This is a genomic window from Halomonas sp. DN3, assembly GCF_024137905.1.
GTDB classification, from domain to species: domain Bacteria; phylum Pseudomonadota; class Gammaproteobacteria; order Pseudomonadales; family Halomonadaceae; genus Halomonas; species Halomonas litopenaei.
The window spans coordinates 4,479,510-4,537,180 of sequence record NZ_CP099965.1 but is presented as its reverse complement, the minus strand read 5'-3'; the positions used below and the strand labels follow the sequence as shown (position 1 = coordinate 4,537,180).

General features: G+C 63.0%; 42 protein-coding genes (2 of these 42 cut by a window edge). 22 read left to right on the top strand and 20 right to left on the bottom strand.

Annotated elements, in window-relative coordinates; genetic code table 11:
* The 9 genes from rfbD to NKF27_RS19605 all read left to right on the top strand — a co-directional run.
* A protein-coding gene (gene rfbD / locus NKF27_RS19645) for a dTDP-4-dehydrorhamnose reductase (protein WP_253554477.1) crosses the window boundary here: on the top strand, window positions 1-833 show its 3' portion. 49 nt of this gene lie to the left of the window's left edge; only the last 833 of its 882 coding nucleotides appear in the window; its start codon lies off the left edge, out of view; its stop codon occupies window positions 831-833.
* A gap of 44 nt (window positions 834-877) precedes the next feature.
* On the top strand, window positions 878-1,765 hold the full coding sequence (gene rfbA, locus NKF27_RS19640; protein ID WP_253554475.1) for a glucose-1-phosphate thymidylyltransferase RfbA: 888 nt from the start codon (window positions 878-880) through the stop codon (window positions 1,763-1,765).
* Between the two features lie 30 nt (window positions 1,766-1,795).
* On the top strand, window positions 1,796-2,338 hold the full coding sequence (gene rfbC, locus NKF27_RS19635) for a dTDP-4-dehydrorhamnose 3,5-epimerase (protein ID WP_253554472.1): 543 nt from the start codon (window positions 1,796-1,798) through the stop codon (window positions 2,336-2,338).
* A 21-nt stretch (window positions 2,339-2,359) separates the two neighbouring features.
* A complete protein-coding gene (locus tag NKF27_RS19630) occupies window positions 2,360-5,251 on the top strand; it encodes a glycosyltransferase (protein WP_253554469.1) in 2,892 nt (963 codons plus the stop codon).
* 55 nt (window positions 5,252-5,306) lie between these two features.
* On the top strand, window positions 5,307-6,233 hold the full coding sequence (locus NKF27_RS19625) for a sulfotransferase (protein ID WP_253554466.1): 927 nt from the start codon (window positions 5,307-5,309) through the stop codon (window positions 6,231-6,233).
* A 2-nt stretch (window positions 6,234-6,235) separates the two neighbouring features.
* Entirely contained in the window at window positions 6,236-7,426 is a 1,191-nt protein-coding gene (locus NKF27_RS19620) for a glycosyltransferase family 2 protein (protein WP_253554463.1), read from the top strand.
* A 127-nt stretch (window positions 7,427-7,553) separates the two neighbouring features.
* Window positions 7,554-8,516: a hypothetical protein gene (locus NKF27_RS19615; RefSeq protein ID WP_253554462.1), complete on the top strand. Its 963-nt coding sequence runs from the start codon at window positions 7,554-7,556 to the stop codon at window positions 8,514-8,516.
* Between the two features lie 10 nt (window positions 8,517-8,526).
* Window positions 8,527-11,004 carry a glycosyltransferase gene (locus NKF27_RS19610; RefSeq protein ID WP_253554461.1) on the top strand — a complete coding sequence of 826 codons (2,478 nt, stop codon included), beginning with the start codon at window positions 8,527-8,529 and terminating at the stop codon, window positions 11,002-11,004.
* A 12-nt stretch (window positions 11,005-11,016) separates the two neighbouring features.
* Entirely contained in the window at window positions 11,017-12,069 is a 1,053-nt protein-coding gene (locus NKF27_RS19605) for a glycosyltransferase (RefSeq protein WP_253554460.1), read from the top strand.
* A 280-nt stretch (window positions 12,070-12,349) separates the two neighbouring features.
* On the opposite strand, the gene NKF27_RS19600 is transcribed toward NKF27_RS19605, so the two are convergent.
* The 5 genes from NKF27_RS19600 to NKF27_RS19580 all read right to left on the bottom strand — a co-directional run bounded on the left by NKF27_RS19600 (window position 12,350) and on the right by NKF27_RS19580 (window position 25,184).
* Complete coding sequence (locus tag NKF27_RS19600) at window positions 12,350-13,693, bottom strand: aminotransferase class I/II-fold pyridoxal phosphate-dependent enzyme (protein ID WP_253554459.1); 1,344 nt, start codon at window positions 13,691-13,693, stop codon at window positions 12,350-12,352.
* Complete coding sequence (locus NKF27_RS19595) at window positions 13,690-21,195, bottom strand: type I polyketide synthase (protein ID WP_253554458.1); 7,506 nt, start codon at window positions 21,193-21,195, stop codon at window positions 13,690-13,692. Before NKF27_RS19595 ends, NKF27_RS19600 begins: the two co-directional genes overlap by 4 nt.
* A complete protein-coding gene (locus tag NKF27_RS19590) occupies window positions 21,192-22,856 on the bottom strand; it encodes an LTA synthase family protein (RefSeq protein WP_253554457.1) in 1,665 nt (554 codons plus the stop codon). Before NKF27_RS19590 ends, NKF27_RS19595 begins: the two co-directional genes overlap by 4 nt.
* A gap of 49 nt (window positions 22,857-22,905) precedes the next feature.
* Complete coding sequence (locus tag NKF27_RS19585) at window positions 22,906-24,168, bottom strand: capsule biosynthesis protein (RefSeq protein ID WP_253554456.1); 1,263 nt, start codon at window positions 24,166-24,168, stop codon at window positions 22,906-22,908.
* Between the two features lie 416 nt (window positions 24,169-24,584).
* A complete protein-coding gene (locus tag NKF27_RS19580) occupies window positions 24,585-25,184 on the bottom strand; it encodes a histidine phosphatase family protein (RefSeq protein WP_253554453.1) in 600 nt (199 codons plus the stop codon).
* Window positions 25,185-25,459: 275 nt separating this feature from the next.
* Between NKF27_RS19580 and phnD the strand changes: the two genes are divergently transcribed.
* From phnD to NKF27_RS19555, 5 genes are all read left to right on the top strand, one after another.
* On the top strand, window positions 25,460-26,446 hold the full coding sequence (gene phnD, locus NKF27_RS19575) for a phosphate/phosphite/phosphonate ABC transporter substrate-binding protein (protein WP_253554450.1): 987 nt from the start codon (window positions 25,460-25,462) through the stop codon (window positions 26,444-26,446).
* Window positions 26,447-26,516: 70 nt separating this feature from the next.
* Entirely contained in the window at window positions 26,517-27,302 is a 786-nt protein-coding gene (phnC, locus tag NKF27_RS19570; protein WP_253554447.1) for a phosphonate ABC transporter ATP-binding protein, read from the top strand.
* Window positions 27,302-28,099, top strand: a complete 798-nt coding sequence (gene phnE / locus NKF27_RS19565) for a phosphonate ABC transporter, permease protein PhnE (RefSeq protein ID WP_253554445.1) — start codon at window positions 27,302-27,304, stop codon at window positions 28,097-28,099. Before phnC ends, phnE (NKF27_RS19565) begins: the two co-directional genes overlap by 1 nt.
* A complete protein-coding gene (phnE, locus tag NKF27_RS19560) occupies window positions 28,093-28,896 on the top strand; it encodes a phosphonate ABC transporter, permease protein PhnE (RefSeq protein WP_045994838.1) in 804 nt (267 codons plus the stop codon). The genes phnE (NKF27_RS19565) and phnE (NKF27_RS19560) overlap by 7 nt, the downstream gene beginning before the upstream one ends.
* A 254-nt stretch (window positions 28,897-29,150) precedes the next feature.
* A complete protein-coding gene (locus NKF27_RS19555; RefSeq protein WP_253554443.1) occupies window positions 29,151-32,036 on the top strand; it encodes an EAL domain-containing protein in 2,886 nt (961 codons plus the stop codon).
* A 40-nt stretch (window positions 32,037-32,076) separates the two neighbouring features.
* On the opposite strand, the gene NKF27_RS19550 is transcribed toward NKF27_RS19555, so the two are convergent.
* The 9 genes from NKF27_RS19550 to NKF27_RS19510 form a co-directional block, all read right to left on the bottom strand.
* Window positions 32,077-32,670: a hypothetical protein gene (locus tag NKF27_RS19550; RefSeq protein ID WP_253554441.1), complete on the bottom strand. Its 594-nt coding sequence runs from the start codon at window positions 32,668-32,670 to the stop codon at window positions 32,077-32,079.
* A gap of 93 nt (window positions 32,671-32,763) precedes the next feature.
* A complete protein-coding gene (locus NKF27_RS19545) occupies window positions 32,764-33,225 on the bottom strand; it encodes an Rrf2 family transcriptional regulator (RefSeq protein WP_253554439.1) in 462 nt (153 codons plus the stop codon).
* Window positions 33,226-33,528: 303 nt separating this feature from the next.
* Window positions 33,529-34,047 (bottom strand): nitrous oxide reductase accessory protein NosL, encoded by a 519-nt coding sequence (locus NKF27_RS19540; RefSeq protein ID WP_253554437.1) that lies wholly within the window; start codon window positions 34,045-34,047, stop codon window positions 33,529-33,531.
* A 127-nt stretch (window positions 34,048-34,174) separates the two neighbouring features.
* Window positions 34,175-34,996: an ABC transporter permease gene (locus NKF27_RS19535; protein WP_253554434.1), complete on the bottom strand. Its 822-nt coding sequence runs from the start codon at window positions 34,994-34,996 to the stop codon at window positions 34,175-34,177.
* The gene (locus tag NKF27_RS19530; RefSeq protein WP_253554431.1) at window positions 34,996-36,033 is read right to left on the bottom strand and encodes an ABC transporter ATP-binding protein; all 1,038 of its coding nucleotides are present in this window, start codon (window positions 36,031-36,033) and stop codon (window positions 34,996-34,998) included. Before NKF27_RS19530 ends, NKF27_RS19535 begins: the two co-directional genes overlap by 1 nt.
* Window positions 36,030-37,403 carry a nitrous oxide reductase family maturation protein NosD gene (locus NKF27_RS19525; protein WP_253554428.1) on the bottom strand — a complete coding sequence of 458 codons (1,374 nt, stop codon included), beginning with the start codon at window positions 37,401-37,403 and terminating at the stop codon, window positions 36,030-36,032. Before NKF27_RS19525 ends, NKF27_RS19530 begins: the two co-directional genes overlap by 4 nt.
* A gap of 54 nt (window positions 37,404-37,457) precedes the next feature.
* Window positions 37,458-39,344, bottom strand: a complete 1,887-nt coding sequence (nosZ, locus tag NKF27_RS19520) for a TAT-dependent nitrous-oxide reductase (RefSeq protein WP_253554425.1) — start codon at window positions 39,342-39,344, stop codon at window positions 37,458-37,460.
* A gap of 1 nt (window position 39,345) precedes the next feature.
* Complete coding sequence (locus NKF27_RS19515) at window positions 39,346-41,541, bottom strand: NosR/NirI family protein (protein ID WP_253554422.1); 2,196 nt, start codon at window positions 41,539-41,541, stop codon at window positions 39,346-39,348.
* A gap of 55 nt (window positions 41,542-41,596) precedes the next feature.
* Entirely contained in the window at window positions 41,597-41,914 is a 318-nt protein-coding gene (locus NKF27_RS19510) for a cytochrome c (RefSeq protein WP_045993538.1), read from the bottom strand.
* A gap of 399 nt (window positions 41,915-42,313) precedes the next feature.
* On the opposite strand from NKF27_RS19510, the gene hemN reads away from it, so the two are divergent.
* The 3 genes from hemN to NKF27_RS19495 all read left to right on the top strand — a co-directional run bounded on the left by hemN (window position 42,314) and on the right by NKF27_RS19495 (window position 46,903).
* Window positions 42,314-43,699: an oxygen-independent coproporphyrinogen III oxidase gene (hemN, locus tag NKF27_RS19505; protein WP_253554419.1), complete on the top strand. Its 1,386-nt coding sequence runs from the start codon at window positions 42,314-42,316 to the stop codon at window positions 43,697-43,699.
* Between the two features lie 234 nt (window positions 43,700-43,933).
* On the top strand, window positions 43,934-46,045 hold the full coding sequence (locus NKF27_RS19500; RefSeq protein ID WP_253554416.1) for an adenosylcobalamin-dependent ribonucleoside-diphosphate reductase: 2,112 nt from the start codon (window positions 43,934-43,936) through the stop codon (window positions 46,043-46,045).
* Between the two features lie 81 nt (window positions 46,046-46,126).
* Window positions 46,127-46,903, top strand: coding sequence for a ribonucleoside-diphosphate reductase (locus tag NKF27_RS19495; RefSeq protein ID WP_253554414.1), 777 nt, complete (start codon window positions 46,127-46,129; stop codon window positions 46,901-46,903).
* 152 nt (window positions 46,904-47,055) lie between these two features.
* Here NKF27_RS19495 and NKF27_RS19490 read toward each other — a convergent pair whose 3' ends face one another.
* Together NKF27_RS19490 and NKF27_RS19485 are read right to left on the bottom strand one after the other, a co-directional pair.
* Window positions 47,056-47,967, bottom strand: coding sequence for a hypothetical protein (locus tag NKF27_RS19490; RefSeq protein ID WP_253554413.1), 912 nt, complete (start codon window positions 47,965-47,967; stop codon window positions 47,056-47,058).
* Window positions 47,964-48,152: a hypothetical protein gene (locus tag NKF27_RS19485; RefSeq protein WP_045993533.1), complete on the bottom strand. Its 189-nt coding sequence runs from the start codon at window positions 48,150-48,152 to the stop codon at window positions 47,964-47,966. The genes NKF27_RS19490 and NKF27_RS19485 overlap by 4 nt, the downstream gene beginning before the upstream one ends.
* A 235-nt stretch (window positions 48,153-48,387) precedes the next feature.
* On the opposite strand from NKF27_RS19485, the gene NKF27_RS19480 reads away from it, so the two are divergent.
* The gene (locus NKF27_RS19480) at window positions 48,388-48,948 is read left to right on the top strand and encodes an SCP2 domain-containing protein (protein WP_253554411.1); all 561 of its coding nucleotides are present in this window, start codon (window positions 48,388-48,390) and stop codon (window positions 48,946-48,948) included.
* Between the two features lie 100 nt (window positions 48,949-49,048).
* On the opposite strand, the gene NKF27_RS19475 is transcribed toward NKF27_RS19480, so the two are convergent.
* The 4 genes from NKF27_RS19475 to NKF27_RS19460 form a co-directional block, all read right to left on the bottom strand.
* Window positions 49,049-49,966: a U32 family peptidase gene (locus tag NKF27_RS19475; RefSeq protein ID WP_253554409.1), complete on the bottom strand. Its 918-nt coding sequence runs from the start codon at window positions 49,964-49,966 to the stop codon at window positions 49,049-49,051.
* An 11-nt stretch (window positions 49,967-49,977) separates the two neighbouring features.
* Window positions 49,978-50,973 (bottom strand): peptidase U32 family protein, encoded by a 996-nt coding sequence (locus NKF27_RS19470; protein WP_253554406.1) that lies wholly within the window; start codon window positions 50,971-50,973, stop codon window positions 49,978-49,980.
* A gap of 371 nt (window positions 50,974-51,344) precedes the next feature.
* Entirely contained in the window at window positions 51,345-52,841 is a 1,497-nt protein-coding gene (locus NKF27_RS19465) for a CoA-acylating methylmalonate-semialdehyde dehydrogenase (protein ID WP_108132109.1), read from the bottom strand.
* Window positions 52,842-53,025: 184 nt separating this feature from the next.
* Window positions 53,026-54,306 carry an aminotransferase class III-fold pyridoxal phosphate-dependent enzyme gene (locus tag NKF27_RS19460; protein ID WP_239452573.1) on the bottom strand — a complete coding sequence of 427 codons (1,281 nt, stop codon included), beginning with the start codon at window positions 54,304-54,306 and terminating at the stop codon, window positions 53,026-53,028.
* Between the two features lie 278 nt (window positions 54,307-54,584).
* Between NKF27_RS19460 and NKF27_RS19455 the strand changes: the two genes are divergently transcribed.
* From NKF27_RS19455 to NKF27_RS19440, 4 genes are all read left to right on the top strand, one after another.
* Window positions 54,585-55,364: a FadR/GntR family transcriptional regulator gene (locus NKF27_RS19455; RefSeq protein ID WP_231498582.1), complete on the top strand. Its 780-nt coding sequence runs from the start codon at window positions 54,585-54,587 to the stop codon at window positions 55,362-55,364.
* 108 nt (window positions 55,365-55,472) lie between these two features.
* Window positions 55,473-56,666, top strand: coding sequence for an ABC transporter substrate-binding protein (locus NKF27_RS19450; protein ID WP_108132111.1), 1,194 nt, complete (start codon window positions 55,473-55,475; stop codon window positions 56,664-56,666).
* Between the two features lie 59 nt (window positions 56,667-56,725).
* Complete coding sequence (locus NKF27_RS19445) at window positions 56,726-57,586, top strand: branched-chain amino acid ABC transporter permease (protein ID WP_108132112.1); 861 nt, start codon at window positions 56,726-56,728, stop codon at window positions 57,584-57,586.
* A gap of 1 nt (window position 57,587) precedes the next feature.
* Window positions 57,588-57,671 carry the 5' end (the start) of a branched-chain amino acid ABC transporter permease gene (locus NKF27_RS19440; RefSeq protein ID WP_231498583.1) on the top strand. The gene runs 951 nt beyond the window's last position, so the window shows 84 of its 1,035 coding nt (coding positions 1-84); the start codon lies at window positions 57,588-57,590; its stop codon lies off the right edge, out of view.

The window sequence follows — 57,671 nt, the reverse complement described above, 5'->3', positions numbered from 1 at the left end:
GCAAGTCGCTTGCCATTCATCTGGATCTTCATGCACCAGACCGCGGGACCCTGGATCTGACCGATCTGGATGCGGTGAAGCGTTGTCTGGACCACTATCGTCCCCAATGGGTGATCAATGCCGCTGCCTACACCGCGGTGGACCAGGCTGAGACCGATACGGCGACTGCATTTCGACTCAATGCGGAACTGCCCAGCTGTCTCGCACGCTATTGTGCCGAACACGGGGCACTGTTGACCCACTATTCCAGCGACTACGTCTACCCAGGCGATGGCATTCGGCCCTGGACGGAAGAGAGTCCAACCGATCCCTTGTCTCGCTATGGCCAATCAAAGCTTGCTGGCGACGAAGCCGTGCTTGCCAGCGGCTGTGCGGCACAAATTTTCCGGACCAGTTGGGTCTATAGCGCCAGGGGCGGCAATTTCATGAAGACCATGCTTCGTCTAGGGCGGGAGCGGTCGTCATTGTCGATTGTCGACGACCAGGTGGGGGCCCCGACACCCGCACGCCTGATTGCTGACGTCACCTTGCATGCGTGGCAAGTCTACCGATCTCGTCCCGAACTGACCGGACTCTACCATCTGGCACCACGGGGATTTGTGTCCTGGTATGACTTTGCACGAGAGATCTTTCGTCTCGCTCGCCTGCACGGACTGCCTCTCATGCTCTGCGACGATCAACTGTCTCGCATGGCGACCAAGGACTACCCCACACCGGCGAAACGTCCACCCAACTCCCGTCTGTCGGTCTCACGTCTTGAGAACGCCTTCGACATCTCGCTCCCTGACTGGAGGGGACAGTTGTCTCTCACCATGAAGGACTACCTAAGGTAGGCCTGCCGCCGCAAGGCGTTTTCCGAAAACTAGAGGTTACCGCCATGAATCGGAAGGGAATCATCCTTGCCGGAGGATCCGGCACGAGACTTCACCCCATTACCCATGGGGTCTCAAAACAGCTACTCCCTGTCTATGACAAGCCAATGATCTACTACCCGCTCTCGGTGCTGATGTTGGCAGGAATAAGAGAAATACTGGTGATATCCACACCGGATGATCTACCAGTCTACCGTCAATTGCTTGGTGACGGCGAGCAGTTTGGAGTTACCTTGTCCTACGCAGTTCAGCCTAAGCCAGAGGGCCTGGCGCAGGCCTTTATTATAGGGGAGAAGTTTATTGGCGATTCTCCTGTCTGCCTTGTTCTTGGCGATAATATCTTTCACGGACAGCACTTTTCAGAGCAGCTTCTGAGAGCGTCGGACCAGGCCAGGGGGGCAACGGTATTCGGTTACTTTGTCAAAGACCCTGAACGGTTTGGCGTTGTCGAGTTTGATGAGAAAGGGCGTGCGGTATCTATCGAGGAAAAACCGAAAAATCCCAGGTCGTCCTATGCGGTGACGGGGTTGTATTTCTATGACAATTCAGTGGTAGAAGTTGCCAAGAGTGTCAAGCCATCGGACCGAGGAGAGTTGGAAATTACCTCGATCAACAATGAATATCTACGCCGCGGTGAGCTGCATGTTGAGCGCCTGGGACGAGGATTCGCCTGGTTGGACACAGGTACCCATGACAGCTTACTCGAGGCAGCGCAGTACGTGCAGACAGTCGAGCATCGTCAGGGCTTGAAAATTGCCTGTCTGGAAGAGATCGCCTGGACGCAAGGCTGGATCAGCGACGATTTTCTGCTTTCCCAGGCAAATAGCCTTTCCAAAACAGGGTACGGGGCATACCTGCTACAGCTACTGGCCGCGAAGGCTGTCGGTCAGTAACAAGGCTACCTAATGGTGGAGGGGACGTACATGAAAGTTGAAAGGCTGGCTATTCCTGATGTCGTGCTGTTTACGCCGAAAGTATTCGGTGACGAAAGAGGTTTCTTTATGGAAACGTTTCGTCAGGAAACATTTGATGAGGTCTGTGGCGAACACAAGTTTGTTCAGGACAACCATAGTAGGTCGAGTCGCTCGATACTCAGGGGGCTGCATTACCAGCTGAAGCACCCCCAGGGAAAACTGGTGAGAGTGGTCAGAGGAGAGGTGTTCGACGTGGCTGTCGATATGCGAACGTCCAGTGCCACCTATGGCAAGTGGGTAGGCGTTTTCCTGAACGAGGACAACCGGCAGATGCTCTGGGTGCCACCCGGTTTTGCACATGGTTTCTACGTTACCAGTGATGACGCTGAGTTCGTATACAAATGTACTGACTATTACGCACCTTCAGACGAAATGTCGGTGCATTGGGCAGATACTATCCTGTCGATCGACTGGCCATTGGACAACATGGAGCCACGAGTTTCGGATAAGGATGCTCGGGGGATGTCGTTTGTCGAGGCTCCTGGCTATTAGTAATTGCCTGAGGAAGTAGACGTGGTAGAACATGAACCAAGAAGCGGCCCTCCCTCTTCGCAATCTCCACAGTTGGCTACGCTGGCGTTGTCGGCACGCCTGAGGCGAATGCAGACTTCCTTCAGTTGGCGAGCGACCAAGCCGCTGCGTGATCTGGGAGGGTTATATCACAAGTACATAAAGAAGTGCTCCCGCCTCGACTTGCTGCCGATCCATGAACTGGAACTGCTGACCCGTAATAACAAGGTGGTCTGGGTGTCTCGCGGCGGGGATCCACAATTTCTGCTCACCCCGATCAACCCCGCCGTGCTTCGCCAAGGTGGATGGTTCAGTCTCGAATACGACTTTTCGGCGAATCAGGCAGTAGATCAGTGTCTCTATATTGACTACGGCGATGGTTTCCAGGCAGATGTCGTGTGGACACGACATGTGGAGAAGAGCGGCCACCAGAGCCTGGTCATCTACTTGCCGATGGGAACACAGGCGTTGCGACTGGATCCGATGACTCGACCTGGAGAGTTCCGGTTGGAAGATCCGGTGCTGAAGAAGATCGAGACCCCACAGATTCCGCACCCTTGGTCGGGGCTGGACGGATATCTGAAATGCTGTGAAGGCTGTGAATTTACGCTTTCCGCTGCCCAGCAGCTCGAGCGCCGTCTGGAAGGAGAGTTCCATTGGCGATCCCATGGTACCGATCCTGCCTTCGTCGTTCGGCATCGCCGCGGTCGTGTCATCGAGCCTGGCTGGTGTCGTATCGAATTTGTTCTTAGCGGCGAGTATCAGCACCAGGTCGCCAAGCTATATATCGATCACGGCGAGGGCTTCAGTGAAACCCATGCCTATCCCATACCCTTCCAGTCTGGGAAGTTGGCGACAAGGGTGATTCAGCTCGAGCGAAGCATTGTCAATATACGCTTTGATCCATGGGAACGAGAAGGAAGTTTCCGTCTGGAGCGGCTATGCATTGATAACGTCGAAGCCGGTGAAGCTTGGGATGCGATCGCCGGACGCCTCGTCGAGACTGCCCCCGAGTACACGAATCTGAAAAAGGCCGAGGTACTGGCGGGAGTGGGCAGGCCTGCTGCGAAAACTGATGAAGGTGACGGGGCGGCCAATGAAGGCGAGGTGGAATTTTCGGAGGACGAATCTTCGCGCGAGACTCGACTTCTCGAAGAGTACGCCGATACCTTTGTTATCAACGAAGCTGAACTTTCGTATCAGAAATGGATAGATGAGGTCGAGGTCAATGGCCTCCCGAGTACAGAAACTATAAAGACCTATCTTGCCAGCCTCGACAGTCCCTCGATAATTTCGATATTGGTTCCAGTCTACAATCCGGATGAACCGCTTTTGAAGGCTTGTATAGAATCCGTTATTTCACAGTCTTATCCACATTGGGAACTTTGCCTTGTGGATGACGCCTCTCCATCACCGCATGTCGCAAAGGTCCTCAGACACTACGCCAGTCAGGATGGACGCATAAAAATACATTTTCGACCCGATAATGGGCATATATCAAAGACCACCAATGACGCCCTGGCGATGGCCACTGGCGACTACCTGGCCTTGTTGGATCATGATGATGAGTTGGCCAGAGATGCCTTGTATTTTGTGGCGAAAGAGCTGGAAAAGCATCCCGATGCGCAGTTGATCTACAGTGATGAAGACAAGATCGATGTCCAGGGAATGCGCTGCGAGCCTCACTTCAAGCCAGATTGGAACGTTGATCTCCTCTATTCACAAAACTATGTCTCTCACCTTGGCGTATACCGACGGTCGTTGATCGAGAAAATTGGTGGTTTCCGGGTGGGAGTCGAGGGATCGCAAGACTATGATCTGGTGCTACGTTGCATACCACATCTTTCCACCGACTCAATCGCCCACATTCCCAGAGTTCTCTATCATTGGCGCGCTATCGAGGGTTCTACTGCTCTGGCTGAAGAGGGAAAGGGGTACACGACATCTGCTGGTGTAAAGGCGCTGCAGGACCATATTGAAGGCATCGCTGGTGGCCGCGCGACTGTAGAGCAGGGAATTGTAGGAAACACCTATCGTGTGCGTTGGCCTATTCCTGAGCCGGCACCGTTGGTGAGCATGTTGATTCCTACCAGAGACAAGAAGGACGTCACAGAGCTGGCGGTGCGCAGCATCCTGGAGAAGTCACGCTATACCAATTACGAAATTATTCTCCTCGATAACGGTAGTGTTGAACCTGAAACACATGAGTTTTTTGAGCAAATTCAAGCCGAAGACTCCAGGGTCAGCGTTCTGCGCTACGATCATCCCTTCAACTACTCGGCGATCAATAATTTTGGTGCCGAGCACGCGAAGGGAAGCATTATTGGTTTGGTTAATAATGATGTTGAAGTAATCAATGAAGACTGGCTTGGCGAGATGGTGTCCCATGCTTGTCGTGAAGACGTTGGCTGTGTGGGCGCCAAATTATACTATGGAAATGACACCATCCAGCACGCAGGCGTCATCGTTGGTCTAGGTGGAGTTGCTGGACACTCTCACAAGCACTTTCCTCGAGAATCAGGTGGATATTTCAACCGATTGAAGGTGGTCCAGTCTGTATCTGCCGTGACGGCAGCTTGCTTACTCGTGAGAAAGTCCGTCTATGACGAGGTAGGTGGGTTAAACGAGCAGGATCTCAAGGTTGCTTTCAACGACGTTGACTTCTGCCTCAAGGTATTCGATGCCGGATATCGTAATATCTGGACTCCCTACGCCGAATTGTACCACCACGAATCTATCAGTCGTGGAGCTGAAGACAACCCAGAAAAAGTGGCCAGGTTCAATGCCGAGATAGATTACATGCAGAAGGCATGGGGAAAAATTATCGAACACGACCCCAGTTACAGCCCTTGCCTCACAAGAAGTCGAGAAGACTTCTCCATCGGAGGGCGTTGATGGCTTTCTTGATGGGTTGTCGTATTCGGAGAAACTACGTATCCCAGGAGGGGACATGCCCAAGAATGATGCCTTGATCAACAAGGGAGTTGTGGTCATAGGGGACCAGGACGACAAGACAGAATCTCCTATCATCGTCATTGGTACCGCACGAGGCGGGACCTCGATGGTGGCCGGAGTACTGGCCAAGCTCGGCGTCTTCATGGGCGACCGCGCCTCACACCCTGTGTACGAAGATGTCCGCCTTTCCGAGGCCTTTGAACAGCAGGACATGGCTCAGGCAGCCTTGATTGTGAAGGAGTACCAGGCCAGATATAACCGCTGGGGTTGGAAGCGTCCTTCCATTATCGATAATCTGGATGAAGTGGATGCTCTATTGCCCAATGCCAGGTATATATTTATCTACAAGGATATCCTTTCGATTGCGCAGCGGAATTCGATTTCCATGTTGGCCGAAATTACCGAGGGCATGGACAGGGCGCTGTCTCAATATCGGAAGACGCTTCGCTTCGTGAGACAGAAGTCTCCGCGTGCCATGCTTGTCTCCTATGAGAAGGCCAGTGCTTATCCCGAGGTCTTTCTTTCCACCCTTGAATCTTTTTGCGGAATATCCCCCTCTCAGGAGGAACACCGGACGGCGCTAGCTTTTATCGATCCTGAACCAGAGGACTATATAGAGGCAACCCGGATCACCAAATCACAGGGAAAACTTCTTTCATGTGATGGGCGTCGTGTCAGCGGTTGGGCGCGTTACGTGCACAAGAAACAGCATGCTGAGGTAGAAATATTTGTTGATGACCGGTCCGTGGGTGTGGTGCTGGCGAACGAACCGAACCCCGGGGGCGGAGCCCCTACGAACGAGCCATGTGGCTTCACCTTCACCCTTCCTGCTGGTGAAAGCTTGAGGGAGAATACCAGCGTTCGAGCCAGAGTAGTGAACGATGTTGTTGACCTCGCGAACTCTCCTGCCAGGGTGGGCTAGAGATGGCAAAGTTCTGTGTTGCAGGTATTGTGCGTAACGAAGTTGACTACCTTGTTGAGTGGATTGCTTGGCATAAACTGGCAGGTTTTGATCATGCTATCCTCGCTGACAACGGATCTGATGATGGGACGCGGCCGTTGCTCGAGGCACTCGAGTCTCTTGGTGTTGTCAGCCTGGTATATCAACCTGTAATGGAACGACACGCACAGCAGTTAGCCTACCGCAGAATTCTTGCCAAAGCTCTTGGTGAACATGATTATGTCATGTTTCTTGATGCCGATGAGTTCTTGGTGCACGAAAGTCAGGTGCATGGTGAGGAATGTCGTGAACTAGAAAAGTTGGTCGAACGAGATGGTGTCGACGGGGTTAGCATAAACTGGCGATGTTTTGGTTCTGCTGGAAAGAAAAAATATGAAAGAAGTCCCGTGCTAAAGAGGTTTAATTATTGTGCTAAACCTCCTGGCTGTGTCGCCGATCATCACGTGAAAAGTTTGATGAGGGTCGAACGAGTAAAGATACCATATTGTCATTCTTCTACATTGACCTACAGGTCGCAGTATGTCGACAGTGCCGGGAAGGTGATCGAGGATTTTGTGGGGTCTAGGGACAAGACAGGAAACTCCGATCCTCGTGGAGGTCGGACTGCCTCGATTCATGAAGGACCACTCCGTGTTCATCACTATGCCGTAAAGTCTCGAGAGGAGTTCGAAAGAAAACGCTTTCGTGGAAGCGCTACCAAGGGCACCAGTTACGATAAGGGTGAAGGGTATTTTCGTCGATATAATGTCAATGAGGACAAGTTTTATTTTCAGCCGGGAAAGCTGGTCAGGCTGGAGCGTGAAATATCCCTGCTAAAGCAGCTTTTAAAGAACAAGACCACGCTCACTGATCGCCTCTTAGGTGCTGTCGATTTTTCGGGTGCCGATGAGCTGACAGGGTGGGTGACTGCTCGGGACGGAAGTTCCGTCTCGCAGATGGTCAATATCTTTGTCAATGGCGTACACGTGGGTCGAACAAGAGCCGGGTTCTATCGCCCCGACCTGGTCCGCGCGGGAAAGGCTAAAGATGGATTTTGTGGTTTTCGCTGGGCCCATCCATTGCCGCTCAGCGCAGGAGATCGGGTGACGGTTTCACTCCACGCCAATGAGTCGCCGTTGGCAGGGAGGAGCGAGTTTGTCGTTGGAGATCCGTGATCTCGCACTAGTTAGAAAGCTGCTTTTCCGCTTGGGTCTGCCTGGACCACGTTGCTTGAAAAGCGCTCTTTTTCCACAGTTCATCAAAGCTATTTTCCGTCCGGTACCGTCACGAGGAGGTAATATCATGGATCCATTGTTTTTTGTTCACGTGCCTAAAACAGCAGGAACAAGTTTTCGCCACGGTGCCGAAAGGGCATTTGGAAATGATAAAATTGTTTATGATTATGGCCCCGAGGCACCTCAGACGAGCGCCCTGACGAGAGAATATATCTATGGTGAGGCCTCAGACGGTGCGCGTCTTTACCGTGAGTGCCGCCAACAGGGATCTTCAATGCTGGCAGGGCATGTCCCTGCTGCAAAGTATGCTCCTTTCAGCGGTGTTGCCTCGATGGTGACCTTTGTCAGAGAGCCTTTGCAGCGTACTGCTTCAGAATACTCCCATTTTCAGCGGATACTTAACTACAAAGGGTCGTTTCGAGAGTTCATGAGCATGCCTCTGATGGTAAATCGACAGGCATCGATTTTCAGGGGTGTTGATATGGAAGCTATTGGCGTTGTCGGGCTGACTGAGAATTACTCGGAGAGCCTGGAGTTGATCAACGCACGTTTTGGTATCGATATTCAACAGCGAGAAGATAACAGAGGTAAACCGAAGGTAGGTGAGCTGCATAAGGTATCACCTGAGGACGAAAAGATTTTTCGTCGTCGTAACGCCAAGGACTTTTCCTTGTACGAGCGCTGCCGGAAGATGTTTGAAACGCGGTTGCAGTTGTATCGGGACAATCTTCCCTTCGCGCATGCTCGGCTTTCTCAGTTTGACACTCGTCAGATTGCTGGATGGGCATGGTGGGAGGGGTCCTCTGAAAGGGCGGTGGAAGTGGAGGTGCTGGTCAACGGGGAGCACCAGCACACCCTGGTAGCAGATCAAATGATGCCCTCGAAGGCTCGCATGAACCCCCCCAGGGCCGGTTATGTAGGTTTCCAGCTGCCGGTAAGTCTCTCGACGGAAGACAAGGTGCAGTGTCGAGTCGTCGAGACCGGGCAAATGTTTCCCCCGGGTCCCCGTCGTCTTGTGACGCCGAGCTGAGCCACGCACCATGGAAGGTGAGGCTGCGTCCTGGTTTGACCGCCCGCTCGAGGGAACTCACCTGATCGTTCAGCCTCAGCGGTATTGGCAACCTCATCATGGCTTGCGGCCGCAAACCGAGGGGGAGGACTGGGAGTGGGAGTCGCTGGATGAGGACCCCCAGTTCCTGTTGCGCCGACATTTACCGCTGCCTGGCTGGCACATGGTGGAGCTCGACCTCGATCACGACCAGAGTAGTGTCTCGGTGCGCCTGTATTTCGACACGGGGAAGGGGTTCAGCGAGGATCAGTCCCTGGCGCTGCCGTTGAAGGGCGGACGCATAACCAAACGCCTGATCTATGTGGAAGGCTGGCTCAAGAGACTGCGCTTTGATCCCATGGAGACACCGGGACGCTTTGCGATTCGTCACTTCCGCATCGTGTGGTTGACGCCCTGGTTTGCCCATGACCGCTTGAGCCAACGCCTTGTCAATATGCACCATCGCTGGCGAGATGTGTCAAAGCGGGAGGTCATTGGCGTCCTCAAGCGTCGCGCGCGTCAAGAGAAATGCACATGGCGGCAGCTGGCTCTCTCTGACTATGAGGAGACTTTTGAACGATTCTGTTCAGGGCGCAGCTATGAGCAGTGGCTGCGTGAGCGCGGCTGGGAGGACAATCTTCCCAGCAGAAGCGAGGGCGCAGGGGAATTACGGCTTTCCACACTGGAACCTGGATGGCGGGCGAGGGACAGAAGGGCGGAGCTGGACGAGATAAGGCGTGGACTTGACGGGTGGCGAGGCAAGGATGAACGCCGCCGGAGCCTTGCGTTGCAGCGTCGTAGTGCTGCCAATGGTGGTGTGGAGTCGGGTGTGGTTACCGTAGAGGAAGCCATGTCGTGTACGTTCAAGCCTCTTGTGTCGATCTTGCTGCCGGTCCATGATCCGGCGCCGGAACACCTGAAAGACTGTCTCGAGTCGGTCCTGAGCCAGGACTATGATCACTGGCAACTCTGTATCGTCGATGACGCCTCCCGAAACCACGAGGTCATAGCGCTGCTGGAGCAATTCGAGGCTCTCGATTCTCGAATAACCCTGCGTCGTCAGGCAAATAATGGCCATATCTGTGAGGCCTCCAACACGGCCTTGAGCATGGCCGCCGGGCCCTACGTGGCGCTACTGGACCATGATGATCTGCTGGCGCCATGCGCGTTGAGCTATGTGTCCGAGGCGCTGAATCGGTCTCCTCGGCCAGTGCTGGTCTACAGTGACGAAGACAAGGTGGATCAGCGCGGTGTGCGCTGCGAACCTCACTTCAAGCCCTGCTTCAATCCTGATCTGCTGCTCTCCCAGAACTACATGGCGCACTTGAGTGTCTTCGACACCGCGCTGGTGAGGCAATTGGGAGGCTTCCGCAAGGGCCTGGAGGGAAGTCAGGACCATGATCTGGCCCTGAGAGTCTGTGCCCACACCGAGCCTGACCGCATCGTCCATATTCCTCGGATTCTCTATCATTGGCGTGCCAGTCCCGACTCCACGGCGATGACCAGCAACGCCAAGCAATATACGTCTCGTGCAGGACTGCGAGCGGTCGCCGACCATCTGGCACGAAACAGCCCCGGGGCAACCGTCGAGCTTGGGCGCTTGCCCAATACCTATCGTGTCCGCTGGCCACTGCCGAATCCGCTACCGCTGGTCAGTCTGATGATCCCTACACGTGATCGTGTCGATCTGTTGGCGCCGTGCGTCGATGCGATCCTGTCTCGTACCCGCTATTCAAGGCTTGAGGTGCTGATACTCGACAACGGGACGCGATGCGAGGAGACGCTGGCTTATCTGGCCGAGATCGGCAAGGGAGATCCCCGGGTCAGGATTCTGGCCTGGAACCATCGCTTCAATTATTCCGGCATCAACAATTTCGGAGCGTATCACGCACGCGGTGATGTGCTTGGGCTGATCAACAACGATATAGAACCCATCAACGAAGAGTGGCTCGAGGAAATGGTGCGGCATGCCGTGCGTCCGGATATCGGTTGCGTCGGCGCCAAGCTCTATTATCCCAACGATACCATCCAGCACGCTGGTGTCGTGCTAGGTATCGGGGGCGTTGCGGGCCATGCACACAAGTACTTCAGCCGCCATGCCAACGGATATTTTTCTCGATTGGTGTTAACACAGAATTACTCTGCGGTGACCGGTGCCTGCTTGTTGATACGCAAGGCACTTTATCGGCAGGTGGGCGGACTGAACGCGCGGGATTTGCCGATCGCTTTCAATGATGTGGACCTGTGCTTGAAGGTTCGGGAGGCGGGATATCGAAATGTATGGACACCCGACGCAGAACTCTATCACCACGAATCCGAGTCGCGTGGTGCCGATGATAATGCCAGCAAGCGAGCCAGGGCCATCGGAGAGGTACTCTACATGCGCCATACCTGGGGTGAGCAGCTTGATCGGGACCCGGCCTATAACCCCAATCTGACGCTGGTTCACGAGGATTTTTCTCTGCGTTGAGAGGCGATCACCATGGCCCAGGGGTCTGGCATTTGTGGTTCTCGCTGGCTGCTGCTGAGTGATGGAGCCCTGCCCACCGAAGACATCTACTTCATGGCGTCGGCTGCGCCCTGGCTTCGCTATGCAGGTGCGACAGTAACTCGCCTTGATACCCGTGGGTGGGCGTCTCCTCTGCTGTGCTGGCCCTGGCTGGATCGTACCTTGGTCGGGGCACAGGTCATCGTTTGTCGAAGCCTGTCCGAAGCCTGGATCGATCTGCTGGAGACGCGCCGAGCTCAGGTCGCCAGCGTGCATTATCTGCTGGATGATGATCTTGATGCTGCCGCCAGAGACCCTGGCTTGCCGACGCGCTACCGTGAGCGTATGGGGTGGGTGTCGCGCAGTATTCTGCCCAGGCTACTGGCCCTTGCCGATGAAGTCGTCGTCTCAAGCGAGGAGTTGGCGACGCGTATCAGGCGCCGTCACTCCAGGATAGTGACGCTGGCACCCGCGCTGCTTGTTTCGCCGGAGGTGGCCACACCCGAGGCAACATTGGATGGGTGGCGTTTGGGGTATCACGGTACGAGAGCCCATCTGCGGGACCTGGAGCAAATCAGTTCGGCGCTGGTCAGCGTTCTCGAGGCCCACCCTGGACTGACGCTGGAAGTGGCGATGGGGCGCTACACGCCGGCATCGTTGCGTCACCATGCCCGCGTGCGCACGCCCGACCCCATGGCCTGGCATGCCTATCTGAGCCACCTGAAAGGATCGCGCCTGCACCTGGGCCTGGCTCCCTTGTGGCCGACAGCGTTCAACGCTGCCAAGTCCCATATCAAGTTTCTGGAGATTGCTTCGATGGGCGGTGTGGGGCTCTTCAGCAGGCGTGCTCCTTACAGCAATATCGTGTGCGACGGGGAGGATGGGCTGCTGGTAGATGATGATCCCGCGGATTGGCAGCGCTGCCTCGTCCGGTTACTGGAGTCTCCACGGGAAACCCACCGGATGGCCCAGCGGGCGTTGGAAAAGGCTCGGGATATCGGCAGTCCGACTCTCCACCGTGCCTTCTGGAGTCAGCGTCAGTGCTGAAACAGACAACAGTTTCCCAGGGAGCAGATGCTGTATAGACAACAGTGATTGGTGCTTTCTTCTCTCCTTCCTCCCCCCTTCCTTTCTAACCTCCTTCCTTCCTAACTTCCTTTCTTGTTCTCTCTTCATCTCTCTTCCTTATCTTGCCCTGCTTCCTGTTCTTTCATTGAAGCGTGGTACCTATCCCTATCCCTATTCCTATCCCCATCCTTGGCCGCCGCTCGATATCTGCCTTGGAGGTTGGACTGCCTGCAAGGGGCTGCCTGCAAGGGGCTCTGGATCAGTCGGTATTGGTCAGTCTTTCAAGGACCGACAGGGTCTGATCGATCTGGTCCGGCTGGTGCTCGCAGCTGACAAAGAATCGCAGCCGAGCGCTACGTTCGGGCACAGCAGGATGCAGGATGGGTTGCACGTTGATACCTGCCGCCAGCAACGCATGGGACAGCTTGGCTGCCCTGGCGGAGCTGCCGAGAATAAGCGGCACGATGGCTTGTCCCTCGCTGCTGCCGGTATTCAGCCCCAGGGCCTGGATACCGTCCAGCAGACGTCGAGCGTTCTGCGTCAGCCTGGCGGTTCGCCAGGGCTCTTCCAGCAGAACTTGCAGAGCGCGGCGTGCTGGTGCGGCCAGTTGCGGTGCCAGCCCGACGCTGTAGAGAAACCCTGGCGCAAGGTAGCGCAGCGTATCCACCAGTGCCTGGCACCCGGCGATATAGCCTCCGCAGGAGGCAAGGGATTTGCTCAGGGTGCCCATCCAGATGTCCACGTTTCCCGGAGCCACTCGGCAATGCTGGTGGAGACCTAACCCGGTTGCACCCAACACGCCAAGCGAGTGGGCTTCATCCACCATCAGCCAGCAGTGGTGCCTGCGCTTCACCTCAACGAAACGTGCCAGGTCCGGAGTATCGCCGTCCATGCTGTAGTGGCCTTCGATCACGACCAGTACGCGCTCGAAGCGATCGCGATGGTCGAACAGTAGACGGTCCAGGGCTTCGGCATCGTTGTGGGGGAAACTCATGCGAGTGGCGCCGGATACGCTGGCGCCCATCACCACACTGTTGTGGATCAGGCTGTCGTGGATGATCAGGTCCCTGGTGCCCACCAGCATGGCGATGGTGGAGACATTGGTAGCGTGGCCGCTGACGAAGGCAAGCGCATCATCACTGTGGTAGCAGTGGGCCAGTGTACGCTCCAGGGCCCCATGGAAAGGACGTTCGCCGGCGACGATGCGACTGGCCGATACCGAGGTGCCGTAGTTCTCGATCGCCTGATGGGTGGCGTCCAGGATACGTCGATCGCCGGCCAGACCGAGATAGTCGTAGCTTGCAAAATTGATGACGTCCTGATCGCCGAGCCGACTGGTAGCCCCCGCTCTACGTTGATGACAGCGAAAGAAAGGGCTGGTGATACCGAGGGAGTTCCCTAATGACCTCATCATGTCGATCTGTCGATAGCCTTCGAGGCTGCGGAAGTCGGTGGTTGCAACGAGTGATTCGGTCAGCGGGTAGTGTCCCGACATTGAACCGGCCCCGTCGGTTGGCGCTGTCTGGGCATCGCGGGCGCTGTCCATCGCCTTGGCCTGGCTGAGCAGGCGGTCCTTCAATGCCTTCCGGTCGTCGGGATTCATGTCACCTCCCGTGCAGGAGTAGGAGGGGAGACGGCGTGGCGGGAGGCCAGAGCCGCGTGTTCGTCGGTTGCATCGAGCTCGGGGCTTTCCAGCAGGTCGCAGATCAACTGGGTGGTGCGATGCAGGGTCGCGGCGTCGGCGAGGGCCAATGCGGACACCTTCACGCCAAGCCGGGTCTCGATGGCCGATACCAACTCGACGGCCATCAACGAATCGAAGCCGAACTCGGAGAGCCGGCGCCCACTGTCGATGCGTTCGGGATCCAGCATCAGGATGCTCGCCAGCTGCCGACGCAGGATGGCTTCGACGGCCTTGCGGCGGGACGATTCATCGAGCGCGGAAAGATCGAGGTCGTCGTTGCTGCTTGCCTGGCGGTCCGCTTCACCGGAGCTCTGGCGCAACTCGATAAAGCGCCGCTGGATGAAGCCATGATCGATGGCACCGATGACGGTGGCATTGCTGACGCCTGTCGCGAGAGCCCGCTCCAGCGCGTCCAGCGCCTGCTCTGCGCTCAGCTGCCCGCCCCCCATACGCTGGGACAGGGCCTGTTTCTTGGTCTGGTGACGAGCCAGAAAGCCGGTGTCCTCGATGATGCCCAGGCTCAGGCAGGTGGCGGGTTTCCCCGCCTGGCGGCGTCGCACGGCCAGTGCTTCCAGGCCCAGGTTGGCCGCCACATAGGCGGACTGCCCGGGGCTTCCGAACAGGGTGGTGGCCGAGGAGTAGAGCACAAAGTGCTGCAGGTCGTGATGGCGCGTCAGGCGGTCCAGCAGGATGGCGCCCAATAGCTTGGAGCCCAGTACCGCGTCCAGCTGCTCGCGAGTCAGCTGTCTGGCGAGGCCGTCCTCGATGACGGCGGCGGCGTGAATGACGCCACGCAGCGGTGGGCGCCGGGAACCACACTCCTCGATCAGTCCAGTCAGGGCCTGCTCATCGGTGACGTCCAGCGCTGGCGCTTCTACCGTGGCGCCCTGTCTTTGCATGGCGGCGATAGCGGCACTGGCCTCCGGGCTGCTGACGCCCGAGCGACTCAGCAGCAGCAGATGGCGAGCGCCGCGCATCACCAGTCGCTCTGCGCTGGCCAGGCCCAGGCCGGACAACCCACCGCTCACCAGGTAACAGCCTTCGGTATCCAGCGTCAGGCAAGGCTGAACGGTGAATCTTTCGGTGGCGTTTCTCACACCACAAGGCGGGTGCAGGGCGGACCTGGAGTCTGAGCCTGGGCGGGGTGTGTCAGGAGGCGGGCAGGCATCGTCCGAAGGGTACGTCACGATGATCTTGCCGATATGCCGCGCCTGCTGCATATGGCGAAAGGCCTCGACCACTCTGGTGGTCGTGAAGGTGGTATAGGGCAGCGCGCTGAAGGCGCCCTCGGCAAAGCGGTCCATGACCTGTCGAAACAGTTGGCGGGCGAGCGCGGGTCGGTTTGACAACAGTTGATCGGAGTCGATGCCGAAGTAGCTCAGGTTGTGACGGAAGGGGCGCAGCCCCATCGGGGTATCCTGGTAGAAGTCTCGCTTGCCAAGCTCGAGAAAGCGCCCGAAAGGCGCCAGCACACGCAGGTTCTGGTGGATGGCGTCGCCGGACAGGGAGTTGAGCACCACATCGACTCCCTGGCCGTCGGTGTCTGCGAGGATCTGTTCGGCGAAGGCCAGGCTGCGTGAGTCGTAGCAGCGCTTGGCACCCAGCAGGGTCAGCAGATCACGCTTGTGCGGGCTGCCGGCGGTGGCCAGCACTTCAGCCCCTCGCCACCGGGCCAACTGTACGGCAGCCAGACCGACACCGCCGGCAGCGCCGTGTATCAGCACCCTTTCCCCGGGCGATAGCCGAGCCAGGTGCTCGAGGCTGTACCAGGCGGTGAGAAACGCCGTGGGCAACCCGGCAGCAGCCACCGGGTCGAGACCTGGCGGCACCCTGGCCAGCGAGTCGGCGTCGACCACCAGGTGGGTCGAGAAACAGGCCGACCCCAGCCCGAGCACCGGGTCACCAACATCGAATCGGGTGACCCCTTCGCCCAGCGCCTCGACGATGCCGGAGAACTCGAGTCCCAGGGTGGTGCCGGAAAAGCCCTGCTCGAGCGCCTCGTCGGTGAGCACGCCGAGAGCATACATGACGTCGCGAAAGTTCAGACCCGTGGCCAGGACCTTTACTCGGACCTGGTCCTTGGCGAGCGTCGACCAGGTCGGGTGGGCTCGCCACTGCAGGCGCGAGAGCTGGCCAGGGTGAGCGATTTCCAGGGTTACCCTGGACGGGGCTCGGTCTGGCGTGTGTGTGTGTGCTGTCGGTATGTCGGTGGCTGGACGCACGCGCAGTGCCCGGCGATGTCCCTGGTAGTCGATGACCACCTCATCCTCGCCATCGTCGTGTTGCAGATCTTGCGCCAGGGTTTCTAATGCGGCTTCTCCCGAGGCCAGGTCGACCAGCCGTACGCGGGTGTTCGGCAGTTCGTTGTCGAGGGAGCGACAGCCCCCCCACAAGCCAGCCTGGTACAGGTCGATGTCCGGAGTGTCCGCGCCGAACAGCGCGGCGACATCGCGAGTCACCACGACCAGCGTCATGTGGCGATCCGCCAATGCCCTTGCCCAGTCACCCAGTCGCTCAAGGGCGTCCAAGCCCGCCTGGTGGGTCTCGAGGTCGCCGCCTGCCTGCCGAGACGGCACGGCGGCTCGCAGGTCGACAACATGCGGGGCGATGACTTTCCGGGCACTCGGCGCTTGCTGAGCGTTCGAGGCGCGTGCTGAGGTGACCTCCGCAAGCGAGGACGGGGCGGCAAGCGTCGTCTCGAGATCATCGTATGTTACGCAGCGGGCAGCACCTGATGGCATGTGTTGCACAAGCCGCTCACCCAGAGCACGACTGGCAGCATCCACCACCAGCAAGGTGGCTGCGTCGCGCCGTGCTGGAGGCTCGTCTGAACCGGTCTCGGTGGTGGAACGAGCGCTTGCCGAGGGCACGGCACGCAGCAATGTCGGAAGGTGGGAGGCGGCTTTCGGGGGGCGTGCCTCGACGCTGAACCCCGCCTGACTCAGGTGGCGGCGGATCGCCTCTGCGGTGGCTGGTCTGGCGTCGGGTCGCAGGGAGCCCAGTGCTCGCCACCACCCTGTAGGGGGCAGGACCAGTATCAGCAGTTGCCCGTGCGGCGCCAGGCGCGCCGTGGCCTTGTCGATTGCCTCGATGCTGGCCTCGAGATCCGTCGGTGTGCTCACCACCCAGGCCAGCTGGGCGCCGGGGGCGGTATGGAAAGGGGGCAGTGATGCCGCACCGTTGGACGCTTCGATGAGCGGTTGGACGCGTTGGCGGGAGCCATCATCAGGGGGCAGGATGTCCACCATGAGGCGATCGGGGTCCAGTGTCTGGCTCAATGCCTCGCTCAGCCGAGGCGCCGCGCATCCTGCCTCGACCAGGTGCAGCCGTTGTGCCGAGGGTAGCGTCGACAGGATCCGGGAAACGCTGGCAAGAACCTCGTCGTGCAGGGCCTGCCACAACGCTTCCGGAATCAGCGTAGCGGCGTCGAGGGTCAGCCCTTCGATGTGCTCGAGCGAGCCCTCCAGCAGTCCGGGAAGATGCAGGCCAAAACGCCCGAGCGAGCCAAGCAGAGGGAACTGCCGAGGGTACTCCGCCAGCAGCAGACGCCAGATATCGACCGCGGCAGGAGACGCTGGCATCGCTGAGGAGGTCGCTGCCGCTGTCGCGCCTGTCGAATACTGAGTCAGGAGGCGACGGTAGAGTTCATTATTGCCAAGGCCATCGCCTTCGATAGCGGGCCGAGCTGAGGCGAGGGCCTCGTCGAGCCAGGCGACGTTGAGGCGATCGAACAGCAGGCTGAGCTCCTCGAGGTCGCGCCCCAATGGGCCTGACATGATGCCGGCAAGGGCATCGGCCAGTTGCGCGCCTTCTTCGCCCAAGGGCGGAGGGACCAGCGGCGCTGGGGTCAGGCGGGTGGTCAGCCGCTCGGTGGAGGAAGAGGTTTGCATGGCCAGTGGCGTTGTCGCGAAGCGGACCTCCTCGAGGGCAGCAACGCAGCGATGCTTGCGGTACAGCCAAAGGTCGGCGGTGAAGGAGTGTGGTGAGCGTCGCGTAATGACGGCGCGGGCATGGGTCGGCCGACCGCCGTCCTTGTCGAACTGCATGCGCGACAGGCGCACGGGCAGATAGCCGTGCGTCAGCGGCGTCTGGCCCTGGTTCATCAGTGGCAGACACAGTTGCAGGGCGCCATCCAGCAGACCGGGTGGCAACCACCAGCAAGGGGTGTCGTCACTGGCGATGAACTCGCCGATGGCTTCATCGTCCTGACACCAGATCCGGCCCAGGCTTCGGTACTCGCCGTGGTAGTCGAGCCCCATCGCCCTGGCGAGCGCCAGGTGGGCATCGCTGTTTATGCAGGCCTTGCTATCCAGCCAGGTCTCGCTATCCAGGGGCTCCTCGCTGGCCGGCACAAGCGGAGGGGCTGAACGCAGCAGACTGCCCTGGCAGGCTGGGGCCAGACGAGCGCTGAGGTGAGGCTGCCAGGCGGCTGCCGGATCGAGGTCGCGTACCGTCAACTGGACGCGCCCCTGATCGGCCAGGGCGAGCCGCGCCAGCTTGCCCACTGGGGAGTCCAGTACCAGCGGCGCCAGGATCTCCAGATCGTTGATTTCGATGATGGTGGCTGACGTCGAGGTGATGGCGGCAGCCAGTACCATCTCGACCTGCGCCGCTGCGGCCAGCACTGGTGTTTCCCCGACCCGGTGATCCGCGAGAGTGGGCTGCGTGGCAACACTCAGACGCTGGATCCACGTCGACTCGTCCGGGGCCTGGCGTGCCCCCAGCAGGGGATGTTCGTCACGCTGCTCCAGCGGGTTGTGACCCAGGCCACTTGGGCGGGTCCAGTGGTGGCGACGTTGCCAGGGGTAGGCGGGGAGTTCGATGGGGGCAAGGGGCCGCTCGAACCAGGGGGAAAAGCCATCCAGGGCTCCACTGAGCCACAGGCGTGCCCGTGCTTCGGAGAGTTCGTCCTGGCCCTGGCCCTGGCGTGTCAGGGTAGCGATATGCAGGACCTGATGCCCCCGCAGGCGACACTGCTCCTCGATGTATCGCTTCAACAATGGATGGGCGCCGATTTCCACCAGCACCGAGTCACCGCGATCGATCAGCGACTCGATGGCCTGGCGAAAGCGCACAGGCGCCCGCAGGTTTTGCCACCAGTAGTCAGCGCCGAGGGGGCGGTGGGTCTCGCTACCCTCGACGGTGGAGATCATCGGCAAGCGTGGAATTGATCCGTCCAGATCGGCAAGCGCCTCGAGCAGCGGGGTCTTCAAGCCATCCAGCAGTGGGCTGTGGAATGGGTAGTCCAACGCCAGGCGAAGGTATCGATGGCCCGCGGCCCGCAAGGCGTCTTCCAGTTCGGCCAGCGCCGGCAACGGTCCCGCCAGCGTGACATTCCCTTCGCTGTTGTCCCCGGCCAGGGAAATCTCGGCGAAGCGTGGCTGTGCGAGCCAGGTGGCGATGGTGTCAGCGGAGCAGGACACCGCGGTCATGCCTCCCTGATGACGGATCTTGCCCTGCAGGCGGCTGCGGTGGGCAATCACGGTCACCGCCTCAGCCAGTGACAGTGCGCCGCAGGCCCAGCCCGCCGCGACCTCACCGACGCTGTGACCGACCACCGCAGTGGGGGTGACCCCTGCCTCGTCAAGCCAGGCAGTGATCCCGACCTGAATCGCAAATAGCGCCGGTTGGGCCACCACGGTGTCTTCGAGCAGGGCCGGATCATCGCTGCGGGCCAGTACGTCGAGCAACGAGAAGCCGGCGATGGGCAGGAAGTGCTCATCCACCCGCGCGACGGTATTGGCGAAGGTGGGACTGGTCGAGAGCAGGTCACGCCCCATGCCAAACCATTGGCATCCATTGCCGGTGTAGACGAATACCGGTCCCTGGGGCGCATCCAGGCGTTGCTGGCGCCACACCCTGGGGGCGCTGCTGTGGGGAGCGGTCGTCGTGTCCTTCAGCGAGTCCAGGGCCGCCTTGGCCTCGTCATGGTCCCGCACCAGGGTCAGCGCCTGTTCGTTTAGGCGCTCGCGGTGGTGAACCAGGGTCCAGGTCAGGGCATCGAGGGCTGGCTGGTGAGTCTCGAGGTAGTCGCTTAGCCGACTTGCCAGTGCTGCCAGCGCTTCCTCGTCGTGGGCCGAGACAAGCAGCGGTAGCGGCTGCTCGAAAGAGACTCGTGGCGTCGGTCGCGATCGCACCAGTGACGGTGGTGGCGGCGTGGTCAGCACTACGTGGGCGTTGGCCCCCCCGAAACCGAAGCTGTTGATACCGACGGTCAAGGGGCCGCTTTCGGGGAGCGTCCGCGGTGTCAGCACCACGTCCACATTGGCCTCGTCGAGGTGCAGCTCAGGGTTGAGGCGGTCGACACCGATGGTGGCGGGGACGAAGCGCTGGGTCAGGCAGCCCAGCGCCTTGTAGAGTCCGGCGATGCCGGCCGCTGTCTCCAGGTGGCCGATGTTGCTCTTGACCGAGCCGATCGGCAATGGGTGGTGACGATGTCGCCCAAGGGCCTGGCCGATGGCGGTGACTTCGATGGGATCTCCGACGGCGGTGCCGGTCCCATGGGCTTCCAGGTAGTCCAGTCCGTCGGGATCGATCCCCGCCCGGGCGTAGACCTCGGTCAACAGTTGGGCCTGAGCCTGAGCGCTGGGCACCGTGAGTCCTGACTTGTGTCCGTCGGTATTGGTGCCGCTGGCGGCGACTTCGGCGAGGATGGGGTCGCCGTCCGCGAGCGCCTGGTCGAGCGCCTTGAGCACGAAGATGCCGGCCCCTTCCGAGCGCACGTAGCCGTCCGCGTCTTCGCTGAACACGCGACAACGGCCTCGCGGCGACAGCATGCCGGCCTTCGAGAAGGCGACGAAGCCGAAGGGATGCAGGTGCAGGCTGACGCCGCCGGTCAGGGCGGTGTCGCATTCACCGGCGCGGATGGCCTGACAGGCCTGGTGAAAGGCTACCAGGGAAGACGAGCAGGCCGTGTCGATGGCCATGCTGGGTCCCTTGAGATCGAACACGTAAGACAACCGATTGGCGGCGATGCTGAAGGTGTTGCCGGTGGCGAACAGATTGCCCAGAGAGGCCAGGTCGGCGGTATGCCGATAGGCGAAGTCAGGACTGGAGATGCCGATATAGACCCCGCAGCGGCTGCCGCGCAGGCGCGAGGGGGGGACGCCCGCGTGCTCGAGCGCTTCCCAGGTCAGCTCCAGCAGCAGGCGCTGCTGTGGATCCATGGTCGCCGCTTCCCTGGGCGAAATTCCGAAGAAGTCGGCGTCGAAGCCGCCGATGTCGCCGAGTGACCCGGCGGCGAAGGTCACGCTGGTGCCGGGCGAACGACGGTCGGGATGATAGAACCGGCGCCAGTCCCAGCGCGAAGCATGCACCTCTGTGACCAGATCCCGGCCCGCCAGCAGGCTCTGCCACAGGGTTTCTCCGGGGACTCCGGGAAAGCGGGTAGCGTTTCCGATGATGGCGACGCGCCTGGTCATAGCGGTTCCTTGCAATGGCGGTAAAGGGAGCGCCCGAGGGAGCCTGTGGCGACGGTCGTGGTCTGGCACCCGGTGGTGTGGAGCAGTGCCTCGGCCAGTTGCGACAGGTCGGACGGTGTCTCCGGTCGTCGTGTGGTCTCGGGCCGGTTGCTCCAGATCATGAAAGGCGTTGTTCCATCGGGTTCTCCGTGCCAGCGATAGCTGGGAGACAGGATTGGGACGTGGTCGCCGTAGGCGCACAACAGGCCCGGGCGCGATTGCCTGGTGAGGGTCGCCGCCAGGGCGCCGAGCATGGCGTCGGTATTGGCCAGGTGATGGAGATAGATATCGAGCTCATGGGTCACGTCAACGGGGCGCGAGGCGTCGGCAGTGAGCCAGCGCAGTGGATCGGGCGCTGGCTCGAGCAGAAAGGGACCATGGCTTTCCATGGTGATCACGAACACCATCAATGGGCGCGGGTCTGGGTCATCCAGGGCTTGTGTGACGCGCCTGGCGAGCTCGACGTCGGCGATGAAGGGGCCATCTCGACGGCAATGCCTGAAGCTTTCGATGTCCTCGAACGCCTGAAAGCCCAGCCGAGGCATGACCTGGTCGCGCTGGTAGAACTCACCGGGGTAGGGATGCAGCACCAGTGTGCGGTAACCCATGTGGGCGCAGGCGCTGGCCAGGCTGGGAACCGGCTGGCGGGACAGTTGGCGATAGGGATTGAAGCGATGCATGCCCAGGGCATCCTCGTTCAGCCCGCACAGGAAGGCCGTTTCGCTGCGTATGGTGTTGGCGCCCCAGGCCGGCACCTTGAGGTAGCCGTGGGTGATGGACTGTTCGTTCAGGCGATCCCAGTGGGCGAGCACATCCCGGGGTATCTGGTCGTACCAGGGGCGCGGATCGAAGAACGACTCGCCCTGGACAATCACCAGGTGTGGCAGTGACTCCAGGGCGACCGGTAGTAGCGGTTGGCGCAGGAGCGCTGGAGCCTGGGTGGTATCGATGGGGGTATCGGGGAAGCGGGCGTAGGCCCAGAAGCTGCTCCACAGCCCCAGGTGGTGGAGGTCTCTGCACGGAACCAGGGTGGCAGCCGGGAGTCGCCGCAGGCCAAGCCCCAGAGCGATAGCTGGCCCCATGGTCAGGCCTCCCAGCAGCAGCGCCATGGAGGATAGTGAGAGGTGATCCAGCAGCCAGGGTTCGAGCAGGACGAAGACCGACACCGCCATCAGGGCGGCAAGACTGGCACCCAGAGCCAGGCCGATACCGAAGAACGGCAGGTAGAGCCTTGGATGTCGGATGGCATCGAGGAAGTACTCGAAGTCCTGTAGCAGGAAGGGCTCCTTCAGGCTCTGCCACTTGGCTTGATGGCTGCGCTGCACCACCCATTGCAGGGTCAGCGCCGTGGCCAGTGCCAGTGCTCCTCGTTGCAGCACCGCTACGGCTAGCGCGTAGCAGAGTCCCCAGCTTCCGGCATGGACCAGCCAGGCGGCCAGAGAGCGGTCGCGCCAGTTGCCCAAGCCCCGACAGCCTATGGCGTCCATGGCGAGACTGAGCCCCGTGCCGAGAGGAAGTCCCAGTACGCACAGGCTGATCGCCAGATCCCGGGGCTCGATCCACGTCAACATCGGCGGACAGGACGATTTCGGCCAGCGGGTCGGGCAGGCGTAACCTGCCATGAGTCGGCCCCTGAAGCCAGCCTGGCCGTGTCTGGCCGGCAGGCAAGGGTCAGGCGGCGGCGGGCAGGCATGACAGCAGCTCCTCCAGAGGAGAGCGTTCGGCGACGAGCCGCCTGACGCTGTGGTGCACACCGAGGCGAATACCGAGGCGGCAATAGAAGCTGCCGTTCAGCTGAACGGTTCGCAGCAGCGTGGTCCTCATCGCCTGATACAGGGCGGCGTTCGGCGCCGGTGGGTCGTGCCAGAAGCCTGCGGGGACCCGTGGCCGGCCTGTCGCCAGCCCGGGCATGGTGTAAATGGCTTCTCCCAGGGTCAGCAACGGACGGCCGTGCTCCAGGGCCACGAAACCGGAAGTGCTGTTGACGGTGATGGCACCAGCGGCGCCCGGCAGGAGGTGATTGAGGTCACCACCTTCGATGAACAGCACCCGCCTTTCGATACCGAACTCCCGAGCCAGTCGGCGAGCGTGGCGGTGGTGGGCGCTGAGTCCAGGGTCGAGGGGGTGGTTCTTGATCAACAGGCGTGTCCGGGCCGGTGCGTCACGAGCAAAGGACGCCATGGTCTCTTCGAGTACCCGGGCCATGTCGGGAAAGGGCGAGTGGCAGCGGATCTGGGCGTCGCTGTCCAGTTGCAGCATCAATACGAAGAAGGGCGCGGACGTCGAAAAAAAGTCATTGATGCGGTTAGCTTCAAGGCCAGCCAGCAGACGCTTGCGCGTCAGTCGCTGCACATAGCCGGTGTACTCCCGCGGAGCGCTGACCGGGGCGTGGTTGCGATAGCCCGGGAACAGTAGAGGGTTAAGGACGCCTGCCAGATGGTAGATCACGTCGTGGGTGGCACGGGTCAAGAAGGGACTGATACAGGGAACGGGAGGCTCTGCCGGCCCGAGACAATGGGCGGCCTCGAAGAACCAGGCCGGGTCCCTGGGAAGACGGGAACATCCGTTGACACCCTGGGGCTCCAGGGTGATCCAGTGGGGCCGCAGGTAGCCTTCCTCGAATACCTGGACCCGCAGCCGTTGACGCTCTGCGGCCTGAACAGCGAGCCGATGCAGAGGGCGCTGGTCGCCGAAGACCACCAGGTCGGAGATACCCCGTTGACCGAGAAAATCACCGATCAGCTCGCCAAAGCTGGCGGCGTCGCCACGGTAGCGCTGCCCACCGAGGCGCCAACGATAGAGCAGATCTCCACCACACAGGTCGAGCACGTGGACACCGTGTCCCTGGTCAGCAAGCGTGCGAGCCAGCACCGTGAAGAAGGGTGAACACGGCCCCTGGAGCAGCAGAAACTGACGCGCCTTGAACGGGGCCATGTTCAGGCCTCGAACCTATGCGCAAGGGGTACCGCGCGTCGACTCAGTAGAAGGGACGAAGAAGCCATCATGCAGACGAGTGTGTTCCTGTGGCAGTAGAAAGCGTGAGGTGGTGGTCGCTCGCAAGACCCGTTCAAGATCATTCACGAGGTATTAGTTGAATGGGTCTTACAAATGCTACGAGGAACATACCACGCACCCCGCCGAGCCTGGATGACGAACTTCGCTGCGCCGAGCCGGGAAAATGGAAAACTTGCCCACAGCTATTGCTGGCGGCATGCAGCGGCATAGCGCCACGGTTCATGGGGGGAGCGGCGGCTTGTCAATAGCCTATCCACAACGGGTGGAGAACTTTTCCACCGAGTTGTTCACAGCCCTGCCAGGGCCGGCTGCAAGAAAGGGGGACCGAGCGTAGATCAGCGAGCGAAGATCAGCGGCCGGACATCTGCCGGTGCCAGCGGTGGTTGGCTTCGATGCTCGCTCAATGGACTTCCGCTGGCTGCGGTCAGCAGGATCTGCAGGGGGTCGCCATGGCCGACCAGCAGGATGGTGGCGTCGTCGAAGCGCTGTTCCAGCGAGATGATCAGGTCGATGAGTCGGCGGGAGACGTCGCCGACGCTTTCGACGCCGTGGGTGCGGTGTTCGGCATTCTCGCTATCCATTGCCCAGACGTCCGCGTAGGCCGGGTCCGGACCCTGGTCGTAGTCACCGAAAAAGCGTTCTCGCAGGCGCGGTTCAGGGTGTGGGGTGACGTTGAAGTGTTGCCCGGCCAGCGCTGCGGTTTCGGTGGTGCGCAGAAAGTCCGAATGGAAGACCTGATCAGGCGCGGCCAGGTGCCAGCCGGCCAGTCGTTCGTGCAGCTGTTCCTGTCCCTTGGGGGAAAGACCGTAGCCCTCGAGTCCCTGCTCGGGGGAGGAAACGATCAGGCCCATGGCGTTGGCCTGGCTGTGGCCGTGGCGCATCAGCAGGTAGTGATTGCCGCAGCGTGGAAAGTCGTTGGCCTCAACGTTTGACATAAAAGTGTCACCTCCTAGATTGAACTCAACGATGTTTGTTTTCGAACATCGCTGCATCGCTGGCGCTCGTCTTCGCACTTGGCAGAGCCTTCAGCTCATGTGGTAGAGCCTTCAGCGTAACGCGGGAAGCCTTCAGCCCATCTGGAAGAGCCTTCCCCAGGTCGCCAGTAGTCGACCGCCAGGCTGTCCGCTGCCGCCGGGACCCGCGATGTCGGTTCGACAGACCGGGGTCGATTCCCACCCTATAACAAGACTCAGCATAGGTGAGCCACGCCATGACACAACGCTCAAGCCGGGGACGCCAGGTCCTCAACGCAAGTCTCCTGCTCACTTTCGGCGCTGTTGCATCCGTCGCTGTCGCGCAGGATTGCCCCCGAGGTGATCTGGATGCGCTCTACTGCGACCGCAATGGCGATCTGGTGGCCGACCCGCCCGCCAACCAGGACGAACTGGTCGACCCCGACACCCTCATCTTCGCCTACACCCCGGTGGAAGACCCCGCCATCTATGCCGATATCTGGGAGCCCTTCATCGATCACCTCCGGGAGGTGACGGGCAAGGACGTTCGTTTCTTCGCGGTCCAGTCGAACTCGGCCCAGGTCGAGGCCATGCGCAGCGGGCGTTTGCATATTGCAGGTTTTTCCACCGGACCCACGCCCTTCGCCGTCAACCTGGCCGGCGCCGTTCCCTTTGCCTTGATGGGCTCCGACGACGGACGCTTTGGCTATACCCTGCAGGTCTACACCCAGGCCGATTCGGATATCCAGTCGCTGTCCGACCTGGCCGGCAAGCGGGTCGCCCACACCTCACCCACCTCGAACTCGGGCAATCAGGCGCCGCGTGCGCTGTTTCCCGAGGAAGGCGTGGTGCCGGACGAGGACTACGAGGTGGTGTATTCCGGCAGTCACGACCAGTCGATGCTGGGCGTGGTAGCGGGTGACTACGACGCTGCACCGGTGGCGTCCGAGGTAGTGGAGCGCATGGCCGCACGGGGGCTGTATGACGAAGGCAGCGTGCGCATGATCTTCGAGTCCCAGCCCTTCCCCACCACCTCATATACCCACGCCCATGACCTGGCGCCGGATCTGGTCGAGCGCATCGAGGAAGCCTTCTTCAGCTTCGATTTCGCCGGTACCGCGCTGGGTGAGGAATTCGAAGGCGTCGAGAAGTTCATCCCGATCACCTACCAGGACCAGTGGGAGGTCATTCGCACCATCCAGGCCTCGAACGGCGTCAGCTACACCGCCGACAATCTGGAGTGATGACAGGGTATCCCAGGGACAGGAGGGCCGGCGCACGGCGCTCGGCCTTCCCGGGGAACGAGGATGTGCAATGCTCGAGATTAGCCAGCTGGTCAAGCGCTATGGCCACGATGACCCCGTGCTCAAGGGGCTGGATCTGCGCGTGGAAGGCAACTCCGTGGTGTCCATCGTGGGGGCGTCCGGGGCGGGCAAGAGCACCTTGCTCCGCTGCATCAATCGGCTGATCGAACCCACCTCGGGGTCGATCAGGCTCAACGGCCAGGAGTTGTCCAGCCTCAAGGGCGCACCACTGCGCCAGGCCAGGCGGCGCATCGGCATGGTCTTCCAGGGCTTCAACCTGATCGACCGCTTGACGGTGATGGAGAACGTGCTGGCCGGTCGGCTTGGCTACGTCGGCTTCCTTCAGGCATGGCGGCGGCGCTTCCCGCCGGAGGATATCGAACGCGCCTTCCACCTGATGGAGCGAGTGGGCATCGCCCAGTACGCCAACAAGCGCGCGGACGAACTGTCCGGCGGCGAACGTCAGCGCGTCGGGGTCGTCCGAGCCTTGATGCAGGAGCCGGACATTCTGCTGGCCGACGAGCCGACCGCCTCGCTGGACCCCGTCACCAGCGAGCAGATCATGAAGCTGATGAGAGCCCTGGCCAGCGAGCTGTCATTGCCGGTGCTGATCAACATTCACAATGTGGCCCAGGCCAGGGCCTACACCGAGCGTATCGTCGGCTTGCGCCACGGTCGCATGATCTTCGATGGCACGCCGGAGCGCTTTGATGCCGCAGCGCTGGAGGAGATCTACGGTGGCATCGAGGCCCCGGACGAGACCTCCGTATCGACTGTCGCGGAAGGGGAACGCTGATGGTCAACGACAAGGCTCGGACCTGGCGCAAGCCGCCCTTTATCGCCAGTCCTGTGGTACGCCTGCTGCTGGCGCTGGGCGTGCTGGGTTACCTGGGCTGGGCGCTGGCCACCCTGCCGTTCGACTGGGAGCGGATCAGCGATGGGCTGCCGCGGGCCGCGCGCATCTTCGGCGGCGGCTTTCCGCCCAGCTTCGAGCGCTTCGAACTGCTGCTGACCGGCTTCAAGGAAAGCTTCCAGATTGCCCTGCTGGCGACTCTGCTGGGGGTGGCGCTGTCGATCCCCTTTGCGGTGATGGCGGCGCGCAATATCGCACCGCGTCCGGTCTATCTGTTGGGGCGAGCGGTGATCATCGTGTCGCGCAGTTTTCACCCGGTCATCGTGGCGATCCTGTTCGTCAAGGCGGTGGGGTTCGGACCCCTGGCCGGGATCCTGACCCTGACGCTTTATTCCATCGGCTTTGTCGGAAAACTGCTGGCCGAAGAGATCGAGGAGATCGACTGGGGGCAGGTGGAGGCCATGCGGTCGGTCGGTGCAGGGTTCATGTCCACGTTGCTGTACGCCGTCTTCCCCCAGATCCTGCCACGCCAGCTGGGGCTTTCCATGTATCAGCTGGACAGCAATCTGCGCGCCTCGGCGGTGGTCGGTATCGTCGGCGCCGGTGGTATCGGAGGCACCCTGATGAACGCCTTCGGGCGCTACGACTATGACTTTGCCTTCGCGATCCTGCTGGTGATCATCGCGGTGATTCTGGTCAGTGAGGGCATCAGTGGCTGGGTCAGGAGACGACTATGGTAGCGACGCCGACAGAACAACGGGTATGGCAGCGCTACAGCCGACGGGAGCGCTGGACGCGCTTCGTGCTGCTGTTGCTGGTCGTGGCGGTGTTGAGCTGGGCGGCCAGGGATGTCGATATCTTCTGGCCCTGGGTGTGGGATGCGCCTGCCCAGATCTACAGCCTGGCCGACCGCATGTGGCCACCTGACCCGCGGCGCCTCGGCGAGATTGTCGAGGCATTGGTCGAGACCGTCCATATCGCCACCCTGGCCACGTTCTCGACGATCTTTGTGGCCCTGCCCGTCGCCTACCTGGCGGCCCAGAACACCACGCCCAATCGTGCCTGCCTGTGGTTTGCCCGTTTCGTGCTGGTGGCCAGTCGTTCGGTCAATACCATCATCTGGGCGCTGCTGTTCGTGGCGATCTTCGGCCCCGGCGTGCTGGCGGGCATCCTCGCGATCATGTGTCGCTCCATCGGTTTCGTCGGCAAGCTGATGGGCGAGGCCATCGAGGAAATCGACCGACGGCCGGTCGAAGCGATGGAAGCGGTGGGTGCCAGTCGCCCCAAGGTCATCCTCTACGCGGTGGTGCCTCAGGTCGTTCCGGCCTTCTTTGCCGTGATCATCCTGCGCTGGGACATCAATATTCGCGAGTCCACCGTGCTGGGGCTGGTCGGGGCCGGCGGTATCGGCGTCATCCTCCAGGGGGCCATCGACACCTTTGCCTGGCCGACGGTGGCCACCATTCTCTGTGGCATCGTCATTCTGGTGTTGCTGGGGGAGGTGTTGACCGGATGGTTGAGAAGCCGAGTGCTTTAGGCTCGTACGACGTAAGACTGTACTAATTTGTGCGAAAGCCGGCATGAGCCATTGATGCTGGCGACTTAGCACTAACTTTTTGTTTTCTGGGGCAGTCGTCTTGGAGCTGTCGCCGTTTTCTGGTGCTGGATGATGTCTGGTCCTGGGGGAAACGGCACAGAATGCCGGGGCGAGGCGGCGGGGTGCCCCGAAGTTAAGCTATCCTCGATACCATTGATTACCTTATTCAGTGGATCGTCGCCCGGCCTATGAAGATGGATGCCCGCAGAGCCTTTCAAAGCCTAGCCGACAGCCTGTCGCGGGATATCGGTGATGACTTCTTCATGCACCTGGTCGATCGGCTGGCGGTAATCCTCAGTGCCGACGCCATGATGATAGCGACCCCTGTCGCGGACGGCTCACGCCTGCGGTCCATGGTGCTGATGGCAGATGGCAAGCATCAGCCAGACGTCGAGTACGAGACTGCCGGCACCCCCTGTCGCGATGCCCTGGACGGCGGAGCCTGCATCTATCCGGAGAACGTCTGCAGTGCCTTTCCGGACGACGTCCTGCTGCGAGATTTTGGTGCAGAAGCCTATGCCGGAGTGGCGATGCGAGGGCCCGAAGGTGAGTTGCATGGTGTTCTGGTTGCCTTGCACCGCCATCGACTGCACCAGCGTCGCCTGGTCGAGGAGGTGCTGAGAATTGCCGCGGCGCGCTGCGGGGCCGAACTGTCCAATCGGCGCACCGAGCAGGCGCTGGAGAAGACCGCCGCTCAGCTGGACACGACCAACCGACAGCTCAAGCGCGCCCACCGCGCCTTGACCCTGCTGCGACTGGTCAACCGTGCGGTGATTCGGCTCTCCGACGAAATGGCGATCTTCCAGGAGGCCTGTCGGCTGGCGGTGGAGCAAGGCGGCTACCGCTACGCCTGGGCGGGGCTGGCCCAGGACGACCCCGAGCGCAGCATCTTGCCGCTGGTCAGCGCCGGTGGCGCCGATGAATTGTTGCGTCACGCGCGTTTCAGCTGGGATGTGACCACGCCTGAGGGCCAGGGTCCCAGCGGGCAAGCGGTGCATGAAGGCAAGGAGCAACGGGTAGCCGACTATACGACAGGTACGGTAGCGCCTCCGCCCTGGGCCGAGCGATTCGGGGTCGTGGCGGAGGTGGCCTTGCCGCTGAGTCTGGGAAGCGAGCGACGGGGCGTGCTGGTGCTGTTGATGGATCAACCCTACCACGCTGGCGCCGACGAACTGGCGCTGCTGAGGGAGCTTGCGGACAACCTGTCGTTTGGCTTGCAGGCCATGCGCGCTCACCAGCATCAACAGAACACCCAGCAGGCGGTGCTGGACATGGCCGAACTGGTGACGGCGCGCAGCGACGACGCCTTCTTTACCCTGCTGGTGCGACGTCTGACCGACGCCCTCGGCGCGGACGCCGTGTTCGTTTCACGCGTCGAGGAAAGCGTCCCGTTGCAGGCGACGCTGATCGCCGGCCTGGTATCGGGCCAGCCGGTGGAGCCCTTTCACTACAGTTTCGAAGGGCTGCCTTGCGAGAGGTCCTTTCGCGACAGCGAGCATGTGATTGCTCGAGGCATGAGCCAACGCTATCCCCGCGCCGAGGAGATGGTCGGCTTCGCCGTGGAAGCCTATGTCGGCCGACGCCTGGAAGACGCCAACGGCGACGCCATCGGTATCCTGTTTGCGCTGTATCGTCAGCCGCTGCATGATCCTGAACCCATCTGTCATCTGTTGCGGATCTTTGCCGCAGGCGCCTCGGCGGAGCTCGAACGGCGCCGCAGCGACGCCCATATACGGCATCTGGCCTTCTTCGATCCCGGGACCGGTCTACCCAACCGGGTCCACTTCATGGAGCGTCTGCAGGCGGCCATTGTCCGGGCTCGCACCGAGCAATATCGGGTGGCACTGATGTTCCTCGACCTCAACCGCTTCAAGGAGATTAACGACGGTCAGGGCCACGACGTCGGTGATCAAGTGCTCAAGGAGGTGGCCGCTCGCTTCAGCGGTTGCCTTGGCAGGCTCGAAAGCCTGGCGCGGATGGGGGGCGATGAGTTCGTCGTCATGGTGGAGCAGACCGACGAGATCGGAGCCGCCCAGGTCGTGGGGCGTCTGCTCAGCGCCTTGAATGATCCAGTGGTGCATGAGGGGCATCGATTCAACGTCGACGTCAGCATCGGCGTCGCCTTCTTCCCCGACGATGGCGATAGTTCCCGGGAACTGCTCAAGCACACCGACATCGCCATGTACCATGCCAAGGAAAGCCGCAGCGGCTATCGCTTCTACGCACCTGAGATGGGACGTGATCTGCGGCGCCGACTGGTGCTTGCTTCTCGTCTGGGTGAGGCGCTGGACACGAAACGTCTCGAGCTCCGCTTTCAACCTTGCGTCGACCTCAAGAGCGGGGACCTGATCGGCGCCGAGGTTCTGTGTCGTTGGCACGACGCCGAACTGGGATGGATAAGCCCGATGGAATTCGTCGCCGTGGCCGAGGAACAGGGGATGATCGAGGCCCTCGGCAGTTGGGTCATGGAGCAGACCTGTCGCCAGCTGAAGCAGTGGCAGCAGGCATCGCTGGACCGGCTACCCGAGCGACTCTACGTCAATCTGGCGGCGGCCCAGTTCGAGGATCCCGAGCTGGCAATCAAGCTTTGCGAGATCGCCGCCCGGGCTGGCGTTTCCCCCTCGCTGCTGGGGCTGGAAATCACCGAAAGCGGCTTCATGAAGGATCCCGAGCAGGCGATACGCATCACCGACACCCTGCGCCAGCAGGGATTCGCCCTGGCCATCGACGATTTCGGGACCGGCTATTCCTCGCTGGCCTATCTCAAGCGCTTTTCCGTCCAGGCGGTCAAGATCGATATGTCCTTCGTCAGCGACATGCTGACCGACAGCAACGATCACGCCATCGTCGCCACCATCATCGCCATGGCCGATCGTCTGGGGCTGACGGTGGTGGCGGAGGGCATCGAGACGCCGGCGCAGTTCGAGGCACTGCGTGCCCTGGGCTGCGATCTTGGCCAGGGCTATCTGCTGTCACGGCCATTGAGCGGTGATGACTTCGCGCGGCGCTGGTTGAGCCGCGATGGGCAGCAGCACCACGGCTTGGAAGGCGCCTTGCAGGCGATGGATCGTCCGGCCTGAGCGGCGAACGTGTGACATTGCGGCGGGAGATGTTGGCGGATCAGGAAGCCCTGCACAGGGTCTGCATCCGCTGCCATGCCGTAAAGGCGCCATTCAGTGAAAAGCTCATGAACCAGTAGTCGCTGGCATCGGTCGTCATGCGCAGGCGCAGATGCAGCTGCTCCCCGGTGGCGAGACGCGAGGCCAGCAGGTCCATGTCGATGCCATTCACACGCACGTAGAGGCCGTCGTCACCGCGCTGGGTGGACAGCACCGCCGTGCCGGTCTGGGCACGTTGCTCGTCCACCAGTAGATCGATGGGAACGCGATTGACCACTTCGCTCACGGCCTGACGCTGGCCAAGGTCACTTCTGACCTCGATCCAGGGCGTGCGGCAATGCCCTGGCGTGGCGTTGACGCTGAGCATGGCGTCGCTGTAGCTCGTCCTTTGGACCGCTCGCACATGGGACTCGTCGCCGAGGGTCGCGATCAAGGTCTGCCAGTCCTGGTGGGTCTGGTGGGCCGAGGTGTCGAAATCCACCGCCATGGCTTGGCTGCTGATACCTGTCAGGCCGAGTACGGAGACCAGTGCGGCGGCGACACTCAGGCGAAGAAGGCGGGCGCGGCGAGGTGAAAACAATGGCGGAATCGGCATGCTGGCTCCTGACGACCGAGAGAACTCAGAGGTCAGGAGGCTAGCATTCTCGGAGTACGCTGTCGTGGCGTTACCCTGTCTTGCCTTGGCCCGTCAGGCGGGTTCGGCTTCGGGCTCGAGCTCGATCAGCTTGAGGGTGTGCAGGCGCTGGCGGCACTCGGGGGTCATCAGGTCATCCAGGGTGTAGCGATCCAGGACCTCCAGAAATGCCGTCAACCCTTCGTTGGCGATCTGCTTGAAGCGGCAGATGGGCGCGATGTAGCAGGCGCTGTCGTCCCCTTCGCACTCCACCAGGGCGAGGCTATGTTCGGTATCCCTGACCAGGGCGCCGAGGTGAATGCTGCCCGGCGCCTGCTTGAGCGACAGTCCCCCGTGCTTGCCACGGACGGCGGAGACATAGCCAAGACGACTGAGCTCCTGAACCACCTTCATCAGATGGTTGCGTGAGACCTCGAAGCGCGAGGCGATCTCGGCGATCGTGGTGCGTTCGTTGCCGGATTCGGCAAGGTACATCAGAACGCGCAATGAGTAGTCGGTAAATCGTGTCAGATGCATTGGTCGTGCCCCGGCGCCCCTTGGGCGACTTGGTAAAGAGAAGGGAGGCTTTCGCTCATGCTTTCGACTCTAGCAAGGGACGAGAAATCTCACGCAGGCTTGGCGCATTAAAGCGTAGCGATGTGCGATTATTCCTACGCCAGATGACCTATATCAATGAGATAACATGCGCGGTTTAACTCCTTGTCATGGATGTTCCATCCATCTTATTGTCTCTTGAATGTAGCATGGTAAATCCATAAATTTAGCAATTTTTTTGGTCGGCTTTTGTCGCTGCATATTTGCGGGATTTTCTATACCTATTCAAGGGTGGTTTGCTCGGCTCATATGGGTTAACTGGTCGATTTCTAGCTCATCAAAGCGCTCGATGATGCCGCCATTTCCGCGCTGAAAAGCCTCCGCATCGCTTCTTGTGGCAAAGGTCGCCAGCGGATGTCCCATGCCGCCGGGCCGCGAATGACCAGATACGTACCAGGCCTCCTGTGCACTGATAAAGGCATCGTTTCCGGGGTGGTCCCAGTCGGTGCGAGCCATGTCATGAACCCAGGCATGGGCAAGGCGTTCGACGTTTTCGGGTTGAAGAAGAAATACCAGCATTTCCGCCGCCGAGCAGAACTTGGTGACCTCGCTGTCACCATCGAGTGCGAGTTCTCCCTTGGGGCCTGGCATGGCCTCGATCAACATCCCGCATACATGGCAGATGTCGTCATCACCGATGGGGGCGGGTCCGATAGTCGTGTCAGAGGTGCCGTCGTTGCAGCCGATCAACAACAGCATCAGGCCACCGATGGCAAAGCGTTGCAGTATAGAAGGAAGGGACATGGGAGTTCTCCAGGCGAGCGTCCTGGCGGACGGAGTGGGGGGATAGCTGGCAGCAGAAACCAGCAGCAATAGCCCGCAGTAATGGATGGCAAGCTGCGTCGGCATTCGGCTGAACTGGACGTGCGGGTTACAGCGCTCGGTGTTCGAATCGCCTGATCGCCAGACCCAGAGGTAGCAGCACCCAGACGACCTGCAGCAGCGCCAGCAGCAAGGGCGACCTGGGGGTGGCGCTGGCCAGGGCGGTGATCGCGGAGGCCTGATGAGGCTCGACCGCAGAGAGCACCAGCAGTCGGAAGCACTCGGCCGGGTTGGCCAGCATCAGCCAGGGCAGCCAGGCCCCTCCCTGGCGCACGCCTACCAGCAGGGCGAGCAGCGCCAGGTCCAGTACCAGCACGAACACGAACCAGGTGATCAGGGCCTGGCTGGCAGCAGCCTGCTTGCTGCCGGCACGGGCGCTGATCCAGTAGGCCAGGGCCAGAAACGACCAGCCAAGCAGCACGCTGGAGACGATCAGGGTAGTGAGCCCTGCGGCTACCTCGGCCAGCGCGGTTTCAGGTGTGGCGAAAGCGATGACCACGCCAGCGACTGCAAAGCCGCACAGGGTGGCCAGGCCCAGCACCCAGGCGTGCCCCATGAACTTGCCGAGCAGCCAGGTCCGGCGTGACATGGGGTAGGTGGCGAGCAGCAGCAGGGTGCCGCCCTCGTCTTCGCCGACGATGGCGTCGTAGGCCAGCATCAGGGCGATCAGCGGGATCAGCAGCATGGACAGCGTCGACAGGCTGATCAGGGTGGTGGACAGGCCGGTAAAGCCGGTACCACCACTGGCGGCAGCACCGAAGGCGGCGATACCCAGCGCCAGTACCCCCAGCAGCACGGCGATCCCGAGCACCCAGCGGTGGCGCAGGCCGTCACGGAATTCCTTGTGGGCGATGGTCAGTAGAAGGCGCATCAGGGCGTGTCCTCGGCGGATGGTGAGACGGTGGTGTGGTCGGTCTCGTCGATCACCTGGTAGCGGTCGCTGGCGTCGCTCTCGCTGCTCCCTTCACTGCCATTGCCTGGATCGCGGCTGCTGGGGGCCTGGACACGTCGGTACAGTGCCTCGAGGCTGGGGGGGCGAATTTCCAGGTCCTTGAGCCCCTGAAAGGCAGTGCACAGCCTCAAGGCGTTCATGCGGTGCTCCGGGGCCACTTCCAGTCGCAGTCGACCACCGTCCGCCAACGAAGAGCGGGCGGGGATGCCCTCGCGAATCAGCCTTAGTGCCAGATCCTGGGGAGCACCACGCATCTCGATCACGTAGGGCAGCGCAAAGCGTTCGCGCAGGCTCGCCAGGTCGCCCAGCGCCAGGCACTTGCCCTCGCCGAGGATCAGCGCACGATCGATCACCGGCTCGACCCCCGGCAACAGGTGGGAAGACAGCACCACCGTCACGCCACGCGCCTTCAGCATTCCGATGGTGGCGTAGACCGCCTCGGTGGCGGCGGGGTCGAGCCCGCTGGTGGGCTCGTCGAGCAGCAGCAGCCGAGGCTCGCCAAGCAACGCCTGGGCCAGCCCCAGGCGCTGGCGCATGCCCTTGGACCAGGTCGCCAGGCGTCGGTCGGCGGCCTCACCAAGCCCCACCTGCACCAGCAGCTCGTCCACCTCTGCCGTGGGCCGACCCTTGAGTCGGGCCAGATAGGTGAGGGTCTCTCGCCCGCTCAGGTTGGGGTAGAAGCGGACATTTTCGGGCAGGTAGCCCAGGTGCTGGCGAAAGGCACGGTCGCCGGCTCGGTCCGGCCGTTGCCCAAGCACGCTGAGACTTCCCTGGGTGGGCGACAGCAGTCCCAGCATCAGTTTCATGCTGGTGGTCTTGCCGGCGCCGTTGTGGCCGAGCAGGCCGAGCACCTCGCCCCTGTTCACCTCGAGGCTGAGGTGCGACAGGCGGGTCACGCCGCCGTGTTCCAGGCTGACGTCGTCAAAGGCGATAGCGCAGGTCGTGGCGCGGGTCATGGATAGAATGTCCGTGTGGCGGAACGAGGTCTCGAAGGCGTCATCAGGGGGGCGCTGTCGCTGACGCCGGCGGGGCGAAATACCGGGAAGGCGCGCTGTACCCAACGCAGCGCCAGCACCGCCGGGCTCGCCATCAGCACCTTGGCCTCCGGGTGTCGCCACAGCAGCTGGTCCATGGCGTCATTGGGCTGGTAGCGGGTGTCGCCGATGCCGTCCTCGTCCAGGTCCCAGCCCAGGTAGTCGCTCCAGTAGTTGCCGCGACCGTGCTCGGACCACTCCTGCTGTCGAGTGGCCACGTACTTCACCTGGCGGCGATTGTGGATCAGGGCGTTGCCGCTGATGCGGTTGTCCTCGGAGCCTGCGGTCAGGTGAAGCCCGATGTCGCTGTCCTCGAGGCGGTTGCCGCGAATCTCGTTGAACTGGGCGTTGTAGACGAAGATGGCCTTGCCATCGCCACCGCTGACCAGGCCCCGGTCATGGGCGTCGCGTGCCTGACGCACGCCGATGATGTCGTTGTCGATGATCCGGCTATCGGTGATGTTGTTCATCAGGATGCCGTAGTTGCGATCCTCGATGGAGCGATTGGCCCTCACCGTCAGCCCACGGGACTGCATCAGGGCGTAGCCGGTGCGGGTGTGACGGGTCAGGTTGTTGGTCACGCTGTTGTCGTGGGCGTACATGTAGTGGACACCGTAGCGAAGGTCTTCGAGCAGATTGCCGTCGATCACGCTGTCGCTGCTGGTGTCGATATAGACGCCGTCGCGCACCTGGCGGATATCGTTGCCGGAGACCAGCGCCCGACGCGCATTAAATAGCTGCACACCGTTGCCGCGGTCCTGGGAGCGTACCCGGGTATCGCCGCGAATCTGATTGTCGAGGACCCGGGCGTCATCGACGCCATCGAGCCAGATGCCGAAGCCAGGGCCGGACAGCCGGCAGCGCTCGATGCTGGCGCCATGGGCGGTCCTTTCCACGTGAACGCCCGCATCCATGGCGGTCAGGTCCGCGCCCCAGTGCTGAAGGGTCAGCCCGGACAGGGAAATGCCAGGTGAGCGCAAGGTCAGCAGGGTCCCGCTGCCGCCGCCATCGATCACCACACCGGCACCGTCGGCGACCAGGCTAAGCGGTTTGTCGATGATCACCGGGCCTGTCGCGTAGTGGCCCGGTGCGAGCCGCAGGATATCGTTGGGCTCGGCCTGCTCGACCCAGCGCTTGAGCGGTGTGCCCGCGGTCACCTTCAGCTCAGCGCCCAGCGTCTCGCTGGGACTCAGTATCGCCAGTAGCGCCAACCCTGCGGTCAGGGCCAGCGCCATCGGTGTTGCTCGGCCGGATGCCGAGCCACCTGCAGGAAAGGAGAGAGCTATAAACATGGTGATGTCGCCTGGGCCGGGCCGAGCGCCATCGGCGCCCGGCCCGGCCGCTCCTCAGGCCTTCTCCACCAGCATGCGACCGAACATTTCCATATGCATCGCGTGGCAGAACCAGTTGCAGTAGTACCAGTGCACCCCGGCGCGTTCGGCGGTGAAGGTGACGCTGGACGTCTGCTGCGGACCGATCTCCATGGACACGCCATGGTTGACCATGCAGAAGCCGTGGGTCAGGTCTTCGACGGTGTCCAGGTTGGTGATCACCACCGTGACCTCGTCACCCTGCTTCACCTTGAATTCGGTGATGCCGTACTGGGGCGCGACCGAGGTCATGTAGACGCGCACCTTGTTGCCGTCGCGGATGACCTTGTTGTCGCTCTCCAGGGTGATGCCGTCGGCCTCGGCCATGGCGCGGGTGGGTGCGAAGAACGGATCCTGGCGATCCCACACCTGGATCGGGTTGAGCTGGTCGGCGCGCATCATGATGGCGTCATGGGGCTCGGCGTAGGTCGGGCCGTCGTGGACCAGTTTCATGGTGTCGCCGGAGATGTCGATCAGCTGATCGTTTTCCGGGTGCAGCGGTCCCACCGGCAGGAAGCGGTCCTTGGAGAACTTGCACAGCACCACCAGCCACTTGCCGTCGGCATCGCGGGTCTCGCACAGGCTGGCGTGGTTGTGGCCCGGCTGATAGTGCACGTCGAGCTTCTGGTGGATGTAGTTGACGTCCTCGCCGTTGTAGGCGCGGATCGCCTCCTCGATGTTCCACTTGGCCACCTGGCTGTCGATGAACAGGGTGGTGTAGGCGAAGCCGCGACCGTCGAAGGTGGTATGCAGCGGCCCCAGGCCCAGCTCCGGCTCGGCGACCACGCTGTCGCGGGGCTCGATCTCGTCGGCGAACAGCGCCGGCAGCTTGTCGATGGCGATGATCGACACCGTCGGCGACAGCTTGCCGTTGGCGATGAAGTACTTGCCGTCGGGTGAGGTATTCAGGCCGTGGGGATTCTTGGGCACCGGAATGTAGCGCGTCAGCGGTGAGCCCTTGCGTCCGTCCAGCACCGGCACCGGGGAGTCGCCCAGGGTCTCGAACTGGCCTTTCTCGACGGCGGCCTCGATGGCTTCGACGTCGTACACCACCACCCAGTCACGCTCGGCACGCATGCTGTCGGCCAGGGTCATGCCCTTCTCGGAGTTGTAGCAGGTCGAGGCAACGAAGCGGCCGGTGTAGTCGGCGTCGGTGTTGTCCAGGTTGCCATCGACGATCACCTGCCAGGCCACTTCCATGGTCTCGGCGTCGATGGCGTTGAACATGGTGTAGTAGTTCGCAGGATTCTCCAGATCGCGACCGTCGTTGACCTGGGGGATCGGGAACTCGGCGTTGGCGAAGACGTACTTGGTATAGGGCACCTTCTGCAGCCGCAGGCCGTGGATGGCCTGGACGTTGGGAATAGTGGTGACCTTGTCGGTCTTCATGATGTCGAGGCGGATCCGTGCCACCCGGGTATTGGCCTTGTCGTTGATGAACAGGTACTTGCCGTCATAACGACCGTCGGTGAGCGAGGCGTGGGGGTGGTGGGCGTCGCCGTTGTGGAAACGCGCGGACTCGCCGAGGATGTGCTTGGACTCGTTGGTGATGCCCCAGCCGGTGGCGCTCTCGGTGTTGAACACCGGAATGCGCATCAACTCGCGCATGGAGGGGATGCCCAGCACCCTCACTTCGCCGGAGTGGCCGCCGCTCCAGAAGCCGTAGTATTCGTCGAGTTCACCGGGGGCCACCATGGCGTCGCCTTCACTGGCGCGGGCGCTGCGGCTGCCGAGCAGGGCGCTGGTGCCAACACCGCCGACCACTCCGCTGGCAAGGCCGGCGCCGGCGACGCCGGTCACCGCACTGTTGCGTAGAAAGTGGCGTCGGGCCAGATTCTGGATACTGCGGGAATCGTCACTCACTTCAGTTCTCCTCAAGGCAGGGTATACGCCGCGGGTCGCCGTCCTGGCTTGATCCGCGGGGTTCTGCGTCACCCACGTCGCCGTGCGTCCTCGCCGCATTCCGTTCCAGGCGCTTTCTGCGCTTGACCCGGGGCGGACAGCGACGGTCGTCGTCGTAGGTGATCTGGCAGTCCAGGCAGTAGTGGCACTCCGAGGCCTCGATACGGCCGTCGGGATGGATGGCCACCAGCTCGCAGTCGTTGGCGCAGATCTGGCAGGGGGTGCCGCACTGGCCACGGTGCCGCCTGAGCCAGTCGAAAAGGCGCAGGCGACCGGCGATGGCCAGGCTCGCGCCCAGCGGGCAGACGTAGCGGCAGTAGGCCTTGTGCATGAAGGCCGAACTTGCGATCAGTGCCACGGCGTAGAGCACATAGCCCCAGTCGCGCAGGAAGTGCAGGGTGATGGCGGTCTTGAACGGCTCGACCTCGGCCAGCCGCTCCGCCTGTCCCAGGTCGTAGAAGGACACCCCGACCAGGCCAAACAGGATCAGATACTTCACCACCCACAGCCGCCGGTGCACGGCGAAGGGCAGCGTCAGTTGCGGCACCTTCAGGTGACGGGCGAGCTGGTTGACCAGGTCCTGCAGCGCACCGAAGGGGCACAGCCAGCCGCAGAAGATGCTGCGGCCCCACAGCACCAGGGTGACCGCCACGAAGACCCACAGCACGAACATCAGCGGGTCGATCAGGAAGGCCGACCAGCTGAAGCCATGGCTGGCGGAATGGATCAGCGCCAGCACATTGACCACCGAGAGCTGGGCCAGCGACACCCAGCCGATATAGACCAGGGTGTAGAGCAGGAAGGCCTTGCGCAGCGGGCGCAGCAGGCGCGGGCGACGCGCCAGGGCGTCCTGGAACGCCAGGATCAGTGACAGCGTCACCAGTCCAGCGCCAAGCCCGATCAGCTCTAGCCGACTCTGCTGCCACATCTCGAGCCACAGCGGGGCGGCTCCCACCGGCTCGGGACGCTCGATAAAGGCCTCGGGCAGCGCCTGGTCGAGATGAAAGCGGGTGAACTCCTGGGTCAGCGGTCCCGAGGCCCGGCGCACCAGCAGGTTCAGCCGCCAGGGCGTGCCCGGGTCGAAGTGGGCGCCCTCGTGGATCACGAAGATGTCGCGTTCGCCGAGTGCGGGGGCTCCGTCGATGGCCAGACGCGGCAGGCGGCGCTGGTCGCTGTCATGGAAGCTGATCGAGGCGTTGCCCTGGACCAGCTCGATACGATCGAAGATGCCGCCGCGCACGTAGCCCGACCCCTTGTAGGAAAAGCTGCCATCGGCGAGCAGGGCAACGGCGTGTTCGCCGGGGGCGAGGCTCGCCATCAACTGGTCGTAGCCGCGCTCGCCCAGCAGATTGCGGCCCACGCTCGGCGCATTGAGGTAGCCCAGGTAAAGATCGATGAAGGTGGCGTCGCGGGGCGGACGCTGGCCGCTCAGGTAGTGCTCCGCCGGGGTGCCGACGAAGGCGTCGTCGACCTCTCCCTGGCTCAGAGTCAGGTGACCCAGTGCCCCCTGGTCGAGCAGGCCCTGCCAGTCGGCGGGCGCGAACACCTCGTCACGCACACGGGCGATTGGCGCTGCCGCGGGGTCCTCGATCAGCCCCAGGGCGGCGGCGACCAGGCGTCCTGCTCGCATGATGGTGTCGTTGACCACGATGACGGTCACGGTGGCGCCGGAGATGGCATCGACGTCCTCTCCCACCTCCAGGCGCGACGTCACCGAGGTACCCAGGTGCTGGCCGGCGAAGTCGTCCAGGCGCTCTGACGGGATGCCGACCAGCATGATCGGCTCGGAATGATTGAGCACCTTGGCCAGGCGCAGGCTGGCGGAAGGATCGATGGCGATCAGCAGGTTGACCGGCTTGCCCGAGTAGGCGGGGATCGGCGCGACCTCGGCGCTCTCGAAGGCGTAGCCGACCAGTTCGTCGCCTCGGTAGAGCGCATTGACCGGCCACGGCAGGTCGGCCACCGGCTCTATTCTGTCGGTGCCGGGAAAGGCCTGCTGAAACAGCGCGAGGTCACCCTTGGCGCTGCCAAGGTCACCGGGATACTGATCGAATTCCAGCGCCAGGGCGGGCAGGCTCAAGCACATCGCCAACAGCACGACAAGCAGGCGCAGGGGAGAAGACCAGTGGCGGGGAAAATGGCGGGGGGCTTGGGTCATGGCATGACCTCGAGGCGCAAAGCGCCCCGAGGACGCTTCGCGCACCAGGGTAGGATCAGGGCGTCAGCGACGAGAAGTAGGCGGCGATGTCGGCGATATCCTGATCCGACAGGGCCGCTGCCTGGGGCGCCATGATGGCGGACATGCCACCACCGCGCTGACCCTCGCGATAGGCCTTGAGCGCGCTTTCCAGGTACGGAGCGTTCTGACCCGCCAGGTTGGGATAGATCGGTCCGGTGGCCTTGCCGTCGGTGCCATGGCAGGCGGCGCAGGCGCCGATCTTGGTTTCACCGGCGGCGGCGTCGCCGGCGGCCTGGGCGTTGAGACTGAACAGACAAGCGGCGCCAAGCGCGGCCAGGGGGATCCATTTCATGATGAGCGCTCCTCGGTCTTGGGGCGTGATACCTGACGCAAGCGGCGTGCTGCTTGGGTCAGGCATCACGGTTTGTGCGGGATGTCCCTTGGGACTCTCGAGTATTGGAGCGCTCAGCGACAATACCCTATGACGTTGGTCAACTTTAGGCGGGGAGAGGTACGTCTTCCGTACTATGCTTGATCGGGATCACTGGGATGGCAGGGGCATCATTGCGGTTGGCTCGCGTTTGCACTACCTCGGGCGAGCACACGCCCCCAGGGGCAAGCGCCGTGATGCCGCTGCCGTGATTTGATGCAGGTCATGTCTGGCTTCGTCTTGCCGGGACGTGCCGATTCGACGTGCGACAATGCCGACAGATGCCGCCGTCGGGCGGTCGTGTCACGAGGGGCCTTGTCGATGTCATCCGATGTTTTGCCGTTTCAGCGTGCGCTGGTCGAGAAGTACGACCGTCCAGGGCCGCGCTACACCTCCTATCCCACCGCGCCGCACTTCCACGACGGTTTCGGTGTCGCCGACTATCGCCAGGCGGTGGAGCGCAGCCAGCAGGGGGAGCCGAAGCCGCTGTCGGTCTACGTCCATGTGCCCTTCTGCGAAAGCCTCTGCTACTACTGTGCCTGCTCCAAGATCATTACCCACAATCGCGAGCGTGCCGCCGACTACCTGGCGCTGCTCAAGCGCGAGATCGCCCTGCAGGCGGCGCTGTTCGACGAGTCCCGGGAGCTCAACCAGCTGCACCTGGGGGGTGGTACCCCGACCTTTCTGTCCAATGACCAGCTCAAGGGGCTGATCGACGCCCTGGCGCGCCACTTCCGCTTCGCCCCGGAGCAGCGCCGGGAATTCTCGCTGGAGGTGGATCCGCGCACGGTGACCCCCGCCCAGATCCATGAACTGCGCGAGATGGGCTTCAATCGTCTGAGCTTCGGCGTCCAGGACTTCGATCCGCTGGTCCAGAAGGCGGTCAACCGCGTGCAGAGCGAGGCCCAGGTGGCAGCCCTGGTGGACGCCGCCCGGGACGCCGGCTTCGCCTCGGTGTCGGTGGACCTGATCTACGGGCTGCCGCTGCAGACCCGCGACAGCTTCGACGCCACCCTGGCCAAGGTGGTGGCGCTGAGACCCGACCGCATCGCCGCCTACAGCTACGCCCACCTGCCGTCGCTGTTCAAGGCCCAGCGGCTGATCCGCGACGAGGACATGCCGCCGCCCGGGCGCAAGCTCGAGTTGCTCGAGCTGACCATCGAGCGGCTGACCCAGGCGGGCTACGTCTATATCGGCATGGACCACTTTGCCCTGCCCGAGGACGAGCTCAGCCGAGCCCGTCACGACGGTACCCTGCAGCGTAATTTCCAGGGCTACTCGACCCACGCCCAGTGCGACATGATCGGGCTCGGGGTCACCTCCATCGGCAAGGTCGGCGACGCCTACAGCCAGAACGTCAAGACCACCGCCGAGTACGCCGAGCACCTCGAGGCCGGGCGGCTGCCGGTGTTGCGGGGCTATCGGTTGAGCGACGAAGACCAGCTGCGTGCCGAGCTGATCACCTCGCTGATGTGTCACGGCGAGGTGCGCTTCGCCGAGTTCGAGGCCCGTCACGCTATCGACTTCCGCACGCATTTCGCCAGCGCCCTCGACCGGCTCGACGAGATGCAGGCCGACGGCTTGATCGAGATCAAGCAGCAAGCGCTCAGGGTGCTGCCGGCGGGGCGCCTGATGATGCGCAACGTGGCCATGGCCTTCGATGCCTACCTGGTCCCCGGCAGCGGGCGCTTCTCGCGCACCGTCTAGCCGGCTCTATCGCGGCTGCCCCGGGGCGAGACGCCCGGGGTAGCCCGCGCTACCTTTCATGCGCCAAAGCCGAATTAACGATCGGGTCTTCCATGGCCCGATTTTTCGTTTATATTGTGCCGCCGGTCGAAAATTTTACTATATCTGGTAGGGTGCCCGAGCTTATCCGGAGCGCGCATCCGCCCCTTTACGACCCCGTTTATTTGCCGGTAACTTCATCGGAGACAAGCTTTCATGACCACATCCGCCAAGGCCGCCGCCCTGTCGCAGGAGGTTCCCATGCAGGGCCCCTCGTATGACATCTGGGACGCCAAGTATCGCTTGAAGGACCGCCACGGCCAGCCCGTCGACGCCGACCTTCAGGCCACCTGGGACCGCGTGGCCAAGGCGCTGGCCGCCGTCGAGGGCGACGCCGCCGACAAGTGGCTGCCGAAGTTTCGCTGGGCGCTGGAAAACGGCGCCGTGCCGGCAGGCCGGATCACCTCCAACGCCGGAGCCGAGGGCTACAAGCCTGCGGTCAGCCTGATCAACTGCACGGTATCGCGGACCATTCGCGACTCCATGCACGACATCCTCGACAGCGTGGTGGATGCGGGCATGACGCTCAAGGCCGGCTGCGGCATCGGCTACGAGTTCTCCACCCTGCGCCACAAGGGTGCCTTCGTGTTCGGCGCCGGTGCCGGCACCAACGGCCCCCTGGCGTTCATGGATATCTACGACAAGATGTGCTTTACGGTGGCCTCCGCCGGCGGCCGTCGTGGCGCCCAGATGGGCACCTTCGACGTCGGTCATCCCGACGTGCGCGACTTTATCGAGGCCAAGCGCGAGGCCGGTCGCCTGCGCCAGTTCAACCTGAGCCTGCTGATCACCGACGAGTTCATGGAAGCGGTGAAGCAGGACGCCGACTGGCCGCTGGCCTTCCCGCTGCACGAGGGCGAGAAGGGCGACGTCGATGACAGCGAGCTGATCTACCGCGACTGGCCAGTGATCGAGGACGGCTACACCCAGGACGCCGAAGGTCGCGTGGCCTGCCGCGTGGTCGAGGTGATCAAGGCCCGCGAGCTGTGGGACACCATCATGCGTTCCACCTACGACTACGCCGAGCCCGGGTTCATCCTGATCGACCAGGTCAATCGCATGAACAACAACTGGTTCTGCGAAGAGATCCGCGCCACCAACCCCTGTGGCGAGCAGCCGCTGCCGCCGGAGGGCGCCTGCCTGCTGGGATCGGTCAACCTGACCCGCTTCGTGATCGATCCGTTCGGCGACAAGCCGCGCTTCGACTGGGACAAGTACCGCGAAGTAGTGGCGATCTTCACCCGCATGCTCGACAACGTGGTCGAGATCAGCGGCCTGCCGCTGTCCGGCCAGCGTCGCGAGATCGAGGCCAAGCGCCGCCACGGCATGGGTTTCCTCGGCCTCGGCTCGACCATGACCATGCTCAAGATGCCCTATGGCTCGGCCGAGTCGCTGGGCTTCACCGAGGAAGTCAGCCGAGTGCTGGCCGTGGAGGGCTGGAAGCAGGCGCTGGAGCTGTCCCGCGAGAAGGGCATGGCCCCGATCCTCGAGCAGGAGTTCGAGCTGACGCCGAAGATGCTGCGCGAGCGCCCCGAGCTCGGCCGCGACGGCTACGAGGTCGGCGACAAGGTGCCCGGGCGCATCCTGCACGCCCGCTACAGCCGCTATATGCAGAAGATCGCCGAGGTCGAGCCGCAGCTGGTGGCGGAGCTGGCCGAGCACGGCGCGCGCTTCACCCACCACTCGTCGATCGCTCCTACCGGGACGATCAGCCTGTCGCTGGGCAACAACGCCTCCAACGGCATCGAGCCGTCGTTCTCCCATCGCTACTTCCGTAACGTGATCCAGGCCGGCAAGAAGACCAAGGAGCAGGTCGAGGTGGTGTCCTTCGAGCTTGCCGCTTACCGTCACTTCATGCACGCCGACGCGGTGGAAAGCGACCTGCCCGAGTACTTCATCACCGCCGACGCGGTGACCCCCAAGCAGCACGTGGCGGTGCAGGCCGCGGCCCAGGCCTGGGTCGACTCGGCGATCTCCAAGACCGTCAACGTGCCCACCGACTTTGCCTTCGAGGCGTTCAAGGACCTGTACCTGGACGCCTACCAGAGCCGTCTCAAGGGCTGCACCACCTTCCGCTTCAACCCGGAGGCCTTCCAGGGCGTGCTGGTGCGCGAGGATGACCTCAAGAACACCACCTACGTGTTCGAGCTGGAGAACGGCGAGACCCTCGAGCTCAAGGGCGACGAGACGGTGATCTACGACGGCGAGGAACACAACGCCGCCAACCTCTACGACGGCTTGAAGGAGGGGACCTATGGCAAGTGGTAATCGGACCAGCGGCGAGCCGCAATATCATGCCTGGGTCGTGAGCGTGTCACGCCCGCATCATCTTTCTGGAGGAGCCCGCTGATGGCTGTCGAAATCAATTCCAAGATCGTGGGCTACCGCGTCAAGAGCGAAGAGGCCGCCCCGGCGCCGGCCCCGCTGCCCGAGGAAAACCCGCTGACCATGCGCATCCCCTCGCGCCCCGAGGGAACGCTGGAGGCGGTGTCCGAGAAGATCTCCTACGTCGGCGCCGAAGGCCGCAAGAAGGTCTACCTGCTGGTGTCCTTCATGCCGGTGGAAGGCGTGCTCAACGGCCAGCGGGTGATCATCGAGCGCCCGGTGGAGTTCTTCTTCCCCTCCGGCCAGCTGTCCAGCGAGCACCAGTGGATCACCGCCACCATGCGCAGCCTGTCGCTGGCGGCCCGCGGCGGCTACGTCACCCAGGCGGTGGCGGATCTGCGCAAGGTGGCCTGGGACAAGGGCCTGGTGCGCTGCGGCATGAACCGCTGGAACAAGCCGATGTTCCACGACTCCGAGGTCGCCGCCATCGCCTGGTCGATCCAGCAGATCCTCTACCGTCGCGGCTTCCTCGACATCGACGGCAACCAGGTTCCGGTGGAGGAACTGGTCAGCCGTTACGCCCGACGCCAGGCCTCCGGCCACGGCTGGTACCCCGCCGAGGTCGAGGACGAGACCCCGAGCGGCGCGGTCGAGCCGCTGGATGGCAAGCCCGCCGAGTCCGCCGCCGAAGGCGCCGGCCCCGCCGTGGTCGGCAACTGCCCCGAGTGTCGCGGCGAGCTGATCATGATGGACGGCTGCCCCACCTGCTACGCCGGCTGCGGCTGGTCGAAGTGTGGCTAGTCGACGTTTGGTTGGAACGCACGACTAGAGTGCGTGGCTAGAAAGCACGGCTGGCGCGCGAATAAGCCAGCGTCACAACGATGGGCCCTTCGGGGCCCATCGTTGTGTCTGGAGGGGTGGTTTTCGTTCAGCCAGCGTCGTGACAGCAGGCGCTATGACGCCCCAGGCGGCTGAGCCTGGCCGGAGCGGGTGATGTTGTAGACGGGGTGGCCGCAGGGGCAGTGGTGGTTGATGAACCGGCTGCGGAAAAAACGGATGTCGAACTCCCGGACGTAGCTGGTCTTGTGGGCGGCCAGCACGATGTCAAAGGCGTAGTCGCGGTGGGCCTCGCCCCGACTCTGGGCGTCCAGGTAGGGCGTGTAGTCGGTGGTGATATGCAACTGGAGATGGGCTTCGCACAGGTGCCCGGTGAAGTAGGGCAACACACGTATCTGGCTTTCCTCCTTGGGCGCCGAGGGTTCGGGCATGCCAGTCACGTTGCCGATGATCACCTTGCGAGAATCCAGCACGAACATGCAGAGGCCGCTGCCGGTGCCAAGCAGGCTGCCAAGGTAGAGGGTTTCGGCATGGTCACCCTCTATCAGCTTGCGCATGGCGTGGACGGTGAAGCGATAGCTCTGCCAGTGGCACCACTGTGCTGCTCGTTGCAGTCGGTGATAGACACTAGCCCCGACGCTGCGACGCGCAAACCCGGCCAGGCGCTGGCGCAGACGGGATTGGCCCAGATAGAAGGCATAGTACCAGGCCACCAGTTTCGTAAACGCCAGGCAGATGATCGCAATAGTGAGGGTAACCAGCGACGCCTGAAGGAAGGGCTCGCCGAAGGGCTCGCCTTGGGTGTCTGGGTAGGCGTAAGGAGAAGCGGAGGGGGCAGAGAAAGCGTGCAGGAGGTAAAGCACAGCGAAGACCGGGAGGGCGGCCCCAAAGCCGGCGATGGCGCTGCGCAAGGTCAGCTGTTGTCCGTTGGCACGAATGACGTAGCGTCGCCAGGAAGGGATCGAATGGCATAGCAGAAAGCCGGCCACCAGCAGGACGAAAGGTGGCAGCAGCTTGATGCCGCTCATTCCGGCTTGCTGTCCCTGCGATCGAGGCTGCGGCGAAGGGCTCTGACGTTGCTCTTGACCTTGCGCGACCGCACCAGCTCGGCGCTGTCCACGGAGACGGCGCCGCGATGCGATATCTTCATGCTACGCAGGTGGCCACCCTCTTTGGCCTTGAGGTAGCCTTCGAAGCTGGTTTCGATGGACATCGTTGCTCCTTTTCCGCTTGTGAACTTGATGCTCTGCGGAACCTGGGTGAAGCCAAGGGGCCGAACCCGATGATGTCCGCAGTGTAGCAGAGTTCCCATTTCGACCCCGGCATTTGGCTGTGTCAGAGCGTTCAACGAGCGCTACACCAGAGGGCTTGATGGGCGTCATGAACCGAGGGCGACGGGATCGCTAGCATGACCCGGCGGCGTCGTGCCGCTTGACCAGGAACCCGTCATGTCGCTGTCGCCGCTCGGCTCGCTGTCGTTGCCTTCTCTTGCCCTTCCTGCCTTGCCCACCCTTTCTTCGCTGCCGTCGTCGTTGACCTCTGGCGCCTTGACCCGGGTGCCCCATCGTCTGCATCTGTCACTGATGCGCCGTCTCGGCCCGCTGCCCCTGCCGCTGTTGCGCACGAGTCTCGAGCCCTGGCTCAACCGCACCCTGGCCGAGCCACTGGCCGACGGTGAGTTCGACGTGCTTGAAGGGCGCCGGGTGTGTCTGTCCATCGATGATCTGGCGCTGGCGGTCACCCTGACCCTCACGCACGGTCGCCTGCAGGTCACCGACGCGCCCTGGGAGGTGAAGGTGGCGGGGGGCTGGCGCGAGTTCGCCTGCCTGGCCAGCCGCGAGGAAGACCCGGACAGCCTGTTCTTCCAGCGCCGGCTGTGCCTGGAGGGTGATACCGAACTGGGGCTGACGGTGAAGAACCTGCTGGATGGCCAGGAAATGGAACTGCTGCATCCCTACCTGCTCGAGGCGCTGGGTCAGCTGCAGCGCTGGCTGCCCCGCCGGGCCTAGGCGCCTGGTTACCGCCTGCTGGTTGTCGGGGTGAGCCATCTAGCGCAGGAGGCCGGCGAACCGGCCTCCTGAGTGAGGTGGCGTGGGAGGGAAGGGGCTCCTAGTCTTCCAGCACCGGTGCCAGATCCATCCCTGCCTGGCCGTGCCAATAGCCATTGCACAGCTCGGCGTCGACCAGCGCCAGCGGCGAGGGTGCCGGGTAGCGTCCCTGGCGGGCCAGGTCGAAGTCCGCCACCACTTCATCCATCCCCTCTGAACGCGGACTCAGCCGGGCCGTGGTGACGCCCATCGCGGCCATCTCGGCAAGCTCGTGGCGCAGGTCCTGACAGGCCCCGGACAGGGTCTGGATGCCGTTCAGGGTGAACAGTCGACGGCTGTCGTCCTGGGTGGTCAGCGACAGCCCTTCCGGATAGTCCTGGCAGACGAACTGGCAGCGATCCTTGGGGTGCTGGTGGTGGCGCGCGGTAAAGCAGCGTGACGACCAGGCCAGAGGCAGGTGGCCGTAGGCCAGCACCTCGCAGTCCAGCGCCAGTCCCGCCTCGCGGGCGTCAGACAGCAGCCGGGCCAGGTCGGCGCCGGGCAACTCCACCGGGGCGACGAAGCGGAACATGCCAGCGCGCTTGAGGATCTCCAGGGTCGGCACATTGTAGAGGTTGAGCGCCGGGCCGCCGACGAAGGGCAGGCCCGCCTCGGACAGCCGGTGCACCGCGCTCATGTCGTTGGCCTCGACCAGGAAGTCGCCGTTGTCGCACAGCCTGGTCAGGTCACGCAGGTCGGCGTTGGACTCGATCAGGGTCTGCGAGCCGAGGATCACCTGCTTGCCGGCGGCGGCGAGCTGGTGGCCGATCTCCAGCCAGTCGGCGAGCTTCATGTCGCGCCGCCGGGAGCACACGGTCTCGCCCAGGGTGACGCTGGTCAGCGGCCAGTGGCAGGCCTGTTCATAAAAGGCGAAGTAGCGCTCGCGGGTCCAGTAGAAGGATACCGGGCCAAGGCTCAATTCCAGTGAAGCAGCGGTCATCTCGCCTCCTGTCATTTCCAGTCGCGCTCGTAGGCGCCGAGGGTGTGGGTGGAGCCTTCGGCCAGCGGCGCCAGGGCGGCGCTCCAGTCGGCCTGGGGGCGGTAGTCGTCGCCGGCCTGGTCCAGATGGTCCAGCGCCTGGCGCCACACTCGGGTGACGCTGGCCACATAGGCCGGACTGCGCTGGCGACCCTCGATCTTGATCGCCTTGATGCCCAGTGACGCCAGCTGGGGCAGCAGATCCAGGGTGTTGAGGCTGGTCGGCGCCTCGATGGCGTGGCCGATATCGCCCTCGACGTTGAAGCGTCCCTTGCACAGGGTCGGGTAGCCGGCCTGTTCGTCGGCGCGGTAGCGGTCGATCAACACGCCGTTCAGGCGCGACTCGCGTCCGCTGGCGGTCTCCTCCCAGCGCACGTGGGCCGCCGGCGAACACACGCCGTGGGTGTTGGGCGACTCGCCGGTCAGGTAGGACGACAGATAGCAGCGGCCCTCGGCCATGATGCACAGGCTGCCGAAGGCGAACACCTCGAGCTCCACCGGGCTGTGGCGGGCCAGGTCGCGCACCTGGTGGATCGACAGCACCCTGGGCAGCACCGCACGACGGATGCCGAACTCGCGGTGGTAGAAGGCCAGCGCCTCGTGGCTGGTGGCGGAGCCTTGCACCGACAGGTGGCGGGGGATGTCCGGGTGGCGTTCGGCGGCGTAGGCCAGGAGGCCCGGGTCGGCCAGGATCAGGGCGTCGACCTGAAGCGAAGCCGCCTGGTCCACCGCCGCGCGCCACTGGGCCAGGCTCGACTGCTGCGGGTAGGTATTGATCGCGCAGAACACCCGGCAGCCCCGGGCGTGGGCGTAGTCGATACCCTCGCGGGCGCGCTTGTCGGTGAAGTTCAGCCCGGCGAACTGGCGGGCGTTGGTGGCGTTCTGAAAGCCGAAGTAGACCGCGTTGGCGCCCTCGTCCACGGCGCGCTTCAAAGCGGGCAGGCTACCCGCAGGACAGACCAGTTCCATGTCGATCTCCGAGCGAAGAGAGGCGCCATGCTAGCCCCGCCCGGACACCGCCGGCTTGATGCGTATCAGTGTCCGCCAATGAAGTACGGGATGGAGCGAAGGGATGACGCGCTGCACCGGGGCCGGGTGTGGATAACCTGGCGATGGCGGGGGTCCGAGTTGCGGGCCAGGCGTGCAGATAAAAGGCGGGGATGAACGTGTGAGTCGTTCTGTGGATAACCCTGTGTGGCACCTTGTGAAAAGCGGTGGGCAGGCGGTGCAGGGGCTGTGGGCAGCGGTGTATAAGTCGCCTGTCAGTGGTGGATCAGCGGCTCGCTCGCTGTGGTAAACGAAAACGGGCCCCGCAGGGCCCGTGGTCTTCTTGCCGGTGCCTACTGACCGCCGGAGGGGAAGTGGAACTCCGCCTGGGTGGTCTCGAAGGGCGAGGGCCAGCGCTGTGACACCGCCTTGCGACGGGTGTAGAAGCGCACCGCGTCAGGGCCGTAGGCGTGCAGGTCGCCGAACAGCGAACGCTTCCAGCCGCCGAAGCTGTGGCTGGCCACCGGCACCGGCAGCGGCACGTTGATACCCACCATGCCGACCTCGATGGCGTCGGTGAAGCGGCGCGCCGCCTCGCCGTCACGGGTGAACAGGCAGGTGCCGTTGCCGTACTCGTGGGCGTTGGTCAGGGCGATGGCCTCATCGAGGCTGTCGACACGCACCACGCACAGCACCGGGCCGAAGATCTCCTCGCGGTAGATGGTCATCTCCGGGGTGACCCGGTCGAACAGGCAGCCGCCGACGAAGAAGCCGTTCTCGTGGCCCGGGACCACCAGCTCGCGGCCGTCGGCCACCAGGGTGGCCCCTTCCTGCACGCCCTTCTCGATATAGCCGAGCACCTTGTCGCGATGCTGGGCGGTGACCAGGGCGCCCATGTCCAGGCCCTTGTCGGTGCCGGGGCCGATCTTCAGCGCGGCGATCTTGGGGCCCATGGCCTCGATCAGACGGTCGGCGGTGTCATCGCCGACGCATACCGCCACCGAGATCGCCATGCAGCGCTCGCCGGCGCTGCCGTAGGCGGCCCCCATCAGGGTGTTGGCGGCGTTGTCGATATCGGCGTCGGCCAGCACCACGGCGTGGTTCTTGGCGCCACCGAGGGCCTGCACCCGCTTGCCGCTCTCGGCGCCACGTCGGTAGATGGTTTCGGCGATGGGGGTCGAGCCGACGAAGGACACGGCCTTGACCTCGGGGGCGTCGAGCAGCGCCTCGACGGTCTCGCGGCCGCCCTGGACCACGTTCATGATTCCCTGGGGCAGGCCGGCTTCCTCGAGCAGGCGGGCGACCGCCAGGGCGGCGGACGGGTCCTTCTCGGAGGGCTTGAGCACGAAGGCGTTGCCGCAGGCGATGGCCATCGGGTACATCCACAGTGGCACCATCGCCGGGAAGTTGAACGGGGTGATGCCGGCCACCACGCCCAGCGGCTGGAAGTTGGAGAAGGCGTCGATGGACGGCCCCACGTTGTGGGAGTACTCACCCTTGAGCAGCTCCGGCACGCCGCAGGCGTACTCGACGTTCTCGATGCCGCGCTTGAGCTCGCCCATGGCGTCCTCGAGGGTCTTGCCGTGCTCCTCGCTGATCAGCTGCACCAGACGATCGGCGTCACGCTCCAGCAACGCCTTGAAACGGTACATCACCTGGGCGCGCTTGGCCGGCGGGGTATCGCGCCAGGCCGGGAAGGCCGCCTGGGCGGCGTCGATGGCGGCCTTGACGGTGTCGGCGTCGCCGTCGGCGACCTGGCGAATGGTCTCGCCGGTGGCCGGGTTGGTGACCGGCAGGTGGCGGCCGGCCTCGAGATCCTGACCATTGATCCAGTGATTGACGTTGTCCATCGAGGGTCCTCAAGTGTCGCGATGGCGGACGGGCATGGCCCGTCCGCGCTGTGGATAATGCTGTGAACAGTGGGTGTAAAGGTTGTCCACAGGCTGTCGGTTTCAGGTGGATAAGCCGGGCGCTCGGTGCCGGGAAGCGGGCTCAGGCAAGCGGTCTTGGTCGAGCGGACTTAGTCAAGCGGACCTAGTCGAGCCGGTCGAGGGTCTCGGCGACGGCGTCGAACAGGCGCTCGAGCTCGGCCTCGGTGGTGGCGAAGGGAGGGCCGAACTGCAGGGTGTCGCCGCCGAAGCGCACATAGAAGCCGGCCTCCCACAGCGCCAGGTGAGCGTCGCGCGGGCGGATGGCCGGATCGCCGTCGCGCGGGGCCAGCTGGATCGCCCCGGCCAGGCCGAAGTTGCGGATGTCGACCACATGGGAGCGGCCCTTCAAGGCGTGGAGGCGATCCTCGAAGGCCGGGGCGATGGCCCTGACCTGGGCCGGGAAGTCCTCGCGCTCGAGCAGGTCCAGCGCGGCCAGGGCGGCGGCGCAGGCCACCGGATGTCCGCTGTAGGTGTAGCCGTGGGGAAATTCGATGGCGTGCCCCGGGCCGCCGGCGTGCATGAAGGTGTCATGGATCTCGCCAGAGGCGATCACCGCACCCATCGGCACGCAGCCGTTGGTGATCTGCTTGGCCACCGTCATCAGATCCGGTGTGACGCCGAAGGCCTCGGCGCCGGTGCGCGCGCCGCTGCGACCGAAGGCGGTGATCACCTCGTCGAAGATCAACAGGATGTCGTGGGCCGAGCAGATCTCGCGCAGCCGCTCGAGGTAGCCCTTGGGCGGCACGATGACCCCGGCGGAGCCGGACATCGGCTCGACGATCACCGCGGCGATGTTGGAGGCGTCGTGCAGGGCGATCTGCTCGAGCAGCGCATCGGCAAGCTCGGCCCCGGTCTCGGCCTGGCCCCGGGTGAAGGCCTGGTTCGGCTGCAGGGTGTGGGGCAGGTGGCTCGAGTCCAGCAACTGGCCGAAGTGCTTGCGGTTGCCGCCGATGCCGCCAAGGCTGGTGCCGCCGATGTTGACCCCGTGGTAGCCCTTGGCGCGGCCGATCATGCGGGTCTTTTCCGGGCGGCCCTTGAGCCGCCAGTAGGCCTTGGCCATCTTCAGCGCGGTATCGGCGGACTCGGAGCCGGAATCGGTGAAGAACACATGGTCGAGCCCCGTCGGGGTCAGGCTCGCGACCTTCTCGGCCAGCTTGAAGGCCAGCGGATGGGACACTTGAAAGCTCGGCGCAAAGTCGAGACTGCCGAGCTGGTGGGCCACCGCCTCGCGGATCTCTTCACGGTTGTGCCCGGCGCCGCTGGTCCACAGACCCGACAGCGAATCGAACACCCGGCGGCCGCGGTCGTCGATGAAGTAGCGGCCCTCGGCGCCCTGGATCATCCGCGGGTGCTGGTGGAAGTCCTGGTGGGCGGTGAACGGCATCCAGTAGTGATGGTTGAGCCCGGCCCCCGCAGGGCGCTCGGCGTGGGCATCGGGACGGGTATCGAGGGTGTCGAAGGTCAGCATGGCGAGTCTCCAGTCAGGGGCCGCAGGGCGGGCATGGACTCAGCATGGACAGGGCTTCAGGTTTGTAAAATCACTCTTTGTTGTCGTTCACGTGAGTAAAGATAAACGTTTAGTGTCGTCGATTTCTTTTCTTGACCAATTCACGCAACGGGTCTAATCCTTATATTTATTCGAATAAATGACCGAGGCGATCCGTGCCGACTTCCTTTCCCCAGCGCCGACAGAAGCTCGCGGACCTGATCTGCGAGGACATCAAGCAGAAGATCGTGATGGAGAACCTGTCGCCGGGTGACCGCCTGCCCAACGAGAAGGCCCTGATGGAGCGCTATGAATGCGCCAAGGGCACCATTCGCGAGGCGCTGCGGGTGCTCGAGGTGGAAGGCCTGGTCGCGCTCAAGACCGGCCCCGGTGGCGGCGCCATCATCCGCGAGGTGACCGTCGATCCGGCCTGCCGCGCGCTGCGCAACTTTCTGCACTTCCAGCACGTGGACGGTAGCCAGGTCTATCAGCTGCGGCGGATGGTGGAGGTCGAGGTGGCGGTCTCGGCCATGGACCGGCTCGATGCGGCGGGGTTGACCCGGCTGCGGGACAACATCGATCAGTGCCAGCGCCCCCATGAGGACGAACTCAGCCAGCGCCAGCACCGCATGCTGGAGCTCGAGTTTCACAACATCCTGGCCGAGTACTGCCCCAATCCGCTGCTGCGCTTCATGAGCACCTTCCTCAACGACCTGCTGCGCGACCTGGTCGTCATCAAGAAGGCCTACAAGCCAGAACGCCACGCCTTCGATGAATCGAACATCCGCTATCACATCGCCCTGCTGGAGGCCTTCGAGGCCAGCGACCGCGAGGCGGTGCGCCGCCTGATGTACGAGCACATGTGTGACGCCGAGCACCATATGTCGGCCCTGGAGGGCGAGATGGCCAAGCAGTTCCTGGTCTCACCTGACGCCCTCGGCGAGGCGGGCGGCTAGCCTCCTGGCCCCCGACCTGCGGCAAACCAACCAACAATGACAACAACTGCCACCCCACGCCAGCGACCCCTCATCCACTCCGATGACGTCGAAAAAAGAGGAATAACAATGACTGTGCGCAAGACCTCCCTGATGCTTTCCGCCCTGGCCCTTGGCCTGGCGACCCAGCCGCTGCTGGCCCAGGATCAACAGCCGCTCACCTTCTACGGGGTGAAGTCCCTCTCCGGTGCCTTCGCCAGCTACGGCAAGTACGCCGAGATGGGCTCCCGGCTGGCGGTGGAAGAGGCCCGAGAAACCCTCGGCCGCGATATCGAGTACGTCAGCCTGGACACCGAGGGCAACGCCGGCCGCGCCATCCGCAAGGTGCAGGAAGCGATCAACCAGGACGGCGGGCGACTGTTCAACGGTGCCACCCTGTCATCCACGGCGCTGGCGGTGGGCAAGGAAGTCGCCGGCGTCGAGGGCGTGTTCATGACCCCCGCCGGCGCCGACGAGCTGACCGGCAGCGAGTGCAACGCCTCCACCTTCCGCTGGTCGGTGCCGACCTACGGGGCCATCCGCGAGACCCTGGTGCCGCTGATCGAGGCGCTACCCGAGGCCAAGCGCTTCTACACCATCACCCCCGAGTACGTCTTCGGCGAGGCGCTGCTGGACAACGCCAAGGCGGTGTTCGAGGAGTACGGCGTCGAGCACGTCGGCAACAGCTATCACTCGCTGCAGGAGCAGGAGTTCTCCGGCTACCTGACCAACGCCATGTCGGCGGCGCCGGACGTGCTGGTGCTGTTGAACTTCGGCTCCCAGTCCTCCAACGCCCTGCGCCAGGCGCGCAACTTCGGCCTCAACGAGCAGATGGACATCCTGATGGTGTGGTCGGCGGGCCTCGACCAGTTCGAGGAACTCGGCGCTGCCAACGTCGACGGCATCTACTTCGGCGCCCAGTACTGGCACGAGGTCGACACCCCCTTCAACCAGCAGCTGGTGGCCTCGGTACGCGAGGCCTACGACATCACTCCGACCTATCCCCTGGCCGCCGACTACACCATGACCCGCGTGATGCTTGAAGTGGCCGACGCCAGCGGGGCCAGCGAAGGTCCGACGCTGATCGAGGCGCTGGAAGGCTACACCTACCAGGGCCCCACCGGTGAGGAGACCATCCGCGCCTCCGACCATCAGGTGATCAAGGACTACTACCTGCTCAAGGGCAAGGCCGAGGGCGAAATGGAAGACCCCGACGACTACGCCGACGTGATCAGCGCCGGGCGCTCCTTCGTCACCCCTGAGGACTCGCCCTGCCAGCTGTAAGGCTGTCAGCTTGCCAATCTGCCGGGGACGGCGTCCCCGGCACGACAGGAGTCGGGACCATGCTTAACGTCTATCTGTTCCAGATCCTCAACGGTCTGGGGCTCGGGATGATCTATTTCCTGATTTCGGTGGGATTGACGCTGATCTTCGGACTGTTGAACTTCGTCAACTTCGCCCACGGGGCCTTTTTTCTGGTGGGCTCCTACCTCTGCTACACCCTGGTCAGCCTGACCGGCAACTTCTGGCTGGCGCTGATCGCAGGCCCCTTGCTGGTGGCGCTGCTGGCCTGGGCGCTGGAGCGCAGCCTGATCCAGCGCATCTACCACCTGCCGCATACCTTCCAGATTCTGGTCACCCTGGGCATCGCGCTGATCATCCAGGAGCTGTCGATCATGATCTGGGGCCCAGTGGGCAAGAGCATCCCCACCCCGGAGGCACTGCAGGGCGTGGTACGCATCGGCAACTTCGCCTACCCCTACTACCGGCTGTTTCTGATCGGCTTCAGCGCCCTGGTGGCGGTGGTGCTGTGGCTGCTGCTCGAACGCACCCGCTTCGGCGCGCTGGTGCGCGCCGGCAGCGAGTCCACCGAGATGGTATCGCTGCTGGGTTCCAACATCTTTCGCCTGTTCTCCATCACCTTCGCCCTCGGGGTGGGTCTGGCGGGGCTTGCCGGGGTGCTGTCGGCGCCGCTGCGGGGGGCGCACCCCTTCATCGGGCCGGAGGTGCTGGGCCTGGCCTTCGTGGTGGTGGTGATCGGTGGCATGGGGTCCTTCACCGGCGCCCTGGTGGCGGGGCTGATCGTCGGCGTAGTGCAGAGCCTGATGACCTCGCTGTGGCCCCAGGGCGCCAGCCTGATGATCTACGCCGCCATGGCGGTGGTGATCCTGCTGCGTCCCCACGGCCTGTTCGGGAGAGCATGAGATGATGACCAAGACACTCGATACCGCCGCTGCCAACCCGGGCCGGCGCCGCTTCAAGGGGCGTCTCGGCGCCGGCACCACCCTG

What these genes read in the sequence shown, in the direction of transcription:
- NKF27_RS19605 (WP_253554460.1), top strand. Translation starts at nt 11,017, where the DNA reads ATGGCCCAGGGGTCTGGCATTTGTGGTTCTCGCTGGCTGCTGCTGAGT.
- NKF27_RS19625 (WP_253554466.1), top strand. Translation starts at nt 5,307, where the DNA reads ATGCCCAAGAATGATGCCTTGATCAACAAGGGAGTTGTGGTCATAGGG.
- rfbC (WP_253554472.1), top strand. Translation starts at nt 1,796, where the DNA reads ATGAAAGTTGAAAGGCTGGCTATTCCTGATGTCGTGCTGTTTACGCCG.
- NKF27_RS19485 (WP_045993533.1), bottom strand. Translation starts at nt 48,152, where the DNA reads ATGTCCATCGAAACCAGCTTCGAAGGCTACCTCAAGGCCAAAGAGGGT.
- NKF27_RS19500 (WP_253554416.1), top strand. Translation starts at nt 43,934, where the DNA reads ATGACCACATCCGCCAAGGCCGCCGCCCTGTCGCAGGAGGTTCCCATG.
- NKF27_RS19540 (WP_253554437.1), bottom strand. Translation starts at nt 34,047, where the DNA reads ATGTCCCTTCCTTCTATACTGCAACGCTTTGCCATCGGTGGCCTGATG.
- NKF27_RS19470 (WP_253554406.1), bottom strand. Translation starts at nt 50,973, where the DNA reads ATGGAACTGGTCTGTCCTGCGGGTAGCCTGCCCGCTTTGAAGCGCGCC.
- NKF27_RS19525 (WP_253554428.1), bottom strand. Translation starts at nt 37,403, where the DNA reads ATGTTTATAGCTCTCTCCTTTCCTGCAGGTGGCTCGGCATCCGGCCGA.
- NKF27_RS19480 (WP_253554411.1), top strand. Translation starts at nt 48,388, where the DNA reads ATGTCGCTGTCGCCGCTCGGCTCGCTGTCGTTGCCTTCTCTTGCCCTT.
- NKF27_RS19595 (WP_253554458.1), bottom strand. Translation starts at nt 21,195, where the DNA reads ATGACCAGGCGCGTCGCCATCATCGGAAACGCTACCCGCTTTCCCGGA.
- NKF27_RS19450 (WP_108132111.1), top strand. Translation starts at nt 55,473, where the DNA reads ATGACTGTGCGCAAGACCTCCCTGATGCTTTCCGCCCTGGCCCTTGGC.
- NKF27_RS19555 (WP_253554443.1), top strand. Translation starts at nt 29,151, where the DNA reads ATGGATGCCCGCAGAGCCTTTCAAAGCCTAGCCGACAGCCTGTCGCGG.
- phnC (WP_253554447.1), top strand. Translation starts at nt 26,517, where the DNA reads ATGCTCGAGATTAGCCAGCTGGTCAAGCGCTATGGCCACGATGACCCC.
- NKF27_RS19530 (WP_253554431.1), bottom strand. Translation starts at nt 36,033, where the DNA reads ATGACCCGCGCCACGACCTGCGCTATCGCCTTTGACGACGTCAGCCTG.
- hemN (WP_253554419.1), top strand. Translation starts at nt 42,314, where the DNA reads ATGTCATCCGATGTTTTGCCGTTTCAGCGTGCGCTGGTCGAGAAGTAC.
- NKF27_RS19580 (WP_253554453.1), bottom strand. Translation starts at nt 25,184, where the DNA reads ATGTCAAACGTTGAGGCCAACGACTTTCCACGCTGCGGCAATCACTAC.
- NKF27_RS19445 (WP_108132112.1), top strand. Translation starts at nt 56,726, where the DNA reads ATGCTTAACGTCTATCTGTTCCAGATCCTCAACGGTCTGGGGCTCGGG.
- NKF27_RS19585 (WP_253554456.1), bottom strand. Translation starts at nt 24,168, where the DNA reads ATGGCCCCGTTCAAGGCGCGTCAGTTTCTGCTGCTCCAGGGGCCGTGT.
- NKF27_RS19590 (WP_253554457.1), bottom strand. Translation starts at nt 22,856, where the DNA reads ATGGCAGGTTACGCCTGCCCGACCCGCTGGCCGAAATCGTCCTGTCCG.
- rfbA (WP_253554475.1), top strand. Translation starts at nt 878, where the DNA reads ATGAATCGGAAGGGAATCATCCTTGCCGGAGGATCCGGCACGAGACTT.
- NKF27_RS19465 (WP_108132109.1), bottom strand. Translation starts at nt 52,841, where the DNA reads ATGGACAACGTCAATCACTGGATCAATGGTCAGGATCTCGAGGCCGGC.
- phnE (WP_045994838.1), top strand. Translation starts at nt 28,093, where the DNA reads ATGGTAGCGACGCCGACAGAACAACGGGTATGGCAGCGCTACAGCCGA.
- NKF27_RS19510 (WP_045993538.1), bottom strand. Translation starts at nt 41,914, where the DNA reads ATGAAATGGATCCCCCTGGCCGCGCTTGGCGCCGCTTGTCTGTTCAGT.
- NKF27_RS19535 (WP_253554434.1), bottom strand. Translation starts at nt 34,996, where the DNA reads ATGCGCCTTCTACTGACCATCGCCCACAAGGAATTCCGTGACGGCCTG.
- NKF27_RS19600 (WP_253554459.1), bottom strand. Translation starts at nt 13,693, where the DNA reads ATGAATCCCGACGACCGGAAGGCATTGAAGGACCGCCTGCTCAGCCAG.
- NKF27_RS19550 (WP_253554441.1), bottom strand. Translation starts at nt 32,670, where the DNA reads ATGCCGATTCCGCCATTGTTTTCACCTCGCCGCGCCCGCCTTCTTCGC.
- NKF27_RS19495 (WP_253554414.1), top strand. Translation starts at nt 46,127, where the DNA reads ATGGCTGTCGAAATCAATTCCAAGATCGTGGGCTACCGCGTCAAGAGC.
- NKF27_RS19610 (WP_253554461.1), top strand. Translation starts at nt 8,527, where the DNA reads ATGGAAGGTGAGGCTGCGTCCTGGTTTGACCGCCCGCTCGAGGGAACT.
- NKF27_RS19490 (WP_253554413.1), bottom strand. Translation starts at nt 47,967, where the DNA reads ATGAGCGGCATCAAGCTGCTGCCACCTTTCGTCCTGCTGGTGGCCGGC.
- phnE (WP_253554445.1), top strand. Translation starts at nt 27,302, where the DNA reads ATGGTCAACGACAAGGCTCGGACCTGGCGCAAGCCGCCCTTTATCGCC.
- NKF27_RS19515 (WP_253554422.1), bottom strand. Translation starts at nt 41,541, where the DNA reads ATGACCCAAGCCCCCCGCCATTTTCCCCGCCACTGGTCTTCTCCCCTG.
- NKF27_RS19460 (WP_239452573.1), bottom strand. Translation starts at nt 54,306, where the DNA reads ATGCCGTTCACCGCCCACCAGGACTTCCACCAGCACCCGCGGATGATC.
- phnD (WP_253554450.1), top strand. Translation starts at nt 25,460, where the DNA reads ATGACACAACGCTCAAGCCGGGGACGCCAGGTCCTCAACGCAAGTCTC.
- NKF27_RS19475 (WP_253554409.1), bottom strand. Translation starts at nt 49,966, where the DNA reads ATGACCGCTGCTTCACTGGAATTGAGCCTTGGCCCGGTATCCTTCTAC.
- NKF27_RS19615 (WP_253554462.1), top strand. Translation starts at nt 7,554, where the DNA reads ATGGATCCATTGTTTTTTGTTCACGTGCCTAAAACAGCAGGAACAAGT.
- NKF27_RS19545 (WP_253554439.1), bottom strand. Translation starts at nt 33,225, where the DNA reads ATGCATCTGACACGATTTACCGACTACTCATTGCGCGTTCTGATGTAC.
- NKF27_RS19620 (WP_253554463.1), top strand. Translation starts at nt 6,236, where the DNA reads ATGGCAAAGTTCTGTGTTGCAGGTATTGTGCGTAACGAAGTTGACTAC.